General features: G+C 68.7%; 39 protein-coding genes. 24 read left to right on the plus strand and 15 right to left on the minus strand.

Annotated features, from left to right (window positions below; genetic code table 11):
• From folP to serA, 4 genes are all read left to right on the plus strand, one after another.
• On the plus strand, positions 1-561 hold a 561-nt coding region (gene folP / locus ACTOWL_RS27825), incomplete at its 5' end, for a dihydropteroate synthase (RefSeq protein WP_441324535.1).
• A complete protein-coding gene (gene glmM, locus ACTOWL_RS27830; RefSeq protein ID WP_441324536.1) occupies positions 562-1,920 on the plus strand; it encodes a phosphoglucosamine mutase in 1,359 nt (452 codons plus the stop codon).
• 215 nt (positions 1,921-2,135) lie between these two features.
• Complete coding sequence (locus ACTOWL_RS27835; protein WP_441324537.1) at positions 2,136-3,320, plus strand: phosphoserine transaminase; 1,185 nt, start codon at positions 2,136-2,138, stop codon at positions 3,318-3,320.
• A 126-nt stretch (positions 3,321-3,446) separates the two neighbouring features.
• Positions 3,447-5,024 carry a phosphoglycerate dehydrogenase gene (serA, locus tag ACTOWL_RS27840; protein ID WP_441324538.1) on the plus strand — a complete coding sequence of 526 codons (1,578 nt, stop codon included), beginning with the start codon at positions 3,447-3,449 and terminating at the stop codon, positions 5,022-5,024.
• Positions 5,025-5,221: 197 nt separating this feature from the next.
• Here serA and ACTOWL_RS27845 read toward each other — a convergent pair whose 3' ends face one another.
• The 8 genes from ACTOWL_RS27845 to ACTOWL_RS27880 form a co-directional block, all read right to left on the minus strand.
• The gene (locus ACTOWL_RS27845; protein ID WP_441324539.1) at positions 5,222-6,163 is read right to left on the minus strand and encodes an ABC transporter substrate-binding protein; all 942 of its coding nucleotides are present in this window, start codon (positions 6,161-6,163) and stop codon (positions 5,222-5,224) included.
• 100 nt (positions 6,164-6,263) lie between these two features.
• Complete coding sequence (locus ACTOWL_RS27850) at positions 6,264-7,271, minus strand: ABC transporter permease (protein ID WP_441324540.1); 1,008 nt, start codon at positions 7,269-7,271, stop codon at positions 6,264-6,266.
• Positions 7,268-8,821, minus strand: a complete 1,554-nt coding sequence (locus ACTOWL_RS27855) for a sugar ABC transporter ATP-binding protein (protein WP_441324541.1) — start codon at positions 8,819-8,821, stop codon at positions 7,268-7,270. Before ACTOWL_RS27855 ends, ACTOWL_RS27850 begins: the two co-directional genes overlap by 4 nt.
• On the minus strand, positions 8,818-9,843 hold the full coding sequence (locus ACTOWL_RS27860) for a LacI family DNA-binding transcriptional regulator (RefSeq protein ID WP_441324542.1): 1,026 nt from the start codon (positions 9,841-9,843) through the stop codon (positions 8,818-8,820). Before ACTOWL_RS27860 ends, ACTOWL_RS27855 begins: the two co-directional genes overlap by 4 nt.
• A 265-nt stretch (positions 9,844-10,108) precedes the next feature.
• On the minus strand, positions 10,109-10,525 hold the full coding sequence (locus ACTOWL_RS27865; protein ID WP_441324543.1) for a DUF427 domain-containing protein: 417 nt from the start codon (positions 10,523-10,525) through the stop codon (positions 10,109-10,111).
• Between the two features lie 57 nt (positions 10,526-10,582).
• Positions 10,583-11,392 (minus strand): alpha/beta fold hydrolase, encoded by an 810-nt coding sequence (locus ACTOWL_RS27870; protein ID WP_441324544.1) that lies wholly within the window; start codon positions 11,390-11,392, stop codon positions 10,583-10,585.
• Between the two features lie 98 nt (positions 11,393-11,490).
• Entirely contained in the window at positions 11,491-13,125 is a 1,635-nt protein-coding gene (locus ACTOWL_RS27875) for a flavin-containing monooxygenase (RefSeq protein ID WP_441324545.1), read from the minus strand.
• A 151-nt stretch (positions 13,126-13,276) separates the two neighbouring features.
• Positions 13,277-14,023 (minus strand): SDR family NAD(P)-dependent oxidoreductase, encoded by a 747-nt coding sequence (locus ACTOWL_RS27880; protein WP_441324546.1) that lies wholly within the window; start codon positions 14,021-14,023, stop codon positions 13,277-13,279.
• A 170-nt stretch (positions 14,024-14,193) separates the two neighbouring features.
• On the opposite strand from ACTOWL_RS27880, the gene ACTOWL_RS27885 reads away from it, so the two are divergent.
• Positions 14,194-15,159, plus strand: coding sequence for a LysR family transcriptional regulator (locus ACTOWL_RS27885; RefSeq protein ID WP_441324547.1), 966 nt, complete (start codon positions 14,194-14,196; stop codon positions 15,157-15,159).
• A gap of 10 nt (positions 15,160-15,169) precedes the next feature.
• On the opposite strand, the gene ACTOWL_RS27890 is transcribed toward ACTOWL_RS27885, so the two are convergent.
• On the minus strand, positions 15,170-15,847 hold the full coding sequence (locus ACTOWL_RS27890) for a TetR/AcrR family transcriptional regulator (protein ID WP_441324548.1): 678 nt from the start codon (positions 15,845-15,847) through the stop codon (positions 15,170-15,172).
• Between the two features lie 120 nt (positions 15,848-15,967).
• On the opposite strand from ACTOWL_RS27890, the gene ACTOWL_RS27895 reads away from it, so the two are divergent.
• Together ACTOWL_RS27895 and ACTOWL_RS27900 are read left to right on the plus strand one after the other, a co-directional pair.
• Complete coding sequence (locus ACTOWL_RS27895; RefSeq protein ID WP_441324549.1) at positions 15,968-17,104, plus strand: HlyD family secretion protein; 1,137 nt, start codon at positions 15,968-15,970, stop codon at positions 17,102-17,104.
• Positions 17,105-17,138: 34 nt separating this feature from the next.
• Complete coding sequence (locus ACTOWL_RS27900) at positions 17,139-18,719, plus strand: MDR family MFS transporter (protein WP_441324550.1); 1,581 nt, start codon at positions 17,139-17,141, stop codon at positions 18,717-18,719.
• A 48-nt stretch (positions 18,720-18,767) separates the two neighbouring features.
• Here the strand turns inward: ACTOWL_RS27900 and ACTOWL_RS27905 are convergent, their stop codons facing one another.
• Positions 18,768-19,628: a DUF2189 domain-containing protein gene (locus ACTOWL_RS27905; protein ID WP_441324551.1), complete on the minus strand. Its 861-nt coding sequence runs from the start codon at positions 19,626-19,628 to the stop codon at positions 18,768-18,770.
• Between the two features lie 256 nt (positions 19,629-19,884).
• On the opposite strand from ACTOWL_RS27905, the gene ACTOWL_RS27910 reads away from it, so the two are divergent.
• From ACTOWL_RS27910 to ACTOWL_RS27935, 6 genes are all read left to right on the plus strand, one after another.
• Complete coding sequence (locus ACTOWL_RS27910; protein ID WP_441324552.1) at positions 19,885-20,274, plus strand: c-type cytochrome; 390 nt, start codon at positions 19,885-19,887, stop codon at positions 20,272-20,274.
• 347 nt (positions 20,275-20,621) lie between these two features.
• Entirely contained in the window at positions 20,622-21,452 is an 831-nt protein-coding gene (locus ACTOWL_RS27915) for a cytochrome c oxidase subunit II (protein ID WP_441324553.1), read from the plus strand.
• Between the two features lie 99 nt (positions 21,453-21,551).
• A complete protein-coding gene (gene ctaD / locus ACTOWL_RS27920) occupies positions 21,552-23,315 on the plus strand; it encodes a cytochrome c oxidase subunit I (RefSeq protein ID WP_441324554.1) in 1,764 nt (587 codons plus the stop codon).
• A gap of 10 nt (positions 23,316-23,325) precedes the next feature.
• Positions 23,326-24,042 (plus strand): cytochrome c oxidase subunit 3, encoded by a 717-nt coding sequence (locus ACTOWL_RS27925; RefSeq protein WP_441324555.1) that lies wholly within the window; start codon positions 23,326-23,328, stop codon positions 24,040-24,042.
• 15 nt (positions 24,043-24,057) lie between these two features.
• Complete coding sequence (locus tag ACTOWL_RS27930) at positions 24,058-24,771, plus strand: heme-copper oxidase subunit III family protein (protein WP_441324556.1); 714 nt, start codon at positions 24,058-24,060, stop codon at positions 24,769-24,771.
• 5 nt (positions 24,772-24,776) lie between these two features.
• On the plus strand, positions 24,777-25,145 hold the full coding sequence (locus tag ACTOWL_RS27935) for a cytochrome C oxidase subunit IV family protein (RefSeq protein ID WP_441324557.1): 369 nt from the start codon (positions 24,777-24,779) through the stop codon (positions 25,143-25,145).
• Positions 25,146-25,241: 96 nt separating this feature from the next.
• Here the strand turns inward: ACTOWL_RS27935 and ACTOWL_RS27940 are convergent, their stop codons facing one another.
• Complete coding sequence (locus tag ACTOWL_RS27940) at positions 25,242-26,852, minus strand: M20/M25/M40 family metallo-hydrolase (RefSeq protein WP_441324558.1); 1,611 nt, start codon at positions 26,850-26,852, stop codon at positions 25,242-25,244.
• Positions 26,853-26,859: 7 nt separating this feature from the next.
• Entirely contained in the window at positions 26,860-27,111 is a 252-nt protein-coding gene (locus ACTOWL_RS27945) for an Lrp/AsnC ligand binding domain-containing protein (RefSeq protein WP_225766729.1), read from the minus strand.
• 377 nt (positions 27,112-27,488) lie between these two features.
• On the opposite strand from ACTOWL_RS27945, the gene ACTOWL_RS27950 reads away from it, so the two are divergent.
• The 7 genes from ACTOWL_RS27950 (at position 27,489) to ACTOWL_RS27980 (ending at position 39,307) form a co-directional block, all read left to right on the plus strand.
• Positions 27,489-29,597 carry a hypothetical protein gene (locus ACTOWL_RS27950; RefSeq protein WP_441324559.1) on the plus strand — a complete coding sequence of 703 codons (2,109 nt, stop codon included), beginning with the start codon at positions 27,489-27,491 and terminating at the stop codon, positions 29,595-29,597.
• A 216-nt stretch (positions 29,598-29,813) separates the two neighbouring features.
• Complete coding sequence (locus ACTOWL_RS27955) at positions 29,814-31,604, plus strand: calcium-binding protein (RefSeq protein ID WP_441324560.1); 1,791 nt, start codon at positions 29,814-29,816, stop codon at positions 31,602-31,604.
• A gap of 58 nt (positions 31,605-31,662) precedes the next feature.
• Complete coding sequence (locus ACTOWL_RS27960; RefSeq protein ID WP_441324561.1) at positions 31,663-32,481, plus strand: calcium-binding protein; 819 nt, start codon at positions 31,663-31,665, stop codon at positions 32,479-32,481.
• A gap of 167 nt (positions 32,482-32,648) precedes the next feature.
• A complete protein-coding gene (locus ACTOWL_RS27965; protein ID WP_441324562.1) occupies positions 32,649-33,809 on the plus strand; it encodes a calcium-binding protein in 1,161 nt (386 codons plus the stop codon).
• 71 nt (positions 33,810-33,880) lie between these two features.
• Entirely contained in the window at positions 33,881-34,957 is a 1,077-nt protein-coding gene (locus tag ACTOWL_RS27970; RefSeq protein WP_441324563.1) for a calcium-binding protein, read from the plus strand.
• 144 nt (positions 34,958-35,101) lie between these two features.
• Positions 35,102-36,925 carry a calcium-binding protein gene (locus tag ACTOWL_RS27975; RefSeq protein WP_441324564.1) on the plus strand — a complete coding sequence of 608 codons (1,824 nt, stop codon included), beginning with the start codon at positions 35,102-35,104 and terminating at the stop codon, positions 36,923-36,925.
• 183 nt (positions 36,926-37,108) lie between these two features.
• A complete protein-coding gene (locus tag ACTOWL_RS27980) occupies positions 37,109-39,307 on the plus strand; it encodes a beta strand repeat-containing protein (protein ID WP_441324565.1) in 2,199 nt (732 codons plus the stop codon).
• Here the strand turns inward: ACTOWL_RS27980 and ACTOWL_RS27985 are convergent.
• Positions 39,304-40,326 carry a LacI family DNA-binding transcriptional regulator gene (locus ACTOWL_RS27985; RefSeq protein WP_441324566.1) on the minus strand — a complete coding sequence of 341 codons (1,023 nt, stop codon included), beginning with the start codon at positions 40,324-40,326 and terminating at the stop codon, positions 39,304-39,306. The genes ACTOWL_RS27980 and ACTOWL_RS27985 overlap by 4 nt on opposite strands.
• Positions 40,327-40,648: 322 nt before the next feature.
• On the opposite strand from ACTOWL_RS27985, the gene hisE reads away from it, so the two are divergent.
• On the plus strand, positions 40,649-40,987 hold the full coding sequence (hisE, locus tag ACTOWL_RS27990) for a phosphoribosyl-ATP diphosphatase (RefSeq protein WP_441324567.1): 339 nt from the start codon (positions 40,649-40,651) through the stop codon (positions 40,985-40,987).
• Between the two features lie 35 nt (positions 40,988-41,022).
• Here hisE and ACTOWL_RS27995 read toward each other — a convergent pair whose 3' ends face one another.
• Positions 41,023-43,308, minus strand: coding sequence for a phosphocholine-specific phospholipase C (locus ACTOWL_RS27995; RefSeq protein WP_441324568.1), 2,286 nt, complete (start codon positions 43,306-43,308; stop codon positions 41,023-41,025).
• Between the two features lie 177 nt (positions 43,309-43,485).
• On the opposite strand from ACTOWL_RS27995, the gene ACTOWL_RS28000 reads away from it, so the two are divergent.
• Together ACTOWL_RS28000 and ACTOWL_RS28005 are read left to right on the plus strand one after the other, a co-directional pair.
• Positions 43,486-43,983: a cupin domain-containing protein gene (locus ACTOWL_RS28000; protein ID WP_441324569.1), complete on the plus strand. Its 498-nt coding sequence runs from the start codon at positions 43,486-43,488 to the stop codon at positions 43,981-43,983.
• 11 nt (positions 43,984-43,994) lie between these two features.
• A complete protein-coding gene (locus ACTOWL_RS28005; protein ID WP_441324570.1) occupies positions 43,995-45,503 on the plus strand; it encodes a M81 family metallopeptidase in 1,509 nt (502 codons plus the stop codon).
• Positions 45,504-45,832: 329 nt separating this feature from the next.
• On the opposite strand, the gene ACTOWL_RS28010 is transcribed toward ACTOWL_RS28005, so the two are convergent.
• On the minus strand, positions 45,833-46,393 hold the full coding sequence (locus ACTOWL_RS28010; RefSeq protein ID WP_441324571.1) for a hypothetical protein: 561 nt from the start codon (positions 46,391-46,393) through the stop codon (positions 45,833-45,835).
• 204 nt (positions 46,394-46,597) lie between these two features.
• Here ACTOWL_RS28010 and ACTOWL_RS28015 point away from each other — a divergent pair.
• A partial coding sequence (locus ACTOWL_RS28015; protein WP_441324572.1) for a hypothetical protein occupies positions 46,598-47,099 on the plus strand: 502 nt, incomplete at its 3' end.

Genomic DNA, 47,099 nt, shown 5'->3' on the forward strand with positions numbered 1-47,099 from the left:
GGTCAGGCCGTGGTGATGCAGGCGGCGCTGGCCGCCGGCGCCCGCATCGTCAACGACGTCACCGGCCTGACCGGCGACCCCGCCAGCCTGGGCGTGGTCGCCCGCGCCGGCTGCCCGGTGGTGCTGATGCACATCCAGGGCGAGCCGCGGACGATGCAGCACAGCCCGGTCTATGACGACGTCCTGCTCGACGTGTTCGACTGGCTGGAGCAGCGGGTAGGAGCCTGTGCCGCCGCCGGCATTCCATCAGACCGCATCGCGGTCGACCCCGGCATCGGCTTCGGCAAGAAGTCGCTGAGCCACAACCTGCCGCTGCTGCGCGGCCTGTCGCTGCTGCACGGACTCGGCTGCGCCGTGCTGCTCGGCGTGTCGCGCAAGCGCTTCATCGGCAGCCTGTCCGGCGCCGCGGACCCGAAGGCGCGGGGGCCGGGGTCGATCGCGGCGGGGCTGTACGGAATCGCCCAGGGGGTGCAAATCTTACGGGTGCATGACGTCGCGGAGACGCGGCAGGCGCTGGCCGTGTGGTCGGCGCTGCAGGCAGGGACAGAGGGTGGGGATTAGATGACGCGCAAGCTGTTCGGGACCGACGGCATCCGCGGTCGCGCGAATGTCGAACCGATGACGGCTGAGACGGCGCTGAGGGTGGCGACGGCCGCTGCGGCGCAGTTCCGCCGTGGCGACCATCGCCACCTGGTGGTGATCGGCAAGGACACGCGCCTGTCCGGCTATCTGCTGGAGCCGGCGCTGACCGCGGGCTTCATCGGCGCCGGCATGGACGTCACCCTGGTGGGCCCGATCCCGACCCCGGCCATCGCCATGCTGACCCGGTCGCTGCGCGCCGATCTCGGGGTGATGATCTCGGCCTCGCACAATCCGTACGAGGACAACGGCATCAAGCTGTTCGGGCCGGACGGCTACAAGCTGTCGGACGAGGTCGAGCGCGAGATCGAGGACCGCATCGCCCAGCCGACCGGCGACCAACTGGCAGCGCCGGCCCGGCTCGGCCGCGCCCGGCGGCTGGACGACGCCTCCGGCCGCTACATCGAATACGCCAAGAACACCTTCCCCAAGGGGCTGCGCCTCGACGGGCTCAAGGTGGTGGTCGACTGCGCCAACGGTGCCGCCTACAAGGTCGCCCCCGCGGTGCTGTGGGAGCTGGGGGCGGAGGTGATCAAGATCGGCGTGTCGCCGGACGGCCTCAACATCAACAAGGGCTGCGGCGCCACCGCGACCGACGCGATGCAGCAGGCGGTGGTGGTCCATGGCGCCCATCTCGGCCTGTCGCTGGACGGCGACGCCGACCGGCTGATCATGGCCGACGAGACCGGCCGCCAGATCGACGGCGACCAGCTGATGGCGATGATCGCGCGCGACTGGTTCTCCGGCGGCCGCCTGGCCCAGCCGGCGGTGGCGGCCACCGTGATGTCCAATCTGGGCATGGAGCGGTTCCTGGACGGACTCGGCATCAGCCTGATTCGCACCGCCGTCGGCGACCGCTATGTGGTCGAGATCATGCGCGAGCGTGGCCTGAACCTGGGCGGCGAGCAGTCCGGCCATATCGTCATGAGCGACCATGCCACCACGGGCGACGGGCTGATCGCGGCGCTGCAGGTGCTGGCGGTGATCCAGCAATCCGGCCGGCCGTCGAGCGAGGTGTTCCGGGTGTTCGAGCCGATGCCGCAGCGGCTGCGCAGCGTCCGCTTCACGCCGGTGCCGGGCGCGCCGTCGCCGCTGGAGCAGGCGCCGGTCAAGCAGGCGATCGCCGCGGCCGAGGCCAAGCTGGGCAAGGACGGCCGCCTGCTGATCCGCAAATCGGGCACCGAGCCGGTGATCCGGGTGATGGCCGAGGGCGAGGATGCGGTGCTGATCGAGAGCCTGGTCGGCGAGATCTGCGCCACGATCGAGACCGCGGCGGCCTGATCGTCATCCAATTCCTTGTCATTGCCGGGCTTGACCCGGCAATCCAGGGGCCACCCAGAACTGCTCTGGAAGCCCCTGGATCCTCGGGTCAAGCCCGAGGATGACAGTGAAAATAGAGCGGGCTCCAAATACCGATTGACGGAACCGGGGCGATCTCTATCCTCCGCGGCGGGCCACGTCCCCCCACCGGGACGCTGCTATCTGGAAGGATAGACATGACTGCGAGTGCGCTCGCCCCCCTGCCCGGACTCCGTCCGCGCAATCCCAATTTCTCCTCCGGTCCCTGTGCCAAGCGTCCCGGCTGGTCGCTCGAGGCGCTGCAGAATGCCGCCCTCGGCCGGTCGCATCGCGCCGGCATCGGCAAGGCCAAGCTGGCCGACGTGATCGAGCGGTCGAAGCGCGTGCTGCGCATGCCCGCCGACTGGCGCCTGGCCATCGTGCCGGGGTCGGACACCGGCGCCGTCGAGATGGCGCTGTGGACCCTGCTCGGCGCCCGCGGCGTCGACCTCCTGGCCTGGGAAAGCTTCGGCGAAGGCTGGGTCACCGATGTCGTCAAGCAGTTGAAGCTGCCGGATGTCCGCACCCTTGCGGCCGACTATGGCGCGCTGCCGGACCTGGCGCGGGTCGATTTCGACCGCGACGTGGTGCTGACCTGGAACGGCACCACCTCCGGCGTGCGCCTGGCCAATGGCGACGCCATCCCGGCGAACCGCCAGGGCCTGGTGATCTGCGACGCCACCTCGGCCGCCTTCGCCATGGACCTGCCCTGGGACAAGCTCGACGTCGTCACCTGGTCCTGGCAGAAGGTGCTGGGCGGGGAGGGCGCGCACGGCATGCTGGCCCTGTCGCCCCGCGCCGTGGAGCGGCTGGAGTCCCACACCCCGGCCTGGCCGCTGCCGAAGGTGTTCCGCCTGACCTCCAAGGGCAAGCTGGCCGAAGGCCCGTTCAAGGGCGAGACCATCAACACCCCGTCGATGCTGTGCGTCGAGGACGCGATCGACGGCCTCGCCTGGGCCGAGGAGATCGGCGGCCTGGATAAGCTGATCGAGCGGTCGGAGAATAATCTCGCCGCCGTCGCCGCCTGGGTCGCGCGCACCCCCTGGGTCGACTTCCTGGCGGCGGATCCGGCGATCCGCTCCTGCACCTCGATCTGCCTGAAGATCGTCGACCCGGCGGTCACGGCGCTGGACGAGGAGGCGCAGGCCGCGGTGCCGAAGAAGATCGCCTCGCTGCTGGAAAAGGAAGGCGTCGCCTTCGACATCAACGGCTATCGCGACGCGCCCCCGGGCCTGCGGATCTGGGGCGGCGCCACGATCGACACCGCCGATCTCGAGGCGCTGCTGCCCTGGCTCGACTGGGCGTTCGACCGCGCCCGGGCCGAGCTGAAGCTGGCCGCCTGACCTCTCGTTCTTCCCATTGAAACCCGTCATCCCCGCGAAAGCGGGGATCTCTTCCGGACGGAGCCGTCCGACGCCATCGAGATTCCCGCTTTCGCGGGAATGACGGAAGAATTCTGGAGCACACCGATGCCCAAGGTTCTCATTTCCGACGCCCTGTCCCCGGCCGCCGTCGCCATCTTCCGCGACCGCGGCGTCGAGGTCGACGTCAGGACCGACCTCAAGCCCGAGGAGCTGAAGGCGATCATCGGCCAGTATGACGGCCTCGCCATCCGCTCGGCCACCAAGGTGACCAAGGAGGTGCTGGCCGCCGCGACCAACCTGAAGGTCGTCGGCCGCGCCGGCATCGGCGTCGACAATGTCGACGTCCCGGCCGCCACCCAGCGCGGCGTGGTGGTGATGAACACGCCCTTCGGCAACTCCATCACCACCGCCGAGCACGCCATCGCCATGATGTTCGCGCTGGCCCGGCAGTTGCCGGACGCCAACGCCTCGACCCATGCCGGCAAGTGGGAGAAGTCCCGCTTCATGGGCGTCGAGCTCTACGGCAAGACGCTGGGCCTGATCGGCTGCGGCAACATCGGCTCGATCGTCGCCGACCGCGGCGTCGGCCTGAAGATGAAGGTCATCGCCTACGACCCGTTCCTGTCGCCGGAGCGGGCGCTGGACCTGGGCGTGGAGAAGGTCGAGCTCGACGGGCTGTTCCACCGCGCCGATTTCCTGACCCTGCACACGCCGCTGACCGACCAGACCCGCAACATCATCGACGCGGCGGCGATCGCGAAGATGAAGCCGGGCGTGCGCATCATCAACTGCGCCCGCGGCGGGCTGATCGTCGAGGACGACTTGCTGGCGGCGCTGAAATCCGGCCATGTCGCCGGCGCCGCGCTGGACGTCTTCGCGGTCGAGCCGGCGAAGGAGAGCGCCTTCTTCGGCCTGCCGAACGTGGTCTGCACCCCGCATCTCGGCGCCGCCACCAGCGAGGCGCAGGAGAATGTGGCGCTGCAGGTGGCCGAGCAGATCTCGGACTTCCTGCTGTCCGGCGCCGTGACCAACGCGCTGAACATGCCGTCGGTGACGGCGGAGGAGGCGCCGAAGCTGAAGCCGTATCTGGCGCTGGTCGAGCAGCTCGGCAGCTTCGCCGGCCAGATCACCGAGACCCGGCTGAAGGCGGTCAACATCACCTATGAGGGCGATGTCTCCCAGCTCAACACCCGGCCGATCACCAGCGTCATCCTGGCCGGGCTGCTGCGGCCGCTGCTCGACAGCGTCAACATGGTGTCGGCGCCGGTGGTGGCGCGCGAATACGACATCGACGTCAGCGAGACCAAGCGCGAGACCTGCGAGGACTACCACACGCTGGTGCGGCTGACGGTGACGACCGAGCGCCAGACCCGCAGCATCGCCGGCTCGCTCTTCGCCGGCACCAAGCCGCGGATCGTCGAGCTCGAGGGCATCTCGCTCGAGGCCGAGGTGGCGCGCAACATGCTGTTCGTGCGCAACGAGGACAAGCCGGGCCTCATCGGCCGCCTCGGCACGGTGCTGGGCGACGCCGGCATCAACATCGCCAACTTCAACCTCGGCCGCCGGCCGGAGGGCGGCAGCGCGCTGGCCCTGGTCTCGGTCGACAGCCCGGTGCCGGAGGAGATCGTCAAGACCGTGCTGGGCCTGCCCAGCGTGGTCCAGGCCAAGGCGCTGAACTTCTGAGGAAGCGCGGTCGGCTCGGCCCCCGGAATGAGAAAGACCCAGCCCGTGAGGGCTGGGTCTTTCTCATTACCGTCATTGCCGGGCTTGACCCGGCAATCCAGAGGATATCGACAGCTTCTGGATGCCCGGGTCAAGCCCGGGCATGACAGTGTAGGGGATGGCGGGGACCCATTCCGGCCCCTCCCACCAATGCCGGATCAGAACGGCGAGTCCGGGTAGTAGAACTCCTTGGCGTTCTCCTTGGTCACCAGCGTGGCGTCCAGGATGTAGCGGCCGCGCACCGGTACGTGGTCGTAGAGGTTGGCGGCGGTCAGGTCCATCGCCACCGCGATCATGGCCGGCGGGTACAGCACGTCGACCGGGATCATCTTGTCGCCGTCCATCACCTTCTTGACCATGTCCTTCATGCCGGCGCCGCCGACCACGAACTTGATGTCGGTGCGCTTGGCCTGCTGGATCGCCTCCAGCACGCCCACGGCCATGTCGTCGTCCTGGCACCAGACCGCGTCGATCTTCGGGAACTTGGCCAGGTAGTCCTGCATCACCTTGAAGGCGTCGTCGCGGCTCCAGTTGCCGAACTGCTTGTCCAGCACCTTGATGCCGCTGCCGGCGATCGCCTCGTCGAAGCCCTTGATCCGCTCCTCGTCGATCACGATCGGCAGGCCGCGGATGACCACGACGTCGCCGGTGCCCAGCGTGTCCTTGATGTACTTGCCGGCGACGCGGCCGAGCTCCGGGTTGTTGCCGGCGACGTAGAGGTCCTGGATCGACTGGTCGCTCAGCGCCCGGTCGACCACGGTGACGAAGACGCCCTTCGCCTTCACCTGGCGGATCGGGTCGGTCAGCTCGTCGGAGTTGTGCGGCAGGGCCACCAGCGCGTCGATGCCCTGGGTGGTCAGGTCTTCCAGCGCATTGGCCTGCGAGGCGCCGTCCGGCGAGGTCTTGACGATCACCTTCAGCCCCGGATAGCGGGCCTCCAGCGCCTTCGCCTGCTGCTGCGCGTGGTAGACGACGCCGCCGGTCCAGCCATGGTCGGCGGCCGGGATCGACACGGCGATGGTCTTGCTCTCCTGCGCCTGGGCGGCGCCGAAGGCCGCCAGCAGGGCCACGGCGGCCAGGCCGATCATCTTGAAACGCATCAAATTCCTCCCCACAAATCGAGCCTGTTGCGGACGGGCGGCTCTGCCCCGCTTTACCCGCCGCGCGCGGAGCGCGCTCGGCGTTTGGATAGGGAGCCGGTCACCCGGCTCCCGGCCGGCGCAGCAGCGACCGCTGCACCAGCATGGCGATGATGATGATGGCGCCCTGCACCGCGCCGATCAGGTACTCGCTGACCAGGTTGGACAGGGCCATGATGTTGCCGACGACCTCGAGGATCAGGGCGCCGCAGATCGTGCCCCAGATCCGGCCGATGCCGCCGCGCAGCGCGGTGCCGCCGACCACCACGGCGGTGATCGCCTGCAGCTCCCACAGCAGGCCGGTGGTCGAGGTGGCGGAGCCCAGTCGCGGCACATAGACCAGCACGGCCACGGCGACGCAGACGCCCTGGATCACATAGGTCAGAGTGCGGATGCGGTCGACGGCGATGCCGGAATAGCGGGCGACCTCCTCGTTCGACCCGACGGCGCGGACATGGCGGCCGAAGGCGGTGCGGTACAGCACGAAGGCGCCGAGCGCGCCGACCGCCAGGATCACCAGGATCGGCACCGGCACGCCGAACACGGTGCCGAAATAGACCGGCCGGTACAGCGCCCGCAGGTCCGGCGCCTTCATCGCGATCGACCCGCCCTCGGCCAGCCAGATCAGCAGGCCGCGGTAGATGCCCATGGTGCCGAGGGTGACGATGAAGGGCTCGATCCGCCCGACCGTGGTGATCAGCCCGTTGCCCAGGCCGCACAGCGCCCCCAGCACGATGGCGACGGCCATGGCCAGCGCGATCAGGCTGGTGCCGTCGCCCAGCGGCGCCGCGTTCATCAAGAGGATCATGGCGCCCGCGACGAAGCCGGACATCGACCCGACCGACAAATCGAGGCCGCCCGCGGTGATGACGAAGGTGGCGCCGACCGCGATGATGGCGATGAAGGCGCTGCGCGTGGCCACATTCAGCAGGTTGTCGGCACTGAGGAAGTTCGGGTTCAGCAGGGCGCCGACGACGATCAGCACGGCCAGGGCCGCGAAGGGCGCCGCGGCGCGGATGTCGAATTTGAAGCCCCGTCCGGCGGGTGTCGTGGTGGTGCTGGTGCTCATGCGGTCCCCGTCGGCGCTTCCGCCGGTGCCATGGTCTTCACGCCGGTGGCGTAGGTCACGATCTCATCCTCGGTCATCGCCTCGCCGGTGACCTCGCCGACGATGCGGCCGGACCGCATCACCAGGATGCGGTGGCACAGGCCGATCAGCTCCTGCATCTCCGAGGAGATCACGATCACCGACTTGCCCTGGGCCGCCAGCTCGGCGACGAAGCGGTAGATCTGCTGCTTGGTGCCGATGTCGATGCCGCGCGTGGGCTCGTCGATCACCACGATCTCCGGCTCCAGCAGCATCATCTTGCCCAGCAGCAGCTTCTGCTGGTTGCCGCCGGACAACTGCCCGGCCAGCAGGTCCTTGCGGCGTGTGCGCACGTCGAAGGCGGCGATGGCGCGGTCCAGCTCCTGCCACTCCTTCGCCGTGTCGATCACCGGCCCGCGGGTGAAGCGCTTCAGCGCCGCCAGGGTCAGGTTGATGCGCAAATCCTGGGCCAGCAGCAGGCCTTTGCCCTTGCGGTCCTCGCTGAGATAGACGATGCCGGCCGCCATGCTGTCGCGCACCGTGGCGAAGCGCACCGGCCTGCCGTCGCGGCGGACCTCGCCCTGGGCCGTGCGCAGTCCCAGGATGCCCTCCAGCAGCTCGGTCCGGCCGGCGCCGACCAGCCCGGCGAAGCCCAGGATCTCGCCGCGCCGCAGGGTGAAGGACACGTCCTGGGCATAGCGCGGCACGGTCATGCCCTTGGCCTCCAGCACCGGGTCGCCGGCCGGGGCGTCGGTGCGCGGCGGGTAGAGATTGGCCATGTCGCGGCCGACCATCATGCGGGCCATGTCGAGCGGCTGCAGCTCCGCCGCAGGCCGGGTGCCGACCAGCCGGCCGTCGCGCAGCACCGTCACCCGGTCGGCGATCACCTTCACCTCCGGCAGCCGGTGCGAGACGTAGAGCACCCCGACGCCCTTGGCGCGGATGTCGTGGATGACCTTGAGCAGCGCGTCGGTCTCGTGCGAGGTCAGCGACGCCGTCGGCTCGTCGAAGATCACCACGCTGTGCGGCACCAGCAGCGCGCGGGCGATCTGCACCAGCTGACGCTGGGCGATCGACAGCTGGGCCACCACGACGGCCGGGTCGATCTCCGCCCCCAGCGACCGCACCGCCTCGGCCGCGCGGGCGTTCATGGCGCGGTCGTCGACCCTGAATCCGCCGGGCAGGCCGCGCCGCAGCTCGCGCCCCAGGAACAGGTTCTCGGCCACGGTCAGGTGCGGTGCCAGCAGGATCTCCTGATGCACCAGCACGATGCCATGCCGCTCCGCATCCACCGGGCCGGCGAAGCGGATCGGCGCGCCGTTCATCTCGATGGTGCCGGCGGTCGGCTCCAGATGCCCGGCCAGGATCTTCATCAGCGTCGACTTGCCGGCGCCGTTCTCGCCGATCACGGCATGGACCTCGCCCGGCTGCAGCTCGAAGCCGACCTCCTGCAGCACGGCCACGGTGCCGAAGGTCTTGCCGAGGCCCTGGACGGACAGCACCGGGCCGGGAGCGGGGGAGGGCGCGGTCATGGCATGTTGTCCCGGATGAAGATGTCGATCCGGATCCGCTCCTGGTCCGGCACGATCGGCACGCCCTCGCGCAGCGCCAGCAGCACCCGGATGCTGCTGCGCGCCATGTGGCCCGGGTCCTGGTTGATGACGGCGTCGATGGTGCCGCGGATCAGGTGGCGGCGGGTGAACTCGGTCAGCTCGTGGCCGATGAAGACGATGTCGCGGGCGCGGCCGGTCGCCTCCAGCGCCGCGACCACGCCCTGCTGGCCGCCGCCGACATTGTACAGGCCGACCAGGTCGGGGTTCTCGTCCAAGAGGGTGCGGGCGGCCACCTCGACCCGGGCGGCGTCGTCGCGCGCCTCGCGCAGCGGCAAGACTTCCAGCTGCGGGTATTCGCGGGCGATGATCTGCTCGAAGCCGAACTGCCGCTCGATATGGTCGCGCAGCTGCAGCGAGCCGGCGATCAGCCCGACCTTGCCGCGGCGCGGCCCCAGGAAGCGGCCCATCAGGCTGGCGGCGGTGCGGCCGGCGGCATGGTTGTCGAGGCCGACATAATGGCGCCGCCTGGTGCCGGGCAGGTCGGAGACCAGGGTGACCGCGGTGGTGCCGCGGGCGGCCAGGGTCTTCAGGGCCTCGACTACGGCCGGGTGGTCCAGCGCCACCACGGCGACACCGTCGAGCTCCGCCGGCAGCGCCTCCAGCGCCTCGGCCAGGGCCTCGCCGTCGAACACGTCGACCAGCAGCACGTCGATCGCCACCCGCTCGGCCTCGTAGCGGCGGGCGAGGGTGCGGAACTCGCGTTCCAGCGAATGCATGAAGTCGTTGCTGCCGACCGGCAGCACCACGGTGAAACGGAAATCGCGCGCCCGCGACAGGCGCGAGGCCAGCCGGTCCGGCTCGTATTGCAGCCGTTCGACCGCCGCCTTCACGCGGTCGACCATGCGCGCATGGGTGCCGGCACGTCCATTCAGCACGCGATCGACGGTCGCGACGCTGACGCCGGCTTCCCGCGCGACGTCTTGCAGCGTCGTCCTGGCCACGGAAGCCCCTCCCTGATTGAAGGGATATCATCAAAATTTGATGAAGGGAAATCAAACTGGACGAGCCTCGACAAACACCCTCGCGCGGAAGCGCAAGCGCCAGGGCGCACCCCCGGGGCGGCAGGTCCTCGTCGGACCGCCCATCCAAATCACGATCGGCGAGGCTATAGCCGGCAGCGCTTCGGCATGGTTCCGTCAGATGGGCTGAGCGGTTGGTGCCCAAAAGCAATGCGATCAGGCACAGGGCCTTCCGAAGCCCGGCTGGCTACTCGAAGCGGGGCTGGCCGCTCGGCCGCTCCTCGATCGCATCGACGCGGTCGGGATAGAACGCGACGTGGTCCTTGATCGCGGCGACCGCCGCGTAGGGTTTCTCGTAGGTCCAGACGGCATTGATCGAGCGCTCGCCGCCGGCCGGAATGCCGTAATAGGCGCAGTCGCCCTTGTAGGGGCACCAGGTGGCGTACTCGGTCCGCTCGAGCAACGTCATGTCGACGTCCTTGCGCGGGACGTACGGCACGGCCGGGTAGCCCGCCTCCCGCAGCGTCAGCGCTTCCCGGGTGTCGGCGACCACACGTCCTGCGACCGTGACGACGACACGATGCGCATTGCGCTCGATCGTGATGGGATGATCCGGCCCCGGGACCTTGACGGTCCTTGCCTTCCGCTCGGCATGGTCTGGCATGGCTTCGGTCCTTCGATGCGGGCGCCTGGCCCGGCGCGGGGGCAGGCCTGCCGGGCGTCAGGCGTCCAGGAACAACGAGACGTGCCGCACGAACAGCTCGGGATACTGGTACGGCGCCCCGTGATTGGAGTCGGGGTAGAGGATGAGCTGCGCGTTCGCGAGGTTCTGCTGCAGGATGAACGAGTTGACCGTGTAGATGATGCGGTCCCTGTTGCCGTTCACGACGAGCGTCGGCTGCCTGATCGTCTTCAGATAGTCGTACGATCCGTCGCGCTGGACGCCCCATCTGGCGATCGCCTCGATCTGCCGCTGGCCGACCGTCTCGTTCACCTCGGGATCGCGGTCCACCTGACGAAGATGCTTGCGCTTCAGGAACTCCCGCCCGGCCGCCTGGGCTTTCTCGGACGGACCGAAATGAACCGCGAGCCATAGGTGCTCCGGCGGGTCGTAGGTGGCGCCGAAGATCCGCTGCGCTTCCGGTGTCTGGGTTCCCATCCCTTCGCCGCCGCGCGGGCCGGTGCCGACCAGGATCAGCTTGCGGACGAGCCCGGGCGCCTGCAGCGTGATCTCCTGGGCGACGAAGCCGCCGAGCGAGATGCCGAGCACATCGACCCGGGGCAGGCCCAGCGCCTTGATGAAGGCAACCGCATTCGCCCCCATCTCCTCGAATGTGGTCGGGACCTCGCCCGAACTCGAGGAGACGCCCGCGTTGTTGAACAGGATCACCTCGCGGTCGCGGGCCAGGCCGTCCGTCACGGCCGGGTCCCAGTAATCCATGGTGCCGATGTAGTGCTGGTTGAAGACGATCGGCACGCCGTCCGATCTGCCGAAGCGCCGGTAGGCGAACCGGATGCCGGCCGCGTCCACGAACTGCGTCGGTGCGGTCTGGTGACTGTGCTGGGTCATCGAAAGTCCCTCTGACGGCGGCGTTCAAGCCGGCATGCGAAGCGGTGGTCAGGCGAAACTCAGCTGATCGCGAATCCCTCGTAGCCTCGTTCGGCGCTTTCCCTGCATTTCGCCATGTAGGCCGGCAGACCGCCGGCAAAGGCCAGCATCTCGCGCCGCTTGCCGGGGATGTTCGCGCCGAGATACCAGGAGTCGGCCCGTGGGAGCAGAGTGGCGTCCGCGAGCGCGAGCACCTGCGCTCGCCACGCTTCCTCCGCGGGCACCGTTGCCTCGACCCGCGTGCGATTACGCTGGCGAAGGTGATTCAGCAGCCCGGCGATCCAGTCTCCCTGAAGCTCCGCGCAGGTCGGCCCGTTGCAGAAGGCGTTCGGACTCTGCGGGCCGTAGACGAAAAGGAGATTGGGGAAGCCCGCCGTCGCCATTCCGAGATGGGCGCGAACACCCTTCGCCCACTTTTCCTTCAGCGTCTCGCCCTGCGTGCCGTGGATGTCGATGCTGGTCAGCCCGCCGGTCACGGCGTCGAAGCCGGTCGCCAGGACAAGAATGTCCAGGTCATGCTCGCCGGCCGCTGTCCTGATCCCGCGGCGCGTCACCGTTTCGATCGGGGCGGCGCGGAGGTCGACAAGACTCACATTGGGCTGATTGAAGATCTCGTAGAAATTCTGCTCGAGCGACGGCCGCTTGACGCCGTAGGGATGAAGCGGCTCCGTCGGCGCGAGCATCTCGGCGACGGCAGGGTCATCGATCCGCGCCCGGGTCTTGTCGCGCCAGAACTGATAGGCGGCGCGGTTGACGTCCTCATTCACCAGGACGTCGTTGAACGTGCCGACCCATGGCGCAAAGCCACCCGTCTCCCACAGGCGCTCGAAGGTCGCCTGCCGCTCAAGATCGGGCACCTCGGACCCGGACGTCGTGAGGAAATCGATGTCGGATCCCGCGAAGGTCTTTGTGCGCCGGTCATAGATCTCCGGATACCCCTCCTTCATGCGGCGGATCGTGTCCTCGTCGAGCTTCGCCTGCCGCATCGGCAGCGCCATGTTGGGCGTGCGCTGGAAGACCGTGAGGTGAGCCGCCACGCCGGCGGCTTCCTGAGCCACCTGCACGCCGCTTGCCCCGGTGCCGATGACCCCGACCCGCTTGCCGGCCATATCGAGACCCTGCTGCGGCCAAAGCGCGGTGTGGTGGCGCTCCCCGGCGAAATCGCTCAGGCCCGGCAGGTCCGGCACGTAGGGCTTCGAACCCAGGCCGGTGCAGAGCACGAAATAGCGGGCCGTCGCGACCGAGCCATCGCCTGAACGGACGATCCAGCGATCACGCGCCGGGTCGAACTCAGCCTCGGTCACGCGCCGGTTGAAGCGGATATCCCGGCTGAGACCGAGCTTCTCGTCGACGTAGCGGAAATACGCGCGGATTTCCTGCCACGACGGATAGAGCTCGCCGAACTGCCACGTCCGCCACAGGTCGTCGCGCGAATACTGATAGATCGGGCCGGAGGAATCGACCCGGGCCCCAGGATAGCAGTTCCAATACCAGACGCCGCCAAGGCCGCCCCCGGCCTCGAACACTTGAACGGCCATGCCCATGCTGCGCAGACGGTCGAGGAGGTAGAGGCCGGCAAATCCCGCGCCGACCACGATGACGTCGAGATCCTCGATCTCACCATTGTCCGTCCGCTTCGCCTCAATCGTGCTCATAGGGTCCAATTCCTTCGAAGAGTCGCGCGACTGCCACCTCGACCCGACATGCGGACCGGTCGAGGGCGGGCGGCGCGAACGCTGTGGGAAAGGGCCTCGGGGAGACTGCCCCTTCACCGGGCGCGGAGCAAACCTCGATGCCGGGACAGGATCAGTTGGCGGTGCGACCGCCGTCGACGTTGAGGATGTGGCCGGTGACGAATGAAGCGTCGTCCGACGCGATGAAGACGATCGCGTTGGCGATCTCCTCCGAGAGGCCGAGGCGACCCATCGGAACACCCGTCACCAGAGCCGCCTTGTTCTCCGGCGTACCGGTAAAGCGGGTCAGCATGCCGGTGTCCGTCGGACCAGGCGCCACGCCGTTCACCCGGATGCCCGACCCGGCGATCTCGAGCGCCACCGACTTGGTGATGCCCTCGACCGCGTGCTTGCTGCCGACATAGACGGAGGCCCCGGCCGCCCCCTCATGCCCGTAGGTCGAGGAGATGTTGATGATGCTGCCGCTGCCCTGGTCCCGCATGACGCGCACCTCGTGCTTCATGCTCAGGATCACGCCGAGGACATTCGTGTCGAACGTCGCGGCATAGCTTTCCGTGGTCTGGTCCGTGATCGGGCCGACCTGGCCTTCGGTGCCGGCATTGTTCACCGCGACGTCGAGACGGCCAAACCGGGCGACGGTCTTGTCGACCATGGCACGGACGTCATCCTCCTTGCGGACGTCGGCGTTGATGAATTCGGCTTCCGAGCCGAACGAGCGAAGCTCCTGTACGAGTGCCTTGCCGGCCTCGTCACGCCGACCGGCGACGACCACCTTGGCACCGGTCCTGGCGAAGGCGACGGCGGCGGCGCGACCGATGCCGGTCAAGGCGCCGGTGATCAAGACGACTGGGTTGCTCACTGCATCCTCGCAATTGTCTGCCCTGCCGGCAGAGCATGGTGTCGGATCCTTTGGCCGCGGCGCAGAGACCGGGACCAGGTGCTTTCGTTAAAGCCATGTGGCCTCCCCTGGCATCCGCGAAAAAGACTTTGTAAGCTGGGAGGGCATGCTTCGGAGATATGGAAGGACCGATGGAGCTACGGCACCTCCGCTATTTCATCGCGGTCGCCGAGGAGGGCAGCCTGACGCTCGCGGCCGGGAAAAGGCTGCACACGGCGCAGCCTTCCCTCAGCCGTCAGATCCGCGATCTCGAGCACGAGGTTGGCGTCCAGCTGATGAGCCGCAGCGTGCGAGGCATCGACTTGACCGCCGCCGGCAAGGCCTTTCTCGACCATGCCCGGCTGGCGCTGGCGCAGGTCGATGCCGCGGCGGACGCGGCACGCAAGGCCGCACAGCCCATCAGAAAGACGTTGGCCATCGGCTTCCAGACCGGTCACGAAATGAACTGGCTGCCGCGGGCCATGCATGTGCTGCGCGACGAGTTGACGAACATTCAGGTCACGATCTCGAGCGACTATTCGCCGGATTTGGCCGAGGCGCTCGTCCGCGGCCGGCTCGACGTGGCCTTCCTGCGCGCCGAGCCGGCCTTCGACCTGTGCTACCGGGTGGTGGACCACGAGCCGCTGATCGTCCTGATGCCGGCCGACCACCGCCTTGCCAGCCGCGATGCGGTTCACCCGCGGGAACTCGTCGGCGAGATCTTCATCGGCGGCTCGAACAAAGCCACGGTGCTGCGCGCCGTGACCGAGGACTATCTGCGCCGCTCCGGGCTCGACATCAAACTGGACTATGGGGTGGACAACCTGGCGATGGCCATGTCGCTGGTCGCGTCCACCGGCGGGCTGTCGCTCATGCCCGCCTATGCGAGGAATCTGCTGCCGCGGTCCGTGGTCAGTCGCCCGCTGGAAGGTGAGGCGCCAACGATCGACCTGGTTGTCGGCTACAACAAGGCGAACGCATCGCCGACCTTGAAGCTGTTCCTCTCAAGAGTGGACGCGCTGATCGATCGCGCCTCCGGGACGTCAGGTGACCCTGTTGGTGAAGGCGGGGGCTGGTCGAACGATCGATACGCCCGGCAAACGGATCACCTCCCATAGCGGCGTCGGATCAGCGCTGCACCAGACACCCGTGCAGAAAAATCTCCACCGCCTCGTCGACCCGCTGGTCGTTCTCCGCCGCCGTCGGCAGCGGGGCGACGCCGAGCGTGGCGGCGCGCAGCGGCTCGGCGACCGTCATCGAGACCAGCATCCGGGCCATCGCCAGGGCGTCGCCGAAGCGCAGAACGCCGTGCCGGCGCTGCGTCTCCAGCCAGGCCGCCAGCGCCTCGGCGTTGCGCACCGGGCCGGCCTGGTAGAAGGCCTGCGCCATCTCCGGGAAGCGCATCGACTCGGCATAGACCAGCCGGTTCAGCGCCACCGTCTCCTCCGACAGCACCAGCCGCGCCAGCTCCTGCAGGAACTGGTGCAAGGCCCGCGCCATGCCCTCCGCATCCGGCCCGGCATCGTGTCCGATCGGCGACCGCAGCGCCTCCGACCGCGCGTCGATCACCGCCTCCAGCAGATGCTCCTTGGTGTCGACGAAGCGGTAGATCGTCTTCTTCGACACGCCGGCCGCCTGCGCCACCGCCTCCATGCTGGTGGCGCCGAAACCCTGCGCCAGGAAGATCCGGGTCGCCGCCTCCAGGATCAGGCGCATCGTCTCCTCGTCGCTGCGCAGCGGCGGCCGCCCGCGTGGCCGTTTCGGCGTTTCCTGCATGTCTGGCCCCTCGGTCGCGCGGTTGCGCATTCCACCTCCATCTCCCATCTTTGGATGGAAACCGTCAAGTTTCCTAAATCGCCACGACGATCCAGCCGCCATCGGAGACGGCCGGCGCCCCGGTGGTTTCCGCTTTGGAGGGCACATGTCATGACGCATCAGGTTCAGCCGGCCCAGCTCCGCACCACCCCGGCCCCGGAGGCCAGCGAGACCGCGGCCGCGGCCGCACCGGCGCCGCGCCGCCGCCTCGGGCGCAAACTCCTGCTGCTGCCGCTCGGGATCGTCGTCCTGGCCGGCGCCGCCTGGTATGGCTGGAACTGGTGGACCGTGGGCCGGTTCCAGGAATCGACCGACGACGCCTATGTCCAGGCCGATTCGACCACCATCGCGCCGAAGGTCCCCGGCTACATCGGCGAGGTCCTGGTCCAGGACAACCAGTCGGTGACGGCGGGGCAGCCGCTGGCCCGGATCGACGACCGCGACTATGCCGTGGCGCTGGACCAGGCCAAGGCCAACGTCCTGTCCGCCCAGGCCGACATCGCCGATGCCGACGCCGCGATCCAGCAGCAGGCGGCGGCGATCGATCAGGCCCGCGCCACCGTCGGGGTCGACCAGGCGGCGCTGACCTACGCCCAGCAGCAGTTCGACCGATACACCGCCCTGGCGCGGACCGGCAACGGCAGCGTGCAGAATGCGCAGCAGATGACCGCCAATGTCCAGTCGGCGACGGCGACGCTGCAGCGCGACCAGGCGGCGGTGACCGCGTCGGAGAAGCAGCTCGACGTGCTGCGCGCCCAGTTGGAGAAGGCGAAGGCCGCGCTCGCGGGCGACCAGGCGGCGCAGCGCCAGGCCGAGCTGAACCTCGGCTACACCACCATCGCCGCGCCGATGGCCGGCACGGTCGGCAACCGCACCCTGCGGGTCGGCCAGTACGTCCAGGCCGGCACCCAGCTGATGGCCGTGGTGCCGCTGGCCGAGACCTATGTCGTCGCCAACTTCAAGGAGACGCAGCTGACCGACGTGCATCCGGGCCAGCCGGTCGACATCGCGGTCGACATGTTCCCGGACGCCGACATCCACGGCCATGTCGACAGCCTGTCGCCGGCCAGCGGCCAGGAATTCGCCCTGCTGCCGCCGGACAACGCCACCGGCAACTTCACCAAGATCGTCCAGCGCATCCCGGTGAAGATCGTGCTGCAGCGCGACGACCCGCTGGCGGGCGAGCTGCGGCCCGGCATGTCGGTGATCGCCACGATCGATACGAAGCAGGACGCCGCCGCGCACTGAGCGCGGCGGATCCCCGGCCCGGAGGGCCATAGCGATGTCGTCCGCAACCACCACCGCCGGCGCCGGCCCAACCGACCGCGCCAGCCTGACCACCTGGATCTCGGTGTTCTCCGGCCTGCTCGGCGCCTTCATGGCGGTGCTGAACATCCAGATCACCAACGCCTCGCTGCCGCAGATCGAAGGCGGCATCGGCACCGGCGTCGACAACGGAGCCTGGATCTCGACCTCCTACCTGATCGGCGAGATCATCGTCATCCCGCTGACCGCCTATCTCAGCCAGGTCTTCGGGTTCCGCCGCTTCCTGCTGGTCAACACCACGCTGTTCCTGGTGTTCTCGGTGGCCTGCGCCTTCGCCGCCAATCTCGGCGAGATGATCCTGCTGCGCGGCATCCAGGGCTTCACCGGCGGCGTGCTGATCCCGATGGCCTTCACCCTGGTGATGACCAGGCTGCCGTTGTCGCAGCGGCCGATGGGCATGGCGCTGTTCGCCATCACCGCCACCTTCGCGCCGGCGATCGGCCCCACCATCGGCGGCTGGCTGACCGACAATTACGGCTGGGAATACATCTTCTACATCAACCTGGTGCCGGGCGCCGTCATGCTGGCCGGGCTGGCCGCGACGTTGGAGCGCGAGCCGATGCGCCTCTCACTCCTCAAGGAGGGCGACTGGTTCGGCATCGCCGCCATGGCGATCGGCCTGGCGTCGCTGCAGACGGTGCTGGAGGAGGGCAACAAGGACGACTGGTTCGGCTCGCCCTTCATCGTCCGGCTGACCGTGATCGCCGTCGTCTTCCTGGCGCTGTTCCTGTGGATCGAGCTGCGGGTGGCGAAGCCGGCGGTCGACCTGCGGCTGCTGCTGCGCCGCAACTTCGGCTTCGGCACGCTGGCGAACGTCTTCCTCGGCTTCGCGCTCTACGGCGCCGCCTATCTGCTGCCGCAGTACATGGCCCAGGTGCAGGGCTACGACTCGGAGCAGATCGGCCTGGTGGTGGCCTGGACCGGGCTGCCGCAGCTCCTGATCATCCCGATGGTGCCGATGCTGATGGGGCGGATGGACGCCCGCTGGCTGGTGGCCGGGGGGCTGCTGATCTTTGCCGCCAGCTGCTTCATGAACACCCACATGTCGCTGGTCTACGGCAGCGACCAGCTGTTCGCGCCCAACATCGTCCGCGCCATCGGCCAGGCGGTGGTGATGGCGCCGCTGTCGGCCATCGCCATGGCCGGCATCGCCCGGCACGAATCGGCCGCGGCCTCGGGCCTGTTCAACATGCTGCGCAACCTGGGCGGCGCCTTCGGCACCGCGCTCCTGGGCACCATCGTGACCAAGCGCGAGCAGTACCACTCGAACATCATCGGCCAGTCGGTGTCGCTGTTCCAGGAGGCGACGCGGACCCGGATCGACCAACTGACCCAGTATTTCATGGCCAGCGGCGTGTCCGACCCGGCCACCGCCAAGCACCAGGCGATCATCGCCATCGGGCAGACGGTGCGGGCGCAGTCGCTGGTGATGGGCTTCAGCGACACCTTCGCCGTGCTCGGCGTGATCCTGCTGGCCTCCGCCGCCTGCGTCTTCATCATGCGCAAGGGCGCGGCCTCGGGCGGTGGCGGGCACTGAGCCGCGCGTCGGGTCCGCCTCAGGCGCGAACCCGACCCACGGATCGGGCTAGTTCACCATCCTGCGGTACAGGTGCCAGGTGGCGTGGCCGAGCACCGGCATGACCACGATCAGCCCGACGAACAGCGGCAGCGAGCCGACCACCAGCCCGGCGACGACGATCAGGCCCCAGGCCGCCATCGGGATCGGGTTGGCGGCCACGGCCCGGACCGAGGTCCAGATCGCGGTGTCGGCGCCGACGTCGCGGTCGAGCAGCAGCGGGAACGACACCACGCCGATCGCCATCGCCGCCACGGCGAAGACCAGGCCGACGCCGCAGCCGACCACGATCAGGGTCCAGCCCGCGGTGGTGCCGAACACCTCGTTCAGGAACAGGCCGAGCGAGGCCGGCTCGTCCGGGCCGAGCGTGGCGTTGTAGATGACGTTGGCCAGCACCATCCACAGCACGAAGATCGCCGCCAGGATGGCGCCGACCGTGAGGATGACGCCGAATCGGGGCGTGCGCAGCACGCCGAAGGCGGCGCCCCAGCTGGACGGTTCGCCCAGCTCCCGCCGCCGGCTCATCTCATACAGCCCGATCGCGGCGAAGGGCCCGATCAGGGCGAAGCCCGAGGCCAGCGGGAACAGCAGCGGGATCATGTCCTGCCCGACCATGGCCCGCGCCAGCACCAGCCCGACCACCGGATAGATCAGGCACAGATACAGCACGTCGGTGCGGTAATGGCCGAAATCCTCGAAGCCCTTGACCAGGGCGTCGCGCAGATCCCGCAGCCCGATGCGGTGCACCGCCGGCGCCAGGCTGTTGGGATTCTCTTCGGCATGGAACACGGTCTGGCTGCCGGTGCGCAGCGCGTGGCTGCCGAATTTGAGCTGGTCCGCTCCCCACTCGAGGGGGTTTCGGATGGTCATGTCCCTTCCTCCCGAACTTCTGTTCGAGGGGGTTCGCGTCGACCGTGGCAGTGCGGCCGGGATGGCCGCCGGTCACGCCGTCGCGACCCGCCATGGACCAAAGTATAACCCGGCTGCGACATTCCGTCCCCTGTCATTCTCGGCCGGTGCGAAGCAGCCGAAACGGCCCGAATCGCGCGGCCCTTGAAGCCGGCGGCGGAAAGCCGGAGTATCGGGCGTCGGCAACGTCCGATCCAGCCAGCCAGGAGGAAGCGTGATGATGCGTTCGACCCTGATCGGTGCCCTCGCTTTGATGGCTCTGACCGCCGCGGCCCGGGCCGATGGCGACCCGGCCGCCGGCGAGAAGGTGTTCACGCAGTGCAAGGCCTGCCATCAGCTCGGCGAGACGGCCAAAAATGCCGTCGGGCCGGAGCTGAACGGCCTGTTCGGCCGCCATTCCGGCTCGGTCGCGGGCTACAACTATTCCGACGCCAACAAGAACTCCGGCATCACCTGGGACGAGACGGTGTTCCGCGAGTACATCAAGGCCCCGCGCACCAAGATCCCGGGCACGAAGATGGCCTTCATCGGCCTGAAGGACGACCAGAAGATCACCGATCTGATCGCCTTCCTTAAGCAGTACGCCGCCGACGGCAAGAAAAACTGAGTCGGCGGCCGCGGCCGCCGACATCGGTTGACAATCAAGCGGGCTGACCCGCATCATCTTTTTACAGGCCAAGGCCGGACAAGTCTGATGCTGCAGGGGTCGTCTTCGCGTCGGCCATGACGCGGGACGGCCGGGCCAGACGAAGAAGCCGGCCGGCCTCGACAAGTGTGAAGGCCGCCATCCATGACGATGTGGCCCAAGTCAGGGGGAGACCGCCGCCGCGCCGGCCCGAGGGGCCGGGGTGCAGGATACCCCCGCGCTGTGCCGCCGCATCCGCTTTCCGTCTCAAGTCGACTCAGTCCCGGCCTTCTCGTCTCAGCAGCAGCTCAAGACGGGGGTGACTGGAGATGAAGACTGCGCTCGTCCTGGTTCTGGTCGCCGTCGGCTCGGTGGTGTTCCACCTGCTGAGCCCGTGGTGGTGGACCCCGATCGCCTCGAACTGGCACTACATCGACGGCACGATCGAGATCACCTTCTGGATCACCGGCGTGGTGTTCACCGCGATCGTGCTGTTCACCGCCTATTGCGTCTGGCGCTTCCGCCACCGCGAGGGCAACGTCGCCGACTACAAGCCCGAGAACAAGCGGCTGGAGGGCTGGCTGACCATCGCCACCGCGGTCGGCGTGGCGGCGATGCTGGCGCCGGGGCTGGTGGTCTGGGCCCAGTTCGTCACCGTCCCGGCCGACGCCACCGAGGTCGAGGTCGTGGGCCAGCAATGGCAATGGACCTACCGGCTGCCCGGCAAGGACGGCAAGCTCGGCACCGCCTCGACCCAGGCGATCACGCCGGAGAACCCGCTCGGCGTCCATGCCGACGACCCGGCCGGCCAGGACGACGTGCTGATCCAGGGCGGCGAGCTGCATCTGCCGATCGACAAGCCGGTGAAGGTCCTGCTGCGCGCGGTCGACGTTCTGCACGATTTCTACGTGCCGCAGTTCCGGGCGAAGATGGACATGATCCCGGGCTCGGTGACCTATTACTGGTTCACGCCGACCCGCACCGGCACCTTCGAGGCGCTGTGCGCCGAGCTGTGCGGCACCGGCCATCCCTACATGCGCGGCATCGTCATCGTCGACAATCAGGCCGATTACGACGCTTGGCTGGCGCAGCAGGCGACCTTCACCCAGGTCTCGGCGCTGCCCGGGCCGACCGACCGCGAGGTGGCCGCCGCGAAGTAGTTCCGGCCCCGGGAAGGGGAGGGGCCGCGAGGAGGGAACACATTCGGCCGGGACGATCCCCGTCGATCCCGGCCGCGAAGGAAGCAGGAGGACACGCCCATGGTGGACGTCATCCGCGAGCCTGTCGAACCGGTCCCGCCGCTCGAGGTGCCGGATGTCGACCTGTACCATCCGAAGAGCTGGCTCACGACCTGGGTGTTCTCGCAGGACGCCAAGATCATCGCCGTGCAGTATGCCGGCACGGCGCTGGCGATCGGCTTCGTCGCCCTGGTGCTGTCCTGGATGATGCGGCTGCAGCTGGCCTTCCCGGACGACTTCGCCTTCATCGACGCCACCGGCTATTACCAGTTCATCACCATGCACGGGATGATCATGGTGATCTACCTGCTGACGGCGCTGTTCCTGGGCGGCTTCGGCAACTACCTGATCCCGCTGATGCTGGGCGCGCGGGACATGGTGTTCCCCTATGTCAACATGCTCAGCTACTGGATCTACCTGCTGGCGGTGCTGGTGCTGGTGGCCAGCTTCTTCGCCCCCGGCGGGCCGACCGGGGCCGGCTGGACCCTGTACCCGCCGCAGGCGATCCTGTCCGGCACGCCGGGCGGGCGCGAATGGGGCATCCTCTTGATGCTCGGCTCGCTGATCCTGTTCATCATCGGCTTCACCATGGGCGGGCTGAACTACGTCGTCACCGTGCTGCAGGGCCGCGCGCGGGGGATGACGCTGATGCGGATGCCGCTGACGGTGTGGGGCATCTTCACCGCCACGGTCATGGCCCTCCTGGCCTTCCCGGCCCTGTTCGTCGCCTGCGTGATGATGCTGATCGACCGGCTGCTCGGCACCAGCTTCTTCATGCCGGCCCTGGTCGAGATGGGCGAGCAGCTGAAATACGGCGGCGGCAGCCCGATCCTGTTCCAGCACCTGTTCTGGTTCTTCGGCCATCCCGAGGTCTACATCGTCGCCCTGCCGGCCTTCGGCATCGTCTCCGACCTGATCAGCACCCACGCCCGCAAGAACATCTTCGGCTACCGCATGATGGTGTGGGCGATCGTCGGCATCGGCGCGCTGAGCTTCATCGTCTGGGCGCACCACATGTATGTCAGCGGCATGAACCCGTATTTCGGGTTCTTCTTCGCCACCACGACGCTGATCATCGCCATCCCGACGGCGATCAAGGTCTACAACTGGGTGCTGACCCTGTGGCGTGGCGACATCCATCTGAACCCGCCGATGCTGTTCGCCATCGCCTTCATCGTCACCTTCGTCAATGGCGGGCTCACCGGGCTGTTCCTCGGCAATGTCGTGGTCGACGTGCCGCTGTCCGACACCATGTTCGTGGTCGCCCATTTCCACATGGTGATGGGGGTGGCGCCGATCTTCGTGGTGTTCGGCGCGATCTACCACTGGTACCCGAAGATCACCGGGCGGATGCTGGACGACACCATGGGCAAGATCCATTTCTGGGTCAGCTTCATCGGCGCCTACGCGATCTTCTTCCCGATGCATTATCTCGGGCTGATCGGCGTGCCGCGGCGCTATTTCGAGCTTGGCGAGACCGCCTTCATCCCGCCCTCGGCCCATGACCTGAACGTCTTCATCACCGCCGCGGCGCTGACCGTCGGCGCGGCCCAGCTGCTGTTCCTGTTCAACCTGATCTGGAGCGTGCGGCACGGCCGCGACGCCGGCGGCAACCCGTGGCGGGCGACGACGCTGGAATGGCAGACGCCGACCACCCCGCCGCCGCACGGCAACTGGGGCCGCGAGCTGCCGGTGGTTTATCGCTGGGCCTATGACTACAGCGTCCCGGGCGCTGCGCAGGACTTCCTGCCGCAGAACCAGCCCGGCGCCGTGCACCACGGCTGAGGGCGCGGCGATGGTCATCGTCACCCTGTTCATGCTGGTGGTCGGCGGCCTCGCCCTGCTGTGGCTGGCCCGCCAGGGGCTGATGACCAAGCCGTGGCTGGAGGAGAGCACGGTCGGCGACGTGCCGGCCACCGGCGCCTCGCTGCGGCCGACGGCGCTGATCGGGCTGGGCGTGTTCCTGGTGGTCGCCGGCGCGCTGTTCGCCCTGCTGGTCAGCGCCTATTCCATGCGCATGGAGATGCCGGACTGGCGGGCGCTGCCGGTGCCGCTGCTGCTGTGGATCAACACCGCCGCCCTCGCCGCCGCCAGCGTCGGGCTGCAATGCGCCCACAGCGCGGCCCGGCGCGGCGACCTGGCCGACACCCGCACCGGCCTCCTGGCCGGCGGCGCGGCGTCGCTGGTGTTCGTGGTCGGGCAGCTGCTGGCCTGGCAGCAGTTGCACATGCTGGGCTATTTCCTGGCCAGCAACCCGGCCAATTCCTTCTTCTACCTGATCACCGCGGTGCATGGCGTGCATGTGCTGGGCGGCCTGGTGGCCCTGGGCCGCACCGGCGCCCGGGCCTGGCACGGCCCCCTGGCCGACATCGACTCCGACAGGCTGCGCCTGAGCGTCCAGCTGTGCACGCTGTACTGGCATTTCCTGCTGCTGGTCTGGCTGATCCTGCTCGCCCTGCTGACCGGCTGGGCGGACCGTTTCGCCGAGATGTGCAGCCAGTTGCTGAGCTAGGGGAGGTCCAAGCCGATGGCCGAAACGCACCTGGCAGGATCGGTCGAGCGCCCCGCGGGATGGCAGGGCGTCTCCGCCGACTGGTCGTCCGACCAGCGCGCCTTCAAGAGCGCGTCCTGGGGCAAGGCGATGATGTGGATCTTCCTGCTCAGCGACACCTTCGTGTTCGGCTGCTTCCTGCTGTCCTACATGACGGTGCGGATGTCGACGGCCGAATCCTGGCCGAACCCGAGCGAGGTGTTCGCGCTGACCATCGGCGGCGAGTCGGTGCCGCTGATCCTGATCGCGATCATGACCTTCGTGCTGATCAGCAGCAGCGGCACCATGGCCATGGCGGTGAATTACGGCTACCGCCGCGACCGGGTGAAGACGGCGGTGCTGATGCTGGTGACCGCGGCGTTCGGCGCCGCCTTCGTCGGCATGCAGGCCTTCGAGTGGACCAAGCTGATCCATGAAGGGGTGCGGCCCTGGGGCAACCCCTGGGGCGCGCCGCAATTCGGCTCGGCCTTCTTCATGATCACCGGCTTCCACGGCACCCATGTCACCATCGGGGTGATCTTCCTGATCATCGTCGCCCGCAAGGTGCTGCGCGGCGACTACGACACCGGCCGGCGTGGCTTCTTCACCAGCCGGCGGGGGCATTACGAGATCGTCGAGATCACCGGCCTGTACTGGCACTTCGTCGATCTGGTCTGGGTGTTCATCTTCGCGCTGTTCTATCTGTGGTGAGGGACATGGCACACGCCGCGCATATCGACGAAGGGCACGGGCAGCCGCAACCCGTCGCCCATGCCGAAGGGCAGCAGCACCCGATCAGGCTGTACCTGGTGGTCTGGGGCTGGCTGTTCGTGCTCAGCGCCTGCTCCTACATGGTCGACTATTTCGCCCTGCAGGGCCTGCTGCGCTGGGGCCTGATCCTGGTCTTCATGATGCTGAAGGCGGGGCTGATCGTCGCCGTGTTCATGCATATGAAGTGGGAGCGGCTGGCCCTGGTCTACGCCATCCTGGTGCCGCCCGGGGCGCTCCTGGTCTTCGTCGCCATCATGGTGGCCGAGTCCGACTACACCCTGCTGACCCGGATGCTGTTCCTGGGCGGGCAGTAGGCAAGGCGGGTTCGCGTAGGTTGGGTTCGCGATTGCGAACCCAACATGGCGCCGCCCGAACGATTGTTGGGTTCGCAAGCGCGAACCCAACCTACGTCAGCCTTTCAGCACCCCGTCCGCGATCTCCCGGATCAGCTCCGGCAGCACCCCGAAGGCATAGGGGCGGTGGATGCGCTCCAGCGGCGTGTGGTAGTCGCGGCCCCAGGGGCCGGCGTTGACGATCGGGATCTGCGCCAGGGCCGGGCCGTCGGGCCAGGGCAGGCCGGCGCCCCAGGCCGGGGTGTCGGCGGCGATGGCGGCGACCGAGCTCTCGTCGCCCGTGCCGAGGAAGCTCATATCCGAGATGCCGGGGAACCAGGGCTCGAGCCCGATCGTGGTGCCGTGCCGCGCGGCAACCTTGGCCGCGGCCTCGCGCGTCGCCCGCTCCAACCGCAGCCCGGCCGCGTCGCCGCCCAGCGACACCGGCAGATAGGGCATCGAGGCCAGGCCCAGCACCACCGCCGGGCCGCTGCGGCCGCTCAGGCGCCACAGCGCCTCGGTGATCCGCCGGCACTGCTCCGGCAGGTCCAGCCCGGCCTCCGCCGCCTCCTGCGCCACGACAGCGAGCGCCGCCCTGGCCTCGGGCGACCGCGCCAGCACCTCGCGCCGCAGCTCGGCGAAGCGCAGCACCGGCACCTCCGGCACATCGGCCCCGCCGCGTTGCCGCAGCTGCGCCGCGACGCCGGCCACCGCGTCCCCGATCAGCCGGGCCAGCGGCGCCAGCACCTCCTCCGGGCCGCGCCGGTACCGCGCGGTGTTCCAGAACATCCAGACCGTGCCGGGGGTGGTGACGTCGTAGCCGGCCTTGCCGTCCTTCATGCCCAGCAGCGTCGCCGGCGTGCCGGAGGCGTTGCCCAGGCTCTCGGTCAGCTCCGGCGCCCATTCCGCCGCGGCGGCGATGGCGCCGGCCAGGGCGGCGGCGCTGACCCCGCGGATGGTGTCGGCGGCATGGGCGGCGCGGCCGACCACCAGGGCGCTCGGCAGCAGCTTGCCGACGCTGCCCAGCGCCACCGACCGGCCGAAGCGGCCGTCGCCGGTGTCGCCCAGGCAGTCGAGATTGATCGCGGCGTCGAGGCTCAGCCCCAGCCGCTCGGCCAGGCCGGGCAAAGCGCGGGCGGCGCTGCGGGCGCCGGCGGAGTTCACCTCCTCGTCCGGCACGGCGAGGAACAGCAGGTTGCCCTCGCGCTCCGGCTCCGCGGCCGCCGCCTCCAGCACCGCCAGGCCGGCGGCGAGGCCGCCCTTCATGTCGAGCAGGCCGCGGCCCGGCAGGAAGTCCGGCCCGGACAGGTCGGAAAGGGCCAGCCGCTCCGCCTCGCTGCGGGCATCCCGCCGCAGCCGGGCCAGCAGGGCATCCTTCAACTGCTCGGGCTCGGTCGCCAGTGGCTGCAGGTCGCCGTAATCGGCCACGGTCACCGTGTCGAAATGGCCGGTCAGCACCACGGTGCGGCGGCCGCGTCCGCGCAGCAGGGCGGCGACGCTGGCGCGGCCCAGCCGGTCGCCGGTCGGAATGGTCCAGACATCGTCCGGCCGGTCGCGGAAGGCCGGGCTGGCGCGCAGCAGGCCGCACAGCGTCTCGGCATAGGCCACCTCGTCCGCCGTGCCGGTGACGCTGGGGATGCGGGTGAGTGTCAGCGCCCAGTGCTCGGCGCCGGCGGCGAGATCGGTCATGACGCGCTCAGCTCTTGCCGGCGAAGGCGTTGAAGGTGATCAGCGTCATCGTGTCCTTGATGTGCGGCAGGGCGTGGATGCGGCTGTTGACGAAGCGGCCGACATCGACGTCCTCCGGCAGGTAGCATTTGATCATCAGATCGAACTGGCCGGAGATCGAGTAGATCTCCGACACCTCCTCGATCTCGTCCACCGCATGCTCGGCGGTGTCGTAAGCGTGGCCCAGCTCGCATTTCACCATGATGAAGATCGGACGCATCCCGCGGCCTCCGTGACTCGGTTCCGGGCGATCCTAGCCCGGCCGCGGCGCGAGGTCATGCGGGGGATGGGCCTGCGGCGAGATGGGCCTCCGACCATAATTATGGCACAGTTACACAAAATAACATGCACCCGCTGCCCATTGCCGAGCGGTACCCTGGCCATGCATTGATCCCCCGGACAGGATCCGGCCGCCGGAGTCGAGTATCGATATAAGAATACTCGTTCTTGATCTGGTTGGATGCGGCAGAATCAAGAATGGAAAAATGGACGTCATGAGCAATAGAGAGCCACTTCGGCCGCGATATCGCATCGCAGCTGTTTGGTACGGTTCGGTCATGGGTATTTATCGAAACGAAATAAAACAGGAGAGGGAACGTGGCTACAGTCAGCTATTCATGGGACACCACTGTCGTCGGCTTCACCTTGAATGACGATGCCGCCGGCAATCAGGCGGATGTCGCCATCGCCGCGACCGCCGACGGGGGCTATCTGGGCGCCTGGAGCGTCGGCAGCGTCGCCGTCGAGGGGCGGTACGTCGACGCCGAGGGCACGCCGGGCGTCGAATCCCTGATCAACACCACGCTGAACGGCCTCCAGTTCGATGCCAGCATGGCGCTGCTCGGCAACGGCCACAATGTCGTGAGCTTCACCGACAGCAGCTCGGGCACCAATACGGTCCGGATCCGCATCCTCGGCGACGGCGCCCCGGCCACGGACTTCGTCGTGGTGCCCGGCAGCCCCTCGCCCCTGCGGGAATCCGACGTCACGGCGCTGGGGGCCGACGGCTTCGCCGTGGCCTTCACCCGCGACTTCGGCGGCGGCGACACCGATATCCTGGTCCAGCGATACGAGGCGGATGGAGACCAGATCGGCGGGATCATCGTCGTCGACAACGCCGCCGGCCTCGCCACCGACCATGCCTCGATCGTCGACCTCGCCTCCGGCGGCTTCGTCGTGGCCTGGGAGCAGTCGGCGACCGCCGGCGGCGACCATTCCGTCTGGTTCCAGCTCTACGACGCATTGGGCGTACCCGTGACCGTTGCGGGCGATCCGCCCGGCGGCCATCACCTGATCGACAGCGCCGGCTCGATCAACCAGGACATCCAGGTCGCCGCCCTGCAGGATGGCGGCTTCGTCGTGGCCTATACCGACAACGGCTGGGGGACCGGCACGGATATCACGGCGCGGGTCTACAATGCCGACGGAACGGCGCGCACCACCCACCTCCTGGTCAACACCGACACCGCCCTCGATCAGCTCCGCCCGACGATCACCGTCCTGTCCAACGGCTTCTTCGTGGTCGGCTGGACCGATGTGGGCACGTTCCGATACCAGGCCTACGACCCGGCCGGCAACGCCATCGGCAGCAACTTCGGTACCCACACCAACACCATCGAAGGCGAGATCGCGGCCCTGGCCGACGGCCAGGTGGCCAGCGTGCGCGAGAGCGATTTCAGCGACGGCGACGGCAATTCGGTCCGCAGCTCGGTGCATGCGCTGACCCGCTCCACCATCGGCACGGCGGCCGGCGAGACCCTCACCGGCGACAGCCTGCGCGACAACATCAGCGGCAGCGACGGCAACGACACCCTCGACGGCGGCGCCGCGGACGACACGCTCTTTGGCGGCCTGCACGACGACGTGCTCCGCGGCGGCGCCGGGGGCGACCAGCTTTTCGGCAGCGTCGGCAGCGACACCGCCAGCTACTACACCAGCGTGGCCGGGGTCGCGGTCGATCTCGCCGCCGGCACCGGCAGCGTCGGCGATGCCGCGGGCGACTTTCTGGTCGACATCGAGAACCTCTCCGGCAGCAACCTGGGCAACGACATCCTCGCCGGCAACAGCGGCGCCAACAAGCTGCAGGGCTGGGGCGGCGACGACGTGCTCCGCGGCGGGGCGGGGGCCGACACACTGGAGGGCGGCGCCGGCACCGACACCGCCAGCTATTACAGCGGTGCGACCGGGGTTGCGGTCAACCTCGGTGCGGGCACCGCCAGCGGCGGCGATGCCGCGGGCGATATGCTGAGCGGCATCGAGAACCTCTCCGGCAGCAATCTGGGCGGCGACATCCTCACCGGCAACGCCGGCGCCAATGTGCTGCAGGGCTGGGGTGGCAACGACGCCCTTGTCGGCGGTGCCGGCAAGGATACGCTGACCGGCGGGGCCGGGCTCGACCGGATCTACGTCACCGCCCTCGGCGACAGCGTGGTCGGGGCCAATGCCGATGCCGTCACCGACTTCAGCCAAGCCCAGGGCGACGAGATCGACGTGAGCCTGATCGACGCCAACACCGGAGCCGCCGGCAACCAGGCCTTCAGCTTCATCGGCACCGCCGTCTACACCGGCGTCGCCGGGCAGCTGCGCTTCTCCATCGTCAACGGCGTCACCACCATCGCCGGCGACGTCAACGGCGACCAGGTCTCCGACTTCCACATCATCCTGACCGGCAGCATCGCTCTCGTCGCCGGCGACTTCGTGCTTTGAACCGGCCCGGCCGCCGCCGATCCGACGCCGGTCGGGGGCGGCCATCCCGTCACGAGCAAGGGAAAGCCATTCTGTCATGATCTCGCATCGCAGCCGTTCGGCATAGCCCGGTCATAAGCATTTGCCGACGTGAATTCTGAACAAGAGGGGGAAGTTATGGCCACAGTCACCTATTCATGGGCCACTGAGGTTGCCAGTTTCATCTTGAACGACGACGTGACCGGAAATCCGTCGAGTGTCGCCATCACCGCAACCGCCGATGGTGGCTATCTGGGGGCCTGGAACGTCAGCGGCAACGCCTTTGTCCGGGGGCGGTACGTCGATGCCGACGGCACGCCGGGCGTCTCGGCACAGCTCAACACCACGACGCTCGGCAACCAGGTCGACGCCAGCATGGCGCTGCTGGGCAACGGCCACAATGTCGTGACCTTCACCGATAACAGCAGCGGCGCCGATACGGTCCGGGTCCGCATCCTCGGCGATGGCGCTCCGCCCCTGGATTTCGCGGTACCGGCCGCCCCCGAGCCCCAGCGTGAATCCGACGTCGCGGCGCTGTCCGGCGGCGGCTTCGCGGTCGCCTTCACCCGCGATTACGGCGGCGGCGACACCGACATCAATCTTCAGCGGTACAACGCCGACGGAACCCTGAACGGCGGGCGGATACTGGTCGAGTCCACCATCCCCCTGGCCACCGACCATGCCTCGGTCGCCGGCCTCGCCTCCGGCGGCTTCGTCGTTGCCTGGGAGCAGTCCCCGGCCGCCGGCGGCGACCATTCCGTCTGGTTCAAGCTCTACGATGCCGCGGGCGTCGCGGTGGGCGGCTCGCAGCTGATCGACAGCGCCGGCTCGATCAACCAGGACATCCAGGTCGCCGCCCTGCAGGATGGCGGCTTCGTCGTCGCCTATGCCGACAACGGCTGGGAAGGCGGCGACGGCACCGAGATCACGGCGCGAATCTACAATGCCGACGGAACGGGGCGCAGCGGCTATCTGCTGGTCAACACCGACAACACGGGCGCTCAGCTCAATCCGACGATCACCGTCCTGTCCAACGGCTACTTTACGGTCGGCTGGACCAGAGCGGGCGTTTTCTACTATCAGGCCTACGACCCGAGTGGCGCCGCCGCCGGCGGCAACTACGGGGCCGGCGGCGGCGCCAACGAAGTCGAGATCGCAGCCCTGGCCGATGGCCGGGTGGCCAACGTGCGCGAGAGCATCATCACCGACGGCGACGGCAACTCGGTCCGCAGCTCGGTGCATGCGCTGACCCGCAGCACCGTCGGGACGGCGGAGGACGACATCCTGACCGGCGACGGCCTGCGCGATGCCATGAACGGCGGCGGCGGCAGCGACATCCTCGACGGCGCAGGCGCAGACGACGAACTGATCGGCAGCGCGGGCGACGATACGCTCCGCGGCGGCGCCGGGGCCGACACGCTGGAGGGCGGCGCCGGCATCGACACCGCGAGCTATTACAGCGGCGCGACCGGGGTCACGGTCGACCTCCTCGCCGGCGGCACTGGCGGCGATGCCGCGGGCGACGTGCTGACCGGCATCGAGAACCTCACCGGCAGCAACCTGGGCGGCGACATCCTCTCCGGCAACGCCGGCGCCAATGTGCTGCAGGGCTGGGGCGGCGATGATGCCCTCGTCGGCGGAGGCGGCAAGGACACGCTCACCGGCGGGGTCGGGGCCGACGATTACCGCTTCATCGCCCTAAGCGACAGCGTGGTCGGGGCCAATGCCGACGTCATCACCGACTTCAGCCACGCCCAGGGCGACGATGTCGACCTGACGGGGATCGACGCCAACACCGGCGCCGCCGGCAACCAGGCCTTCAGCTTCATCGGCGCCAACCTCTACAGCGGCGCCGCCGGCCAGCTGCGCTTCTCCATCGTCAACGGCGTCACCACCATCGCCGGCGACGTCAACGGCGACATGGTCTCGGACTTCCACATCACCCTGACCGGCAGCATCGCCCTCGTCGCCGCCGACTTCGTGCTCTGACCACGGCGCGGCCGGCGGCAGACCGCCGGCCGCCAACCCTCAACCACGGAGGCCCATCATGGCCGTCGTCAACGGAACCGCCGGAAACGATCTGATCCATGTTGCCGGCGACGGGTTGATCGCCCCGCCCGGCGTCATCGATATCGCCCTGGCCACGGCCTTCGACGACACGCTGAACGGCCTCGGCGGCAACGACTCGCTCTACGGCAGAGACGGCAACGACAGACTCGACGGCGAGGTCGGCAACGACACGCTCAGCGGCGGCGCCGGCAACGATTTTCTGCGGGGAGGTGCCGGGGCGGACACTCTCGACGGCGGCGCCGGCACCGACACCGCCAGCTGGTACACCGGCGTGACCGGGGTCATCATCGACCTCACCGCCGGCCTCGGCACCAGCGGCGACGCCGCGGGCGACACGCTGAGCGGCATCGAGAACCTTTCCGGCAGCCAGAGCAACGACATCCTCGAAGGCAACAGCGGCACCAATGTGCTGCAGGGCTGGAACGGCACCGACGCCCTTGTCGGCTTGGCCGGCAAGGACACGCTCACCGGTGGCGCCGGGGCGGACCGCTACTTCTTCACCGCCCTCGGCGACAGCATGGTCGGGGCCAACGCCGACGTCATCACCGACTTCAGCCACGCCGAGGCCGACCAAGTCGACCTGGGTTTCATCGACGCCAACACCGGCGTCGTCGGCGACCAGGCCTTCAGCTTCATCGGCACCGGCCTTTACACCGGCGTCGCCGGCCAGCTGCGCTACGCCATCGCCGGCGGCGTCACCACCATCGCCGGCGACGTCAACGGCGACAAGGTCAGCGATTTCCACATCACCGCAACCGGCACCATCAATTTCATCGCCCTCGATTTTGTGCTCTGAACCGGCCCGGGCCCCGGCCGAGCGCGGCCGGGGCCCGGGAAACCGGACACGATATCCACGTTCCCGCAGGCGGGCATCCTCCATTCGGCTGAGGCGGCCGAGGGCGGTCCGGGGCAGACTGACGGGCGGCATCGCGTGCCGCAGCATCCGCGACAGGGAGACCGATCATGGCCGTCGTCAACGGAACCGCGGGAAGCGATCTGATCCATGTCGCCGGCGACGGCATCGTCGCCTCGCCCGGCTTCACCGACATCGCCCAGGCGACGGCCTTCGCCGACACTCTGAGCGGCCTCGGCGGGGCCGACGCGATCTATGGCGGCGCCGGCGACGACCTGATCGACGGTGGTGACGGCAACGATTCCCTGATCGGAGGCGCCGGCGCGGACACGCTGCTCGGCGGCGCCGGCATCGACACCGTCAGCTACAGCGGCAGCACCAGCAGCATCATCGTCGATCTCACCACCGGCCGCGGCTCTTTCGGCGATGCCGAGGGCGACACGATCTCCGGCATCGAGAACGTCCAGGGCACTGACGGCCTCGGCGACAGCCTGTCCGGGTCCGCAGTGGCCAACACGCTCAGCGGCCTCAGCGGCAACGACTTTCTTCTCGGTCTGGGCGGCAACGACACGCTCCTCGGTGGCGACGGCGACGACGGCCTGCGGGGCGGTGCCGGGGCGGATCGGCTCGACGGCGGTGCCGGCATCGACAGCGTCGGTTACGCCTCCAGCGCCGCCGCGGTTGCGATCGATCTCAGCACCGGCCTTTGCAGCGGCGGCGAGGCCCAGGGCGACACGATCTCCGGCATCGAGGACATCTATGGCGGCACGCACGGCGACACCCTCACCGGCTCCGCAGTCGCCAACTTCCTCTTCGGCGCTGATGGGAACGATATCCTTTCCGGCCTCAGCGGCGACGACCTGCTCTACGGCAGCAACGGCGACGACGTGCTCCGCGGCGGCGCCGGGGCCGACCAGTTCGACGGCGGTGCCGGCATCGACCTCGTCAGCTTCTACGGCGCTGCCGCCGCGGTGACGGTCATTCTGGCCGGTGCCGGCTTTGGCGGCGACGCCGATGGCGACTCCTACGTCGAGGTCGAGAACGTCAACGGTGGCACGGCCGGGGACCTCATCACCGGCAACGTCTCCGCTAACGTGCTCAACGGCTATGACGGCAACGATTGGCTCGACGGCCGCCACGGCAATGACACGCTCCTCGGCGGCGTGGGCGACGATTCCCTTGAGGGCGGCATCGGCGCGGATCGTCTCGACGGTGGTGCCGGTATCGATACGATCAGCTACTTCTTCAGCACCGGGTCACCGTCGACCTGAGCACCGGCGTCTGCAGCGGCGGCGAGGCTCAAGGCGACGTGGTCTCCGGCGTCGAGAACATTCAGGGAACGTTGTCGTATGCCGATACTCTGACCGGCTCGTCCGTCGCGAACCTCCTGGACGGCCTGTCCGGGAATGATGTCCTCGACGGTCTCGGCGGCGCCGACACGCTGATCGGCGGCGGAGGGGACGACACGCTCCGCGGCGGCGACGGCGACGATGTCCTCCATGTCGACGGTGGGCTCGGGCCGGACCTGTTGGACGGCGGTGCCGGCCGCGATACCGTCGTGTTCACGATCGCCACGGTCTGCGACTACCAGGCGGACGAGTTCGATCCCCACATCGTCACGGATGACTGGCAGAACTGGGAGGTGATCCAGGGCTCCGCCGGCAACGACACGATCCGCACCGTCAACAAGGGCTTTGCCGTGGAGCTGCGCGGCGGCGCCGGTGACGACGTGCTCGCCACCGCGGTCGACGCCGCCTTCGGCGACACGCTGTCGGGCGAGGCCGGCAACGACCAGCTCGACGGCGGCGCCGGCAACGATGTCCTCCGCGGCGGCGCCGGGGCGGATGCGCTGGCGGGCGCCGGCGGCACCGACACCGCCAGCTATTACAGCGGCACCGTCGGGGTCGTGGTCAGCCTTGCCAGCGGCCTCGGCGGCGGCGGCGAGGCCCAGGGCGACACCCTGTCCGGCATCGAGAACCTTTCCGGCAGCCAGGGCAGCGACAGCCTCTACGGCAATGCCGGCGCCAATGTCCTGCAGGGCTGGAACGGCAACGACGCCCTTTTCGGCCGGGCCGGCAAGGACACGCTCACCGGCGGCGCCGGGGGCGACCGCTTCACCTTCACCGCGTTAAGCGACAGCGTGGTCGGGGCCAATGCCGACCGGATCACCGATTTCAGCCGGGCCCAGGGCGATCGCATCGACCTGGCGGCGATCGACGCCAGGTTCACGGTCGTGGGCGACCAGGCCTTCAGCTTCATCGGCACCGCTGCTTTCACCGGCGTGGCGGGCCAGCTCCACTATTGGCACGACGCCGGCCGGACCATCGTCTCCGGCGACGTCAACGGCAATGGCACCGCCGACTTCAACATCACCCTGACCGGCACCATTGCCCTCGTCGCCGGCGACTTCGTGCTGTAGCGGCCGGCGCCCGCCGCGGTCGTGCCGTCAGCTCACGCGGGTCTGTCGACCGCGCCGCTGCCCTCATCCGTTCGTATGACGTGGCGGGGGACGCGGCAGGATAGGATTTTGCGGACGGTCGCTCGACGAGAGGGGAACGGAACGATGGCATTCACGCCCGGCAACCTCACCGCGCTGGATTGGGACCTCACGCGCAATGCGGCGGCACTGTCGGCCCCGATCGACGATTTCGGAGAAGAAGTCGTCTGGGCCAGGCTGCAGGTGACGGCCGGCGTCACCTATTATCTGGTCGGAAGCACCGTCAGTGCCGCTGGCCGCGGCACCGGCGTCGGCGTCATCGACGCGGATGGAAACCCGCTCGCCGGCAGCACGGGCGGCGAGCTCGGCATCCTGACCTTTTCGGCGACATCGACCGGATCGGTGTTCGTCGGAATCGCGAACGCAATGGCCTATCCGGGGGTCGCGGATCTCTTCGTCACCACCGATGCGGCGTCGCTGGTCCAGGCCAGCGGTTCGTACACGGCGCTGGCCGGCGAACGAGTCGCCGGCCGCGGAGATAGCAATTCGATCGACCTCGGGGTGGCCGGGCTGGACGCGCTGGGCGGTGGCGGCGACGACAGCCTCACCGGCAACGGCCTCGACAACCGCCTCAGCGGCGGCACCGGGGACGATCGCATCAATGCCGGGGACGGCAACGACGCGATCTGGGGCGGCCTCGGAATCGATACCATCGACGGCGGCGCCGGCAACGACATCGTCTATGCCGGCGACGCTCCCGACTCCGTCCTCGGCGGAGACGGCATCGACCAGCTGCGCGGCGGCGGCGGGGCCGACTGGCTCGAGGGCGGGGCCGGCAACGACACGATTTTCGGGGATGCCGGGAACGATTATGCCATTGGCGGGATCGGCAACGACACGGTATCCGGAGGTGACGGAGATGACCGCGTCGCCGGCGCCGAGGGTGACGACGTGCTCCGCGGCGGGGCCGGCGAAGACGGACTCGTCGGCGACGCCGGCAACGACATGATTTTCGGGGATGACGCCCATGACTTCATCACCGGGGACGACGGCAACGATTCGCTCGAGGGCGGCGCCGCCAACGACCAGCTCTATGGCCAGGCGGACAACGACGTGCTCCGTGGCGGCGCCGGGGCCGACACGCTCGACGGCGGCGCCGGCATCGACACCGCCAGCTACTACACCGGCACGGTCGGGGTCGTGGTCGATCTCTCCACCCGGAAGGGCAGCGGCGGCGAGGCCCAGGGCGACAGCTTGTATGACATCGAGAACCTCTCCGGCAGCCAGGGCAACGACAGCCTGATCGGGACCGGCGGCGCCAACCTGCTGCAGGGCTGGAACGGCAACGACGTGCTCCGTGGCGCCGCCGGGGCCGACCGGCTCGACGGCGGCGCCGGCATCGACACCGCGAGCTATTACAGCGGCACCACCGGGGTCGTGGTCAGCCTGGTCAGCGGCCTCGGCAGCAGCGGCGAGGCCCAGGGCGATACCCTCTCCGGCATCGAGAACCTCTCCGGCAGCCAGGGCTGGGACAGCCTGTACGGCAATGCCGGCGCCAATGTGCTGCAGGGCTGGAACGGCAACGACGCCCTCTTCGGCCGGACCGGCAAGGACACGCTCACCGGCGGCGCCGGGGTGGATCGCTTCGTCTACGGCAGCATCGCCGACAGCGTGGTCGGGGCCAATGCCGACCGCATCACCGATTTCAGCCATGCCCAGGCCGACCGCATCGACCTGGCGGCGATCGACGCCAGGTTCACGGTCGCCGGCGACCAGGCCTTCAGCTTCATCGGCACCGCCGCTTTCACCGGCGTCGCCGGGCAGCTCCACTATTGGCACGACGCCGGCCGGACCATCGTCTCCGGCGACGTCAACGGCAACGGCACCGCCGACTTCAACATCACCCTGACCGGGACCATCAGCCTCGTCGCCGGCGACTTCGTGCTCTGAGGCCGCCTCAGTCCGGCGCGGCGGCCGCCACGATCCGGCATCTGAGGACATTGTCCGCAGGCTCGGCTTGCGCAATCCTGGATGAGAGCCCGCCGGAGCAACCGGCAAAGTCGGCCGGCGGTGCGTCGCCCGGTCCCATCGACCATCCGGCCGACCCAATCTCGATCGGGAGGAAGCAGCACCATGGCGTCCATCAACACGCGCAGCACCGGGCTGATGTCGCAGTCGAGTACCGGCCTCAGGGGCAATGGCAGCTCGCTCAATTCCGCCATTTCGGGCGACGGCCGCTTCGTCGTCTTCGCGAGCGAGGCGACCAATCTGGGCGGCACCGGCACGGCCAATCCGGACATCTATCTGCGCGACACTCTGACCGGAACCACGACGCTGCTGTCGCACACGCCGGGCGGGGCTCACTCCAATGGAAATGAGGATCTGCCGGCGATCTCGGATGACGGCCGCTTCGTGGTGTTCCAGAGCAACGCCAGCGATCTGGTCGCGGGCGACGGCAACGGCGCCGCCGACATCTTCCTGCGCGACACGCTGGACGGCAGCACCACGCTGATCTCCGTCGCCGGCAACGGCACCCAGGGCAACGGCCCGTCCGGGCAGGCGCAGATCTCGGGCGACGGCCGCTATGTCGTGTTCCAGAGCGCGGCCAGCAACCTGGTCGCGGGCGACAGCAACGGCACCACCGACATCTTTCTGCGCGACACCCTGGCTGGCACCACCAGCCGGCTCTCGGTCAGCACGGCCGGGGTGCAGGGCAACGGGTCGGTCGAGTCCCCGGACATCTCCTTCGACGGCGTCACGGTCGTGTATTCCAGCACCGCCACCACCCTGGTGGCGGGCGACAGCAACGGCGTCAGCGACGTCTTCCTGCGCGACCTCTCGACCGGGGTCACCGCCCGCGTCTCGGTCAGCTCGGCCGGGGTGCAGGCGAATGGCGCCTCGGTCGATGCCAGCGTCTCGGGCGACGGCCTCGACGTGGCCTTCACCTCCGCCGCCACCAACCTGGTCGCTGGCGACGCCAACGGCGTCGACGACATCTTCCTGCGCGACCGGGCGGATGGCACCACCACCTTGGTTTCCGTCAGCAGCGCCGGAGTCCAGGGCAACGGCGCCTCGCTCGACGCCTCGATCTCGGGCGACGGCCGCTATGTCGTGTTCGAAAGCGCGGCCAGCAATCTGGTCGCCGGCGACAGCAACGGCGTCAACGACGTCTTCCTGCGCGACACGGTGACCGGCACCACCATCCGCCTGTCCGTCGGGCTGGGCGGGGCGCAGGCGAACGGCGCGTCGTTCGGCGCCGAGATCTCGGCGGACGGCCACATCGTCACCTTCTCCAGCGCCGCCAGCAACCTGGTGGCGGGCGACAGCAACGGCGTCACCGACGTCTTCCGGGTATCGCTGGCGGCGTCGAATGCGGCCGACTGGATGGTGGGATCGGACGCCAACGACTCGCTGTCGGGCCTCGGCGGCAGCGACATCCTCACCGGCGGTCTCGGCGACGACCAGCTGCAGGGCGGGGCCGGCCTGGACACTCTCGACGGCGGCGCCGGCATCGATACCGCGGTCTATGACGGGAGCGCGGCGGGCGTGACGGTCAACCTTTCGACCGGCAGGGGCACCGGCGGCGACGCCCAGGGCGACACCTATGTCGGCATCGAGAATGTCCGCGGCAGCAACGTGAGGGACATCATCGACGGCACGGCCGGCGCCAACCTGCTCCAGGGGTCCGGAGGGGACGATGTGCTTCGCGGCGGGGCTGGGGCCGATACCCTCGATGGTGGTGGCTTTGGCATTGGGAACAGCGAGTCGGATACCGCCAGCTACTACACCAGCTCGATCGGGGTCACGATCAGCCTGGCCGCCGGCACCGCCAGCGGTGGCGACGCGCAAGGCGACGTCCTGATCTCGATCGAGAATCTGTCCGGCAGCCAGGGCAACGATGTTCTGATCGGGAGCGACTTCCCCAATGTCACCAACACCCTGGAAGGCTGGGGCGGCGACGACGTGCTGTCCAGAGGGGGGAATGACGGTACGGATATCCTCAGGGGCGGTGCCGGGGCCGACCGTTTTGTCTTCGACAGAACCGAGGTCAGCCCGGCGGGAGTCGTTTACGTCGTCATCGACGATTTCAGCCACGCCCAGGGCGACAAGATCGACCTGTCGGCGATCGACGCCGACACCACCACGCCCGGCGACCAGGCCTTCACCTTCATCGGCACCGCCGCGTACACCGGGGTGGGGCAGCTCCGCTACGCCGTCACCGCCCCCGGGGTCACCACCATTGCCGGCAACATCGACCGCTTCGGCGGCTCCGATTTCCACCTCACCGTGACCGGCAACATCGCCCTCGTCGCCGCCGACTTCGTGCTCTAGCCGATCCGGTCCGGCGCCGGGCCGCGGACGGTGCGGCGCCAGACCAGCGGCGCCGGGATCGTCAGCCGCAGCGGCGCCGTGCCCTCCGCGGAGTCCAGCGCCGCCATCACCGCGTCGCCGGTGGCGTCGACCGACTGGTCGAAGGTGGTCAGGTCATAGGCCGACCACCCGGCCTGCTCGGTGTTGTCGAAGCCGATGACGCAGAGATCCTCGGGCACGCGCAGGCCCAGGTCGTGGCGCGCGGCGTCGAGGAAGCCGAAGGCGACCAGGTCGCTGATGCAGAAGGCTGCGTCCGGCCGGTCCGGCCGCAGCAGCAGGTCGTGCGCCGCGGCCCGGCCGGTGGCGTAGACGGTGCGGCCGCCGCGCCAGACCGCCGGCTGGATCCCCTCGGCCCGGGCGGCGGCGAGGAAGCTGGCCTCGCGCGCCAGCAGCGACGGCGTGCCCTGGGCCGAGGTCACCAGGCACGGCCGGCGGCAGCCGGCGCGGCGGAAGGCGGCGACCGCCAGCCGGCCGGGCAGGGCGCTGTCGATGGCGATATTGTCCGGCCCCTCGATCCGGTCGTCGCGGTTGATCAGCACCACCCGCTGCCCGGCGGCGATGCACAGCCGGGTGATGTCCTCCGACGGGGTGCCGGACAGCACGATGGTGGCGTCGGCGCGGTAGTTCAGGATCTGCCGCAGCGCCGACCGGGCATCGGCGTCGCCGCGGCCGCTGGTGCCGATCAGCATGGCGACGCGGCCGCTGTGCTGCAGCCGGTCGGTCAGGGCCCCGACCATCCGCGACCGCAGCGGCGTCTCCAGGTCGGAGGCGACGATGCAGACGATGCTGCTGGACCGCCGCGTCAGGCCGCGGGCCAGGTGGTTGACGTGGTAGCCCAGCGCCTCCGCCGCCTGCAGCACCCGCTGCCGGGTCTCGGCCGAGACGCTGGCGCCCGGGGTGAAGGTGCGCGAGACGGCGGAGCGGGAGACCCCGGCCCGGTCGGCCACCTGCTGGGCGCTGGCGAAGCTGCGACGCGTCACGAGGAATCCTGAATGGGGCGCTTGTCCGAGACAGCAGGGTGCCAATTTTATGCACAGCCATGCAGAAGACAAGCACTACAGCTGGTTCAGCAGTGCCGACCATGGGCTATGGGTGGTTGACAGCCAGGCTGTTTCGTGTCGAGCTTGCACAGCCGTGCAAATGCCTCGGCATGTGGCGCGGACCGTTGCAATCCGGTCGCGTCCTGAACAGCCCGGGGCGGCGGCGTGACGGAAGGAACATCCTGATGCCGCGATTGCGGCACAGGATCCCGCGAGGGCCGTTGGAGGAGGCGGTTCCGGAGGGAAGCGGAAGGGATCGATCATGGGACATCAGACGACGCTCGGAGGCGACCGGCTTCAGGCTCTGGCGGAGGAGTTGCGGGAGCGCCGGTCGCGCATGCAGTTCAGCCCGCGCACGGCCAAGCTGCTCGACAGCGGCGTGCCGAAGATGGCGCAGAAGCTGGTCGAGGAGGCGGCCGAGGTGGCGATCGACGCCGTCCGCGGCGAACGCCAGGCCGTGATCGAGGAGGCCGCCGACCTGATGTTCAATCTCACGGTGCTGCTGACCGAGCTCGAGATCAGCCCCCGCGAGGTCTGGGACGAGATGGACCGCCGCCAGAAGCTCTATGGCATCGCCGAGAAGCTGCCGAAGGACCGGTAGCCCGGTCCCTCGGCGCTGTTTCCCTTCGGATTCTTCTAGATCGTCTCGACCGCGGGGCCGCCGATCTTCGGATCGGTCAGGCTCGGGCGGCCGGTCTCGACATGGCCGGCGAAGCGGCGCAGGAAGCCGTCCCCGGTGCCCACCGTGACGCTCAGATCGAACCAGCCGGAGCTGGACCGCAGCGACCAGCGGTCGCGCACCAGGGCGCCCGGCCACAGGTAATGGTGGCGCGGCGGCTCCGCGCTGTAGCCATTGCTGACCGTCAGATAGCAGGGCCGGAAGCTGGCATTGGTCAGCAGCAGCGTGACGTCGCCGCCCAGGCCGTCCTGGATCAGCCGCACCTCGGGCCGGGCGGTGCCCGACAGGACCGGGGTCAGGCGGCCCTTGAACTGGTTCAGCATGCCGTTCGGCCCGTAGACCGACAGGTCATAGCTGCCGGCGCGGTCCGGCGTCCAGCTGTCGGACAGCGAGTCGCCGGCCCCGACCGTGTACTGCCACGGCCCGCGCCGGTCGGCGGTCGGCTGCATCGGCCGGTCCGGGAACACGGTGTCGTCCGGCTCGTAGGGCTTGCCCGTCTCGTTGAAGGTCGCGCCGCCGCTGCCATAGACGATGAAGCAGGCGCCGGCCGACCCGGCATTGGCGAAATCGATCCAGAAGCGCTGCCCGCCCGGATCGACCCGGCCCTGGGCGCCGAGCCGGTAGGGCAGGGGCCGGGCGCGGCGCTGGCCGCGCTGCTGCACCGGCTTTGACTGCGCCGCGGGCGGCACCGGCCCGGGCCGGCCGGCGGCGGCATCCGCCTCGGCCTTGTAGCGGCGCGTGTCCGGCAGCGGCGGCAGGGCGGCGTCGGGGGTGCGGAAATCGAAGGCCGTGGTCAGGTCGCCGCAAACCGCGCGGCGCCAGGGCGAGATGAAGCGGCAAGGTACGCCGAAGCGCCGCTCGATGAACTGCAGCACCGAGGTGTGGTCGAACAGCTCGGAGCAGACCCAGCCGCCCTTGCTCCAGGGCGAGACCACCAGCATCGGCACCCGGGGCCCGAGGCCGATCGGCACGCCATTGTAGTTCTCGTCCGCGACCGGCAGCGTGCTGCGGCCCTGATAGCCGTAGAACCTGGTGTTCACCGGCGGCACCGGTGCCGGAACATGGTCGAAGAAGCCGTCATTCTCGTCGTAGTTCACGATCAGGACGGTCTTGGCCCAGACCTTCGGGTTGCTGGTCAGCGCCTCGAGGATCTTGTCGACCAGCGCCTGGCCGGCGGCGGGCGAGGCGTTGGGGTGCTCGCAGAAGGCGTCCGGGCAGATCACCCAGGACACTTGCGGCAGCCGGTCGGCCTTGACGTCGTCGGCGATCGCCCGCGCCAGCACGGCGTCGTAGGGATCCTCGTTCGAGGCCAGCTTCGGCCCGACATAGGCGCGGCCGCGCTTGTACAGGTCGGAGCTCTTGTCGAGCTTGCGGAAGTCGCGGTGATAGGCCAGCGAATTGCAGCCATAGTTGGAATAGGCCTGATAGACCCGCCAGTCGACCCCGTGCTTCTCCAGCGTCTCGGCATAGGCTTCCCAGGCGAGCCCTTCCCAGGGCTCGTCGAGATCCATGTCGCCGGTCCAGTTGTTGTCCAACTCCTGCCCGTGCAGCCGGCGCTTCGGGTTCTGCGGGTCGCGGCCGGTCAGGGTGTAGACGCTGGCGCCGCCGGTGAAGTACTGCCGGTTCGGCTCGGTGTTGGCGAATATCGAGCAGTGGTTGGCGTCGCAGACGGTGAACGCATCCGCCAGGTGGCGATAGAAGGGCAGGTCGGAGGCGGTGTCGTAATAGCCCATCGACATCCGGCTCTTCAGCGGCACCCAGCTGTCCCAATTCTTCCACAGCGACTGGTCGAGCTTCCAGCTGTGGTCGGTGCCGTCCATGTGCTGGGCGCTGGTGCTGCCGGTGTCGAGCCGGAACGGCAGGACGTAGTCGAGCCGGGCCTGGGCCTTGGGGTCGCCTTCGTACCAGCGCTCGCGCTCATGCCAATGGTCCCAGCCGACATTGTCGTAGCCGGTGCGGCTGGTGCCGTTGCGGCCGACGCTCTGGTACCAGACCGGCCGGCCGCTCGGCAGCGGCGCCGGGCGCGGGTCGCCGAAGCCGCGGACGCCGTTCAGCGTGCCGAAGTAATGGTCGAAGGACCGGTTTTCCTGCATCAGCACGACGATGTGCTCGACATCGCGCAGGGTGCCGGTGGCGTTGTGGGCGGGAATCGCCATGGCCTGGCGGATGCTGGCCGGCATGGCCATCGCGGCCGCGGCGGCGAGGCCGGTCTTCAGGAATTGGCGGCGGCTGTCGGAACTCACGATCGGTGTCTCATGGCAACGGGAAGAATCGGACGCCGCTCCTATAGCAGCGAACCGTGACGGACCGGTGAAGCCAGGTCTGGGAAATGCCGGGAAGGATCCATCGTGGTTGCTTCAGCCGAGGTCGCGGCGCAGTCTGGCGCCGAACGCCGCGAGAGTTTCCGGACGGACCGACCCATGACCGACCATCATCATCACGAGACCCCGGCCCCCTCTGACACACCCGATTGGCGCCTGAACGGTGTGCGCGTGATCCGCGGCACCGATCTCGACCCCAACACCGCCCAGACCCCGGGCATGGACCGCAAGGCGGCGATCAACGCCGCCCGGGTCGGGGCGCAGAAGATCTGGGCGGGCACGGTCACCATCCACCCCGACGCCAAGACCGGCGCGCATCACCACGGCCCGTTGGAGAGCGTGATCTACGTCGTCCGCGGCAAGGCCCGGATGCGCTGGGGCGAGAAGCTGGAATTCGTCGCCGAGGCCGAGGCGGGCGACTTCATCTTCGTGCCGCCCTATGTGCCGCACCAGGAGATCAACGCCTCGACCGACGAGCCGCTGGAATGCGTGCTGGTGCGCAGCGACAAAGAGGCGGTGGTGGTCAATCTCGACATCGAGCCGGTGGAGAAGCCGGAGGCCGTCTACTGGGTCGACCCGATCCACAAGCATCCGTGAGCGCGCACGGGATGAGGATAGCGGTCGGCGGGTTCCAGCACGAGACCAACAGCTTTGCCTCGGTGAAGGCCGGCTACGACCAGTTCGAGACCGCCGACGGCTGGCCCGGCTTGTCGCGCGGCGCGGCGCTGGCGCCGGCCCTGGCCGGGATCAACCTGCCCGCCGCCGGCTTCCTTGCAGCCGCGACGGCGGCGGGGCACGAGATCGCGCCGCTGCTGTGGTGCTCGGCCTCGCCCTCGGCGCCGGTGACCGACGACGCCTTCGAGCGGATCACGGCGATGCTGGTCGCCGACCTGCGCGCCGCCGGGCCGGTCGACGCGGTCTATCTCGACCTGCACGGCGCCATGGTGACCGAGAGCGTGCCGGACGGGGAGGGCGAGATCCTGGCCCGCATCCGCGCCGTCACCGGGCCGGATATCCCGATCGTGGCCAGCCTCGACCTGCACGCCAATGTCACCCGGCGGATGGTCGACCTGTCCGACCTGCTGGTGCCGTACCGCACCTATCCGCATGTCGACATGGCCGAGACCGGGGCGCGGGCGGCGGCGCTGCTGGACCGCATTCTGTCCGGCTGGCGACCTGCGAAGGCGTTCCGGCAGGCGGAGTTCCTGGTCTCCCTGGTGGGTCAATGCACGCTCAGCGACCCGGCGCGCCGGCTCTACGCCCTGATGGCCGAGCTCGAGAGCCGGCACGACGTCTCGCTCGGCTTCTCCATGGGCTTCCCGGCGGCGGATTTCGCCGATTGCGGCCCCAGCCTGGTCGGCTACGGCGCCGATGCCGCGGCGCTGGCAACGGCGGTGGACGAGATGACGGCCGCGATCGCCGCGGCCGAGCCGGAGTTCGTGCCGGTGCTGCTGCAGCCCGACGCGGCGGTGGCCGAGGCCCGGCGCCTTGCCGGGGTGACGCGGCCGGTGGTGCTGGCCGACACTCAGGACAATCCCGGCGGCGGTGCCGAATCCGACGGGGTGGTGCTGCTGGAGGCGCTGATCCGCGGCGGCGCCGAGGGCGCGGTGCTGGGCCTGCTGGCCGACGCGGCCACGGCGGCGGCGGCGCATGCGGCCGGAATCGGGGCGGTGCTGGACCGCGGCATCGGCGCCGGCAGCGCCTATCGCGGGCAGCAGCCGCTGCGGGCGGAATGGACGGTCGAGGCGCTGGGCGATGGCCGCTTCACCGGCACCGGCCCGTTCTACGGCGGCAACCGCATGCAGCTCGGCCCGATGGCGCTGCTGCGCCATCCGGGCGGCGTCCGCGTTGTGGTGTGCAGCCGCAAGCAGCAGGCGGCCGACCGGGAAATGTTCCGGCATCTCGGGGTCGAGCCGGCGGAGCAGACCATCCTGGCGCTGAAGAGCTCGGTCCATTTCCGCGCCGATTTCGAGCCGATCGCCGCGGCGGTGCTGGTGGTCGAGGCCCCGGGTCCGAACCTGGCCGACCCCGCGGCCCAGCCCTTCACCCGCCTGCGCGACGGCGTCCGGTTGCGGCCACTGGGCCCCGTCTTCTTCCGGCGGCCACCCCGCACCTGACCGGATTCGGCTCAATGCCGACGATCGATGGCGCTGCTGGCTTCCGCGAAGCGGACATTCCGGGCGCGCTGTCGTTGCCCGAAAGCGGACCTCGCACAGGAGGGCCGCCTGTCGTCGATTTGGCTCAGATGGTCCGTGTCCGGGTATCGAAGGAAGGCTGCACAGTGGCAACTTTTGTTTAGGGCTCGGATGCCGGCCCTGGCGCAGGAGAAGGGGCCGGGAGCGGGGCCGGCGTCCGAAGCCCTAAACAGCGGGGGACGCCAAAGCCGTCGATCCTGCCGACGTCGCCTCAATGACCTACCGATAAACCTCCACCGCTTGAATCCGCATCAATTGATTTTGCAACTTTCCATATCAGTAACTTCGTCCAACCAGGAAACAACCCTCACCGGCACTTCGTATCTTTCCGCATCGACTATCATAAATGTGTAATCAACGTTGAGATAAGGAACTCCAAAATACACCTGATGAACAATATTATTATTGAATAATAGGACAAAGCCCCAGAACAAATCTGCATCTTTCGTCGTATTTCTGAGATGAGAATCCTTTATTCGATGCAATAGGCTGGAAATCCCAGATGCAGATGCCGATATCTGGCATGACTGATCTGCAATCTCTCGGAGGGCCTCCGATGTCGCCGGAATCGCTATAGTGGTACCGTAGTCGCGTCTAAATATTACCAATTGCATACCAGAAATATTTTTCAAGTCTGAGTCGATTTTATCTAAAGACTCGATAATAACGGCCGTCTCAGTGGGCTTCTGATTTGGTATGCAGCCGACAACCAGCCCAGCCACCAGCCAGACAAAACGCTTCATGAGACCCCCCACATTAATGGTCTCATTATAGCTGAGTCGAACAGGCCGGATAGGGTCGCATGCGGTCATGTCCGCTCTCCGGCGCCGCGTGCGATGGCTGGTTTCGGGCACTCCGCAGCCGGCCCTGGCCGTCCGAGCAGGGCTTCCGGCGTCCTGCCGTGACCGGGCGCCGGCTCGGGCGTCGCGCGCCGGGGCCGGTCCCCTCATGGCGCCCGACAAGCGGGAGATACGAATTCGCTTGCTTTTTTGTTCCTCTTTTGTTCTAATCAAGCCATGGTCGATGACGCCATCAAAGCCGAAACTCCCTCCGCCGCTTCGCCGGCCACGGACGAGGCCGACATTTCGATGCTGTCCGAGCTGGCGGGGCTCGCCTTCGGGCTGGCCTCGGGGTTCCAGGCCCAGGGCGTCGCCGCCCTCGAGGCCGGCGATCTCGACCGCGCCGGGGAGGCGGAGACCCGCTTCAGCAGCCTCTTCCTCGGCATCCGCCGCGCCATCGCCCTCAAGATGAAGTTGCGGGAACAGCGCGAGGAGGCACAGCGCGAGGCCGTAGCCCACAAGGACCGGCGGCAGGACGAGAAGGACCGCCGGCGCCGCGCCGTCGGTGAACGCATGTCCCGCGCCGTCGCCGCTGAAAGGCCCGAGGCGAGGGAGCGGCTGACCGCCGATCTCTGGGAACGGCTGACCGAGGATGAGCGCATCGACGCCGACCTCGCCGACACCGCTTTGCCGATCGACGTCCTGATCGCCCGGCTCCGCCGCGACCTCGGCCTGCCGC

The sequence above is a fragment of the Inquilinus sp. CA228 genome (assembly GCF_052078665.1).
In the GTDB taxonomy this organism is placed as follows: Bacteria; Pseudomonadota; Alphaproteobacteria; order DSM-16000; family Inquilinaceae; genus Inquilinus.

Coding starts and splice junctions, on each gene's coding strand:
- ACTOWL_RS28000 (WP_441324569.1), top strand. CDS start 43,486: ATGACCGACCATCATCATCACGAGACCCCGGCCCCCTCTGACACACCC.
- ACTOWL_RS27935 (WP_441324557.1), top strand. CDS start 24,777: ATGGCACACGCCGCGCATATCGACGAAGGGCACGGGCAGCCGCAACCC.
- ACTOWL_RS27900 (WP_441324550.1), top strand. CDS start 17,139: ATGTCGTCCGCAACCACCACCGCCGGCGCCGGCCCAACCGACCGCGCC.
- ACTOWL_RS27905 (WP_441324551.1), bottom strand. CDS start 19,628: ATGACCATCCGAAACCCCCTCGAGTGGGGAGCGGACCAGCTCAAATTC.
- ACTOWL_RS27945 (WP_225766729.1), bottom strand. CDS start 27,111: ATGCGTCCGATCTTCATCATGGTGAAATGCGAGCTGGGCCACGCTTAC.
- ACTOWL_RS28010 (WP_441324571.1), bottom strand. CDS start 46,393: ATGACCGCATGCGACCCTATCCGGCCTGTTCGACTCAGCTATAATGAG.
- ACTOWL_RS27940 (WP_441324558.1), bottom strand. CDS start 26,852: ATGACCGATCTCGCCGCCGGCGCCGAGCACTGGGCGCTGACACTCACC.
- ACTOWL_RS27890 (WP_441324548.1), bottom strand. CDS start 15,847: ATGCGCAACCGCGCGACCGAGGGGCCAGACATGCAGGAAACGCCGAAA.
- glmM (WP_441324536.1), top strand. CDS start 562: ATGACGCGCAAGCTGTTCGGGACCGACGGCATCCGCGGTCGCGCGAAT.
- ACTOWL_RS27855 (WP_441324541.1), bottom strand. CDS start 8,821: ATGACCGCGCCCTCCCCCGCTCCCGGCCCGGTGCTGTCCGTCCAGGGC.
- ACTOWL_RS28005 (WP_441324570.1), top strand. CDS start 43,995: ATGAGGATAGCGGTCGGCGGGTTCCAGCACGAGACCAACAGCTTTGCC.
- ACTOWL_RS27875 (WP_441324545.1), bottom strand. CDS start 13,125: ATGAGCACGATTGAGGCGAAGCGGACGGACAATGGTGAGATCGAGGAT.
- ACTOWL_RS27895 (WP_441324549.1), top strand. CDS start 15,968: ATGACGCATCAGGTTCAGCCGGCCCAGCTCCGCACCACCCCGGCCCCG.
- ACTOWL_RS27980 (WP_441324565.1), top strand. CDS start 37,109: ATGGCGTCCATCAACACGCGCAGCACCGGGCTGATGTCGCAGTCGAGT.
- ACTOWL_RS27925 (WP_441324555.1), top strand. CDS start 23,326: ATGGTCATCGTCACCCTGTTCATGCTGGTGGTCGGCGGCCTCGCCCTG.
- ACTOWL_RS27965 (WP_441324562.1), top strand. CDS start 32,649: ATGGCCGTCGTCAACGGAACCGCGGGAAGCGATCTGATCCATGTCGCC.
- serA (WP_441324538.1), top strand. CDS start 3,447: ATGCCCAAGGTTCTCATTTCCGACGCCCTGTCCCCGGCCGCCGTCGCC.
- ACTOWL_RS27930 (WP_441324556.1), top strand. CDS start 24,058: ATGGCCGAAACGCACCTGGCAGGATCGGTCGAGCGCCCCGCGGGATGG.
- ACTOWL_RS27865 (WP_441324543.1), bottom strand. CDS start 10,525: ATGCCAGACCATGCCGAGCGGAAGGCAAGGACCGTCAAGGTCCCGGGG.
- ACTOWL_RS27910 (WP_441324552.1), top strand. CDS start 19,885: ATGATGCGTTCGACCCTGATCGGTGCCCTCGCTTTGATGGCTCTGACC.
- ACTOWL_RS27975 (WP_441324564.1), top strand. CDS start 35,102: ATGGCATTCACGCCCGGCAACCTCACCGCGCTGGATTGGGACCTCACG.
- ACTOWL_RS27835 (WP_441324537.1), top strand. CDS start 2,136: ATGACTGCGAGTGCGCTCGCCCCCCTGCCCGGACTCCGTCCGCGCAAT.
- hisE (WP_441324567.1), top strand. CDS start 40,649: ATGGGACATCAGACGACGCTCGGAGGCGACCGGCTTCAGGCTCTGGCG.
- ACTOWL_RS27960 (WP_441324561.1), top strand. CDS start 31,663: ATGGCCGTCGTCAACGGAACCGCCGGAAACGATCTGATCCATGTTGCC.
- ACTOWL_RS27885 (WP_441324547.1), top strand. CDS start 14,194: ATGGAGCTACGGCACCTCCGCTATTTCATCGCGGTCGCCGAGGAGGGC.
- ctaD (WP_441324554.1), top strand. CDS start 21,552: ATGGTGGACGTCATCCGCGAGCCTGTCGAACCGGTCCCGCCGCTCGAG.
- ACTOWL_RS27845 (WP_441324539.1), bottom strand. CDS start 6,163: ATGCGTTTCAAGATGATCGGCCTGGCCGCCGTGGCCCTGCTGGCGGCC.
- ACTOWL_RS27850 (WP_441324540.1), bottom strand. CDS start 7,271: ATGAGCACCAGCACCACCACGACACCCGCCGGACGGGGCTTCAAATTC.
- ACTOWL_RS27915 (WP_441324553.1), top strand. CDS start 20,622: ATGAAGACTGCGCTCGTCCTGGTTCTGGTCGCCGTCGGCTCGGTGGTG.